The sequence below is a fragment of the Bacteriovorax sp. BSW11_IV genome (genome assembly GCF_000447755.1).
Lineage (GTDB): Bacteria > Bdellovibrionota > Bacteriovoracia > Bacteriovoracales > Bacteriovoracaceae > BSW11-IV.
On sequence record NZ_AUNE01000010.1, the window covers coordinates 115344 to 172276 of the forward strand.

At 37.5% G+C, this 56933-nt stretch carries 61 protein-coding genes and 1 tRNA gene (1 of these 62 only partly in view); 35 read left to right on the plus strand and 27 right to left on the minus strand.

The window, feature by feature from the left end; genetic code table 11:
• The 3 genes from M899_RS03510 to M899_RS03520 form a co-directional block, all read right to left on the minus strand.
• A protein-coding gene (locus M899_RS03510; RefSeq protein ID WP_021270040.1) for an AIR carboxylase family protein crosses the window boundary here: on the minus strand, window positions 1-273 show its beginning. The gene continues 456 nt to the left of window position 1, outside the view; 273 of the gene's 729 nt are visible here — the first part of the coding sequence; the start codon lies at window positions 271-273; the stop codon falls past the left edge of the window.
• 104 nt (window positions 274-377) lie between these two features.
• A complete protein-coding gene (locus tag M899_RS03515) occupies window positions 378-914 on the minus strand; it encodes a hypothetical protein (protein ID WP_021270164.1) in 537 nt (178 codons plus the stop codon).
• A gap of 17 nt (window positions 915-931) precedes the next feature.
• A complete protein-coding gene (locus M899_RS03520; protein ID WP_021269983.1) occupies window positions 932-1486 on the minus strand; it encodes a hypothetical protein in 555 nt (184 codons plus the stop codon).
• Between the two features lie 370 nt (window positions 1487-1856).
• Here M899_RS03520 and M899_RS18775 point away from each other — a divergent pair, with 370 nt between their 5' ends.
• The 5 genes from M899_RS18775 to M899_RS03545 all read left to right on the plus strand — a co-directional run bounded on the left by M899_RS18775 (window position 1857) and on the right by M899_RS03545 (window position 5259).
• Entirely contained in the window at window positions 1857-2225 is a 369-nt protein-coding gene (locus M899_RS18775) for an HNH endonuclease (RefSeq protein ID WP_369795314.1), read from the plus strand.
• 15 nt (window positions 2226-2240) lie between these two features.
• On the plus strand, window positions 2241-3290 hold the full coding sequence (gene astE / locus M899_RS03530) for a succinylglutamate desuccinylase (protein ID WP_021270017.1): 1050 nt from the start codon (window positions 2241-2243) through the stop codon (window positions 3288-3290).
• A 46-nt stretch (window positions 3291-3336) separates the two neighbouring features.
• The gene (locus M899_RS03535; protein ID WP_021269936.1) at window positions 3337-4050 is read left to right on the plus strand and encodes an SH3 domain-containing protein; all 714 of its coding nucleotides are present in this window, start codon (window positions 3337-3339) and stop codon (window positions 4048-4050) included.
• A 45-nt stretch (window positions 4051-4095) separates the two neighbouring features.
• Entirely contained in the window at window positions 4096-4854 is a 759-nt protein-coding gene (locus M899_RS03540; RefSeq protein ID WP_021270076.1) for an N-acetylmuramoyl-L-alanine amidase family protein, read from the plus strand.
• Between the two features lie 69 nt (window positions 4855-4923).
• A complete protein-coding gene (locus M899_RS03545; RefSeq protein WP_021269999.1) occupies window positions 4924-5259 on the plus strand; it encodes a hypothetical protein in 336 nt (111 codons plus the stop codon).
• Here the strand turns inward: M899_RS03545 and M899_RS03550 are convergent.
• The 3 genes from M899_RS03550 to M899_RS03560 all read right to left on the minus strand — a co-directional run bounded on the left by M899_RS03550 (window position 5256) and on the right by M899_RS03560 (window position 8827).
• A complete protein-coding gene (locus M899_RS03550; RefSeq protein WP_034727680.1) occupies window positions 5256-5840 on the minus strand; it encodes a redoxin family protein in 585 nt (194 codons plus the stop codon). The genes M899_RS03545 and M899_RS03550 overlap by 4 nt on opposite strands.
• A gap of 101 nt (window positions 5841-5941) precedes the next feature.
• A complete protein-coding gene (locus tag M899_RS03555) occupies window positions 5942-8029 on the minus strand; it encodes a hypothetical protein (protein WP_021270027.1) in 2088 nt (695 codons plus the stop codon).
• A 96-nt stretch (window positions 8030-8125) separates the two neighbouring features.
• Window positions 8126-8827 (minus strand): HAD family hydrolase, encoded by a 702-nt coding sequence (locus M899_RS03560; protein WP_021270153.1) that lies wholly within the window; start codon window positions 8825-8827, stop codon window positions 8126-8128.
• Between the two features lie 168 nt (window positions 8828-8995).
• On the opposite strand from M899_RS03560, the gene M899_RS03565 reads away from it, so the two are divergent.
• Window positions 8996-9499, plus strand: coding sequence for an SRPBCC family protein (locus M899_RS03565; protein WP_021270071.1), 504 nt, complete (start codon window positions 8996-8998; stop codon window positions 9497-9499).
• A gap of 33 nt (window positions 9500-9532) precedes the next feature.
• On the opposite strand, the gene M899_RS03570 is transcribed toward M899_RS03565, so the two are convergent.
• A complete protein-coding gene (locus M899_RS03570) occupies window positions 9533-10213 on the minus strand; it encodes a protein-L-isoaspartate(D-aspartate) O-methyltransferase (protein ID WP_021269942.1) in 681 nt (226 codons plus the stop codon).
• 114 nt (window positions 10214-10327) lie between these two features.
• Here M899_RS03570 and M899_RS03575 point away from each other — a divergent pair, with 114 nt between their 5' ends.
• On the plus strand, window positions 10328-12040 hold the full coding sequence (locus M899_RS03575) for a cation:proton antiporter (protein WP_081653713.1): 1713 nt from the start codon (window positions 10328-10330) through the stop codon (window positions 12038-12040).
• 2 nt (window positions 12041-12042) lie between these two features.
• Here the strand turns inward: M899_RS03575 and M899_RS03580 are convergent, their stop codons facing one another.
• Window positions 12043-12480, minus strand: a complete 438-nt coding sequence (locus M899_RS03580; protein WP_021270007.1) for a hypothetical protein — start codon at window positions 12478-12480, stop codon at window positions 12043-12045.
• Window positions 12470-12976 (minus strand): hypothetical protein, encoded by a 507-nt coding sequence (locus M899_RS03585; RefSeq protein WP_034727683.1) that lies wholly within the window; start codon window positions 12974-12976, stop codon window positions 12470-12472. The genes M899_RS03580 and M899_RS03585 overlap by 11 nt, the downstream gene beginning before the upstream one ends.
• 322 nt (window positions 12977-13298) lie before the next feature.
• Between M899_RS03585 and M899_RS03590 the strand changes: the two genes are divergently transcribed.
• Window positions 13299-16322: a hypothetical protein gene (locus tag M899_RS03590; protein WP_034727685.1), complete on the plus strand. Its 3024-nt coding sequence runs from the start codon at window positions 13299-13301 to the stop codon at window positions 16320-16322.
• Window positions 16323-16341: 19 nt separating this feature from the next.
• Here the strand turns inward: M899_RS03590 and M899_RS03595 are convergent, their stop codons facing one another.
• The gene (locus M899_RS03595) at window positions 16342-18360 is read right to left on the minus strand and encodes a hypothetical protein (RefSeq protein WP_021270042.1); all 2019 of its coding nucleotides are present in this window, start codon (window positions 18358-18360) and stop codon (window positions 16342-16344) included.
• Between the two features lie 43 nt (window positions 18361-18403).
• Window positions 18404-18616 (minus strand): hypothetical protein, encoded by a 213-nt coding sequence (locus M899_RS03600; RefSeq protein ID WP_021270111.1) that lies wholly within the window; start codon window positions 18614-18616, stop codon window positions 18404-18406.
• A gap of 276 nt (window positions 18617-18892) precedes the next feature.
• Here M899_RS03600 and M899_RS03605 point away from each other — a divergent pair, with 276 nt between their 5' ends.
• The 7 genes from M899_RS03605 to M899_RS03635 all read left to right on the plus strand — a co-directional run bounded on the left by M899_RS03605 (window position 18893) and on the right by M899_RS03635 (window position 22560).
• Entirely contained in the window at window positions 18893-19216 is a 324-nt protein-coding gene (locus tag M899_RS03605; RefSeq protein WP_021270129.1) for a hypothetical protein, read from the plus strand.
• A gap of 80 nt (window positions 19217-19296) precedes the next feature.
• Window positions 19297-19379: transfer RNA gene (locus M899_RS03610), tRNA-Leu, on the plus strand.
• Between the two features lie 359 nt (window positions 19380-19738).
• A complete protein-coding gene (locus M899_RS03615; protein WP_021270116.1) occupies window positions 19739-20143 on the plus strand; it encodes a hypothetical protein in 405 nt (134 codons plus the stop codon).
• Window positions 20144-20328: 185 nt separating this feature from the next.
• Window positions 20329-20745 (plus strand): MepB family protein, encoded by a 417-nt coding sequence (locus M899_RS03620; RefSeq protein ID WP_021270109.1) that lies wholly within the window; start codon window positions 20329-20331, stop codon window positions 20743-20745.
• A gap of 155 nt (window positions 20746-20900) precedes the next feature.
• A complete protein-coding gene (locus M899_RS03625; protein ID WP_021270030.1) occupies window positions 20901-21284 on the plus strand; it encodes a hypothetical protein in 384 nt (127 codons plus the stop codon).
• 32 nt (window positions 21285-21316) lie between these two features.
• On the plus strand, window positions 21317-21769 hold the full coding sequence (locus M899_RS03630; protein ID WP_021270133.1) for a hypothetical protein: 453 nt from the start codon (window positions 21317-21319) through the stop codon (window positions 21767-21769).
• Between the two features lie 71 nt (window positions 21770-21840).
• Window positions 21841-22560 (plus strand): hypothetical protein, encoded by a 720-nt coding sequence (locus tag M899_RS03635; RefSeq protein WP_021270050.1) that lies wholly within the window; start codon window positions 21841-21843, stop codon window positions 22558-22560.
• 7 nt (window positions 22561-22567) lie between these two features.
• On the opposite strand, the gene M899_RS03640 is transcribed toward M899_RS03635, so the two are convergent.
• Window positions 22568-23839: a hypothetical protein gene (locus tag M899_RS03640; protein WP_034727690.1), complete on the minus strand. Its 1272-nt coding sequence runs from the start codon at window positions 23837-23839 to the stop codon at window positions 22568-22570.
• Between the two features lie 106 nt (window positions 23840-23945).
• On the opposite strand from M899_RS03640, the gene M899_RS03645 reads away from it, so the two are divergent.
• Window positions 23946-24626 carry a hypothetical protein gene (locus tag M899_RS03645; RefSeq protein ID WP_021269964.1) on the plus strand — a complete coding sequence of 227 codons (681 nt, stop codon included), beginning with the start codon at window positions 23946-23948 and terminating at the stop codon, window positions 24624-24626.
• Window positions 24627-24655: 29 nt separating this feature from the next.
• Here M899_RS03645 and M899_RS03650 read toward each other — a convergent pair whose 3' ends face one another.
• Together M899_RS03650 and M899_RS03655 are read right to left on the minus strand one after the other, a co-directional pair.
• Window positions 24656-25549 (minus strand): hypothetical protein, encoded by an 894-nt coding sequence (locus M899_RS03650; protein ID WP_021269987.1) that lies wholly within the window; start codon window positions 25547-25549, stop codon window positions 24656-24658.
• A gap of 6 nt (window positions 25550-25555) precedes the next feature.
• A complete protein-coding gene (locus M899_RS03655; protein ID WP_021269938.1) occupies window positions 25556-26488 on the minus strand; it encodes a hypothetical protein in 933 nt (310 codons plus the stop codon).
• Window positions 26489-26731: 243 nt separating this feature from the next.
• Between M899_RS03655 and M899_RS03660 the strand changes: the two genes are divergently transcribed.
• Genes M899_RS03660 through M899_RS03670 form a run of 3 tightly spaced genes read left to right on the plus strand, consistent with a single transcriptional unit; the run spans window position 26732 to window position 28507 of the window.
• Window positions 26732-27037 carry a hypothetical protein gene (locus M899_RS03660; protein ID WP_155897066.1) on the plus strand — a complete coding sequence of 102 codons (306 nt, stop codon included), beginning with the start codon at window positions 26732-26734 and terminating at the stop codon, window positions 27035-27037.
• On the plus strand, window positions 27015-27320 hold the full coding sequence (locus M899_RS03665) for a hypothetical protein (protein ID WP_021269932.1): 306 nt from the start codon (window positions 27015-27017) through the stop codon (window positions 27318-27320). Before M899_RS03660 ends, M899_RS03665 begins: the two co-directional genes overlap by 23 nt.
• A gap of 14 nt (window positions 27321-27334) precedes the next feature.
• Window positions 27335-28507 (plus strand): Hsp20 family protein, encoded by a 1173-nt coding sequence (locus M899_RS03670; RefSeq protein WP_021270059.1) that lies wholly within the window; start codon window positions 27335-27337, stop codon window positions 28505-28507.
• 8 nt (window positions 28508-28515) lie between these two features.
• On the opposite strand, the gene M899_RS17445 is transcribed toward M899_RS03670, so the two are convergent.
• Window positions 28516-29247, minus strand: coding sequence for an MgtC/SapB family protein (locus M899_RS17445; RefSeq protein WP_021270012.1), 732 nt, complete (start codon window positions 29245-29247; stop codon window positions 28516-28518).
• Between the two features lie 88 nt (window positions 29248-29335).
• Here M899_RS17445 and M899_RS03680 point away from each other — a divergent pair, with 88 nt between their 5' ends.
• Window positions 29336-30463, plus strand: coding sequence for a phosphatase domain-containing protein (locus M899_RS03680; RefSeq protein ID WP_021270149.1), 1128 nt, complete (start codon window positions 29336-29338; stop codon window positions 30461-30463).
• Here the strand turns inward: M899_RS03680 and M899_RS18315 are convergent.
• Window positions 30410-30649: a hypothetical protein gene (locus M899_RS18315; protein ID WP_155897068.1), complete on the minus strand. Its 240-nt coding sequence runs from the start codon at window positions 30647-30649 to the stop codon at window positions 30410-30412. The genes M899_RS03680 and M899_RS18315 overlap by 54 nt on opposite strands.
• A gap of 30 nt (window positions 30650-30679) precedes the next feature.
• Between M899_RS18315 and M899_RS03685 the strand changes: the two genes are divergently transcribed.
• Complete coding sequence (locus M899_RS03685) at window positions 30680-32305, plus strand: hypothetical protein (RefSeq protein ID WP_021270098.1); 1626 nt, start codon at window positions 30680-30682, stop codon at window positions 32303-32305.
• Here M899_RS03685 and M899_RS17450 read toward each other — a convergent pair.
• From M899_RS17450 to M899_RS03700, 3 genes are read right to left on the minus strand one after another with little or no spacing between them, the layout of a single operon-like run.
• The gene (locus M899_RS17450) at window positions 32302-33171 is read right to left on the minus strand and encodes a chemotaxis protein CheX (protein ID WP_021269970.1); all 870 of its coding nucleotides are present in this window, start codon (window positions 33169-33171) and stop codon (window positions 32302-32304) included. The genes M899_RS03685 and M899_RS17450 overlap by 4 nt on opposite strands.
• Before the next feature lie 21 nt (window positions 33172-33192).
• Window positions 33193-33621: a hypothetical protein gene (locus M899_RS03695; protein ID WP_155897070.1), complete on the minus strand. Its 429-nt coding sequence runs from the start codon at window positions 33619-33621 to the stop codon at window positions 33193-33195.
• Between the two features lie 31 nt (window positions 33622-33652).
• Entirely contained in the window at window positions 33653-33871 is a 219-nt protein-coding gene (locus tag M899_RS03700) for a hypothetical protein (RefSeq protein WP_021269965.1), read from the minus strand.
• A gap of 143 nt (window positions 33872-34014) precedes the next feature.
• On the opposite strand from M899_RS03700, the gene M899_RS03705 reads away from it, so the two are divergent.
• From M899_RS03705 to phnE, 4 genes are all read left to right on the plus strand, one after another.
• A complete protein-coding gene (locus tag M899_RS03705; RefSeq protein ID WP_021270146.1) occupies window positions 34015-35151 on the plus strand; it encodes a trypsin-like serine peptidase in 1137 nt (378 codons plus the stop codon).
• Window positions 35152-35321: 170 nt separating this feature from the next.
• Entirely contained in the window at window positions 35322-36233 is a 912-nt protein-coding gene (locus tag M899_RS03710; RefSeq protein WP_021270005.1) for a phosphate/phosphite/phosphonate ABC transporter substrate-binding protein, read from the plus strand.
• A gap of 17 nt (window positions 36234-36250) precedes the next feature.
• On the plus strand, window positions 36251-37009 hold the full coding sequence (gene phnC / locus M899_RS03715) for a phosphonate ABC transporter ATP-binding protein (RefSeq protein ID WP_021270064.1): 759 nt from the start codon (window positions 36251-36253) through the stop codon (window positions 37007-37009).
• Window positions 37010-37026: 17 nt separating this feature from the next.
• On the plus strand, window positions 37027-38115 hold the full coding sequence (gene phnE, locus M899_RS03720) for a phosphonate ABC transporter, permease protein PhnE (RefSeq protein WP_021270032.1): 1089 nt from the start codon (window positions 37027-37029) through the stop codon (window positions 38113-38115).
• 309 nt (window positions 38116-38424) lie between these two features.
• Here the strand turns inward: phnE and M899_RS03725 are convergent, their stop codons facing one another.
• Genes M899_RS03725 through M899_RS03735 form a run of 3 tightly spaced genes read right to left on the minus strand, consistent with a single transcriptional unit; the run spans window position 38425 to window position 40659 of the window.
• Entirely contained in the window at window positions 38425-39012 is a 588-nt protein-coding gene (locus M899_RS03725) for an AAA family ATPase (RefSeq protein ID WP_021269978.1), read from the minus strand.
• Window positions 39013-39030: 18 nt separating this feature from the next.
• Window positions 39031-39555 carry a CBS domain-containing protein gene (locus M899_RS03730; RefSeq protein WP_021269990.1) on the minus strand — a complete coding sequence of 175 codons (525 nt, stop codon included), beginning with the start codon at window positions 39553-39555 and terminating at the stop codon, window positions 39031-39033.
• A 12-nt stretch (window positions 39556-39567) separates the two neighbouring features.
• A complete protein-coding gene (locus M899_RS03735; RefSeq protein WP_021269929.1) occupies window positions 39568-40659 on the minus strand; it encodes a M14 family zinc carboxypeptidase in 1092 nt (363 codons plus the stop codon).
• Window positions 40660-40916: 257 nt separating this feature from the next.
• Here M899_RS03735 and M899_RS03740 point away from each other — a divergent pair, with 257 nt between their 5' ends.
• From M899_RS03740 to M899_RS03775, 8 genes are all read left to right on the plus strand, one after another.
• Complete coding sequence (locus M899_RS03740; protein ID WP_021270022.1) at window positions 40917-42491, plus strand: HAMP domain-containing methyl-accepting chemotaxis protein; 1575 nt, start codon at window positions 40917-40919, stop codon at window positions 42489-42491.
• A 131-nt stretch (window positions 42492-42622) separates the two neighbouring features.
• Complete coding sequence (locus M899_RS03745; protein ID WP_021270095.1) at window positions 42623-43642, plus strand: hypothetical protein; 1020 nt, start codon at window positions 42623-42625, stop codon at window positions 43640-43642.
• Window position 43643: 1 nt separating this feature from the next.
• Window positions 43644-44348, plus strand: coding sequence for a glycosyltransferase family 2 protein (locus M899_RS03750; protein WP_021269949.1), 705 nt, complete (start codon window positions 43644-43646; stop codon window positions 44346-44348).
• 21 nt (window positions 44349-44369) lie between these two features.
• Window positions 44370-45290 (plus strand): radical SAM protein, encoded by a 921-nt coding sequence (locus M899_RS03755; protein WP_021269957.1) that lies wholly within the window; start codon window positions 44370-44372, stop codon window positions 45288-45290.
• Window positions 45291-45351: 61 nt separating this feature from the next.
• Window positions 45352-46779 carry an anion permease gene (locus tag M899_RS03760; protein WP_034727777.1) on the plus strand — a complete coding sequence of 476 codons (1428 nt, stop codon included), beginning with the start codon at window positions 45352-45354 and terminating at the stop codon, window positions 46777-46779.
• Window positions 46780-46796: 17 nt separating this feature from the next.
• On the plus strand, window positions 46797-47462 hold the full coding sequence (locus M899_RS03765) for a succinate dehydrogenase cytochrome b subunit (RefSeq protein WP_021270041.1): 666 nt from the start codon (window positions 46797-46799) through the stop codon (window positions 47460-47462).
• A 5-nt stretch (window positions 47463-47467) separates the two neighbouring features.
• Window positions 47468-49384, plus strand: coding sequence for a fumarate reductase/succinate dehydrogenase flavoprotein subunit (locus tag M899_RS03770; RefSeq protein WP_021269941.1), 1917 nt, complete (start codon window positions 47468-47470; stop codon window positions 49382-49384).
• Between the two features lie 9 nt (window positions 49385-49393).
• Complete coding sequence (locus M899_RS03775; RefSeq protein WP_021270067.1) at window positions 49394-50140, plus strand: succinate dehydrogenase/fumarate reductase iron-sulfur subunit; 747 nt, start codon at window positions 49394-49396, stop codon at window positions 50138-50140.
• Between the two features lie 40 nt (window positions 50141-50180).
• Here the strand turns inward: M899_RS03775 and M899_RS03780 are convergent, their stop codons facing one another.
• On the minus strand, window positions 50181-50900 hold the full coding sequence (locus M899_RS03780) for a TSUP family transporter (protein ID WP_155897072.1): 720 nt from the start codon (window positions 50898-50900) through the stop codon (window positions 50181-50183).
• A gap of 89 nt (window positions 50901-50989) precedes the next feature.
• On the opposite strand from M899_RS03780, the gene M899_RS03785 reads away from it, so the two are divergent.
• Window positions 50990-51805: a LysR family transcriptional regulator gene (locus M899_RS03785; protein ID WP_021270115.1), complete on the plus strand. Its 816-nt coding sequence runs from the start codon at window positions 50990-50992 to the stop codon at window positions 51803-51805.
• On the opposite strand, the gene M899_RS03790 is transcribed toward M899_RS03785, so the two are convergent.
• Window positions 51800-53068: a Y-family DNA polymerase gene (locus M899_RS03790; RefSeq protein ID WP_021270039.1), complete on the minus strand. Its 1269-nt coding sequence runs from the start codon at window positions 53066-53068 to the stop codon at window positions 51800-51802. The genes M899_RS03785 and M899_RS03790 overlap by 6 nt on opposite strands.
• A 3-nt stretch (window positions 53069-53071) precedes the next feature.
• Window positions 53072-53482 (minus strand): LexA family protein, encoded by a 411-nt coding sequence (locus M899_RS03795; protein WP_021269984.1) that lies wholly within the window; start codon window positions 53480-53482, stop codon window positions 53072-53074.
• Between the two features lie 49 nt (window positions 53483-53531).
• On the opposite strand from M899_RS03795, the gene M899_RS03800 reads away from it, so the two are divergent.
• Window positions 53532-54236: an SOS response-associated peptidase family protein gene (locus M899_RS03800; RefSeq protein ID WP_021269966.1), complete on the plus strand. Its 705-nt coding sequence runs from the start codon at window positions 53532-53534 to the stop codon at window positions 54234-54236.
• 1 nt (window position 54237) lies between these two features.
• On the opposite strand, the gene M899_RS03805 is transcribed toward M899_RS03800, so the two are convergent.
• Together M899_RS03805 and M899_RS03810 are read right to left on the minus strand one after the other, a co-directional pair.
• Window positions 54238-55329 carry a hypothetical protein gene (locus tag M899_RS03805; RefSeq protein ID WP_021269943.1) on the minus strand — a complete coding sequence of 364 codons (1092 nt, stop codon included), beginning with the start codon at window positions 55327-55329 and terminating at the stop codon, window positions 54238-54240.
• 8 nt (window positions 55330-55337) lie between these two features.
• Window positions 55338-56879, minus strand: a complete 1542-nt coding sequence (locus tag M899_RS03810) for a hypothetical protein (RefSeq protein WP_021270002.1) — start codon at window positions 56877-56879, stop codon at window positions 55338-55340.
• Window positions 56880-56933 lie beyond the last annotated feature (54 nt).

The window sequence follows — 56933 nt, forward strand, 5'->3', positions numbered from 1 at the left end:
AGCATCTAATCCACCAAAATTAGTTTCCACAGGCAGACCAAAAACGGGAACTTTTGTAAGTGCTGAGACAATACCAGCATTAGCACCGGCCAGACCAGAGCCCGCGATAATAATATCTGCCCCATGGCCATGCAACATATTCTCAACTTTTCTCAGGTCATCGTAAACAGAGATAACTCTCAATTCAGCATCGAAGCTTTCTTTGAGTTCATTCATTAGCGGCGAGAAAGAATAGGTCTCTTTTTCAGACTCAAATAACACCAAAACCTTCATACAATACTCCGTGAAAAAGTAGGTACATTTTTTATTATTATATCATAAGAACAAACGTTTGAATTCTAAGGAGTCTAAATACAGGCCCAAGATTGGGCCTGATATTAATCATGTAAACTAGATGGGTCGTAGTAAGAAACCATTGTATATGGTGCGATAACTTTGACACTAAGAAGAGTAATTTCAAATTTTGCCCAACCAACAGAGTTGATACTTGGGTGGTAGTAAACCTTTCCACGCCACTTACCAGAAGCTGGATATATTTCAACAACGTGACAGTCTTTGAAACGACCAACGTCTTTACGGCCAACGTGAACAAGTTTTGCCCCTCTAAACTCTCTCTCTTTTTCAATTTCAAGCTGAAGATAACCATCTTCAGTGATGAAATCAATTGGAAGGACTTCGACAGTTTCCCCATTTAGGTATTTCTTTTTAATGAAGCTTACAAACCACTTTGGATCAAGGTTGTACTTAATCTCAGCAGTGAAAGATTCATCATTAACATCATAAGTTTTAAACTTAAGACTTCCACCTTTATGGTACTTCCCTTCTGTTACATAGTGAGAAACCGCTTCAGTGTCATCAGTAGCAAAACTAAGCGAAGAAAATAAAACAGCAATTAACAATGTGAGCGTTCGCATAAATTCCCCTTAACTAACTAATCACAATAATTTTCGTCTTGAAAATATTTTTGGCAAATAAAAGATGAGTTACGACAATCCTGAAGGCTGCGTGAAAAGTAAGTGCGAGAAGTACATTGTCTATCTTCTCCACGAACAACTGAAACTGTTGTATTTTCACGACGAACTACTTGACCATTTTTTGTGGCCACAAATTCTAATTGATTGTCACCTGAGTGCAGCAGTGGTCTTTGCAAAAGTGTACCAATCCATAGATTCACTCTTTTCGTTGAGCGCTGCTTATTAGCATCAAAGTTTACTGACTTTGATCTATTCTTCCCACGAGAGTCCGTATAATTCACAGTAACTTTGTCAGCATTTAATTCAGAAGAGACGATATAATCAAATTCGACTGGAGACAGGGCGACTGCACCACAATTGTAATAAGCAGTGTCTCTTTGATTGTTTTCTGAACAATGAACAATCACACGACCTTCCATAGAAATCGTTTCAAAATGGTTTCCACTTGCAAGTCCTAGACCCCAAGACTGAGTAGATACGGCAAGAAATAGGCCAAGTACGATAGCTTTCATAGATCCTCCATAAACTAAGAAATATTTAATATTTTAGAAATTTGCCCCTCACTTTGGCCAAGAATTTTTCCGTGCAATTTCTAACATTTAATTACTTTCAAGGGGGTAATATTTGGATGATTCCTTACAATTTCAAACACTATTTGTTTCCAGAAATTAATTTGTGCTAAAATAGATATTGGGAGATGAAGATAGAAGAAGAGGAGCTTATATGCGGACCTTGCTACTAGATAACTCCTTCTACCCGGTCCAGATCATTAGTTGGCAAAAGGCCATACTTTTATTGTTCACTGGCCGAGCAGAAGTGGTAGACCACTATGAGGATGATCTCAACATCCAGACCGTCAACGCCAATTTTCCACGTCCAAAAATTCTTCGCCTTTTCAATCGTCATCACACCAATCAATTTGTTAAATTTTCGCGCCAAAATGTATTCTTAAGAGATAACTACACATGTCAATATTGCGGTGAGCGACACTCTTATCAAGAATTAACTTTTGATCATGTCATACCGCAATGTCGAGGTGGGAAGACCTCCTGGACAAATATCGTGACTTGTTGCCGTCTGTGCAACGGCCAAAAAGGCAGTAAACTTCCCTCTGAGTTTAAATACAAATTAAAATCCGAACCTCGTATCCCCGATTGGCATCCATCAATGTGTTTAAAACTCAAACAAGGTGATCCAGAAGAGTGGTTCAATTGGTTTATAAGACCAGAAGTTGATAAATTGAGTGCGTAGTTTTAAAATCCAACTATGGAATCAACATTAACAAAACTGCAGTTCTCTCATACTTGTCTCGATCTTCTTTTATCAGATAACTTTCCTCCAACAAAAGAAAGCGCCACCATTAATGAAATGAATTGGCTTATTCATGATACAGGAATTTTAGAATGTTCGGCCGTGGCCGAGAAGTTCCATTTGAATGGAAAGAATGCAAAGAATGTAAAGAAAGCCTATATCATCAGTGCAGGCATCCACGGCAATGAAACGGCACCGATAGAAATTCTAAACGATATTATCAATAAACTTATAAGGGCCGAAACTCAACTTGTTCATCCAACACTTTTTATCTTTGGTAATATCGAGGGCATGAAAAAAAGTGTAAGAGAAATTGAATATAATCTCAATCGTCTTTTTTGTGGTAGGCATCAAAAGATTGCCCCATGCTATGAAACCCAGCGGGCCGAACTCTTCGAGAAGGTTTGCAGTGAATTTAGAGACAAATATTTGGATCACGATCTCATTCATTTTGATCTACATACGGCCATTAAAGAATCGGCCCATGAAAAATTTGCGATCTATCCCTTTGTCGAAAAAAGAGAACTCAATACAGAAGTTTTGGATAATCTCGAATCCATGGGAATAGAGGCCATATTATTTTCGAACAAAAAAGCAACGACATTCTCCCACTACACAAGCGAGTTCTTAAAGGCCTGTGGCATAACTGTGGAGCTTGGAAAGGTTCATCCATTTGGACAAAACCCGCGAGAGAGTTTTGTAGCATGTAAGCAAACTTTGATAGAGCTCATTGCAGACAAAAAACCAACAATGAAAAATAAAAAGGCCATTGCTTATAACGTAAAATGTGAAATCATAAAAAAGTCCGAGGACTTCAAATTTAACTTTGATAAAAACACTAAAAACTTCACTCGCTTTGACAAGGGCACTCATCTTTATACAGATGGCGAGCAGCAATGGCACACTGATGAAGATGGACTACGCATTGTTTTTCCCAATGAGAAAGTGGCCATTGGAGAGCGCACTGGACTTCTTGTAAAAGAAGTACTTGTCGATCGCAATTAAATTCCCTATTCTATCAAATGCACACATAATTACAGGGAAGTAACGCATGGATCAAATCGATGAGTTTCCACTCGGTGGAAGAAAATTAGGTGATATTCTCACTAAGAATGAAATCAAAAAACCATCTTCAGGACTTTCAAAGCTCCTAGGACAAGCAGCATCAGATCTTAACGCCATCTCTGAGAAGCCTCAAGAAAATGCAGGCTATCCAGATGATCAAACTCTGCACAATGAATTCCTAAGACTTGAAAGAGAAAAAAACGATAAACTCACACAAACAATTAGCGACATTCAATCTAAGATTGAACAAATGTCTCAGGCCATAAGTGCAAATAATGTAGAAAAAGAGCTTCTTCCTAAGCAAGCTACAGAAGACAAAAAACCAGCTTACCCTATTCACAATATTATTGTGGCCCTGGCCCTTCTAGTCGGTATCATTCTTGGAGCGACCGTTCTTTCAACAAAAGAAAAAACTGACGTCAATGAGATCGCTCTTCAAGAAACTAAAGAAGCTGTTGCAGCAGCTCCAGTAGAAGAAGTGAAGAAAATTGAAACGACAAAGTATGTCACAACAAAATTTGCCAATATGAGAGACAATTCATCTCCAGAGGGCGCACTTCTTAAAACGATTACACCAAATCAAGTCCTAGAACTCGTTGAGCAAAAAGGTGGCTGGCTTAAAGTGCGCTACAAAGACCTTGTGGAAGAGAAATCTTACGAAGGTTGGATTTGGTATGAATTATTAAAGAAGTTGAACTAAAGGCCACCTCTTTTCTTGGGTTTGATTTTCAGTTATCATTTGATCATGAAATATTTTGGGGCACTTTTTCTACTATTCATAATTACTTTTAATGCAAAGGCCGGGGTCGTTCTCATTGATCCTGGTCACGGCGGCGAAGACTGCGGGGCCAAGGCCCAAATTTGGAAAGATAAAAAGCTAATTGTGCAATGTGAAAAAGATATTGCTTTAGAAATTGCAAAAAAAATTCATGCAAAAATTAATAAGACGTCTCACATTAAGGCCTATCTCACGAGGACAGTGGACAGTACTTTAACTTTACAACAACGTGCGGATTACGCAGATAAAATTGGTGCTGATATTTTCATCAGTATTCATCTTAACTCAAGTCATTCACGCAGTTCTAATGGTGTAGAGACCTATTACTTGGACAATCACGACAATGCGGCCGTAAAGAAAATCGAGAAAGTAGAAAATAGTGACGCCAAAGGCGAAGAAGTCATTATCAATCAAATTCTTGCGGACTTAGTTATTCAAAGAACAGCACCAATTTCAAAGAAGCTCGCATTCTATGTTCATGCCAATCTCCAAAAAAGAGTGGTACCCACTTATAAAATTGTAGACCGTGGTACAAAACCGGCCCTTTTCTATGTTTTGGCCCTATCAAAGCGCCCAAGCATTCTCTTGGAGGCAGGCTTTCTTTCAAATCAAGAAGAGGTCGATAAGCTTTTAAGTGAAAAGTTCCAAGAAGACTATGCCCAGGCCGTCTATCGTGGCGTTGTGAGATTCTTTGGAAAACCCAAAAAGAAAATCTCACTTTTTTAGGTAATTTGACGTTTCCCAATTCATCCATTCTAATAAATGAATATTCTTTTATCTAACAACGAGGTTTGAATGAACTTTTTATTGCCCGCACTTATTGGATTGGCCATAGAAACAGCGGTTCCAATGTCATGTTTCAATTTTGGGGATAACCTACAATCAAGTTTTGTGAGCTGTGTGAATTACAATACGCAAAACATGGCCCGAGAACTCAATATCTTTTTGCCAACGTGTTTTAACTTTGGCAATGACGTATCTTCAAGCTACACGAGTTGTGTAAATAACAATTTTCAACGCCTAAGTTTTGAAACGGGTATCTTCGTTCCAAGTTGCTTTAACTTTGGACCAAAAGTACAGTACGGCTTTACAAGCTGTATCAACTCAAATTTCAACTATCTGTCACGTTAATATTTAACTGAACAACCATAGGGGCGAGACTTTGCGACAGCAGGGTTCTTGCCTTCTTTTATGCTTGCAATGGCCTCTTTGACATAATTTGACGCCCTTTTTAAATCACCCTTGTCAGCACTGGCCACACTATCAATGGCCCCCATGTATATGATCTTTCCACTAGGATCAATAATAAAAATCTCAGGAGTTGTCTTAGCATTATAGGCCCTACCAATATCACCCTTTGTGTCTAAAAGCAGATGATGGGCCTTAGAATCTTCTGAACTTAATTGAGATTTGGCCGCTTCAAAATTTGCAATATATCCCTGTTTTCCTGGAGCAGATGAAGAAATTGTTAACCATATCATATCTGATGATCGTGCAAGCTCTTGGGTCATTTGCATATTTTTAGAGTCGTAATGTTTTCTAACAAAAGGGCAACCATCATTGTACCACTCTAGAACAACATGCTTTCCCTTGAAGTCATTCAAAGAAATGCTTTTACCTTCTTGGTTTACTAAAGAAAAAGTTGGGGCCAAGTCGCCTGGAGAAAGAGCAAAGGTTAAACTCGTGAATATGTATAAGAGAAAATTAATCATAATGACCTCATAGAAATTCTACTAAAGGTATTATGACATAAAAATGAAACTCTGGAAGTTTTGTTTACAACATTAACTTCCAGAGATTATAAGTTGATAAATTAATTTTTGTCTTCTACTGGAATATTGATAATGATCTTATTATCATCAACTTCAATATTTTCATCGGCCACAAAAGCATTAAGAATAAGCTGAACTAAAAATCTTGCTGGGATAATTTTATAAAAGTACGTATTCTTAACATCCATGACAATTTTCTTCTCCCCTCTCAGGTAGTAGATATTTCCATTAATCGTCACGTGGATAGGAATAAATGAGAAAACCTCTGGACTAATATTGAGTTTAAAATCAGTGCCATCAACTGACGAAGAGTCAAATGTTACTTTATTAACCCCTTTAATTCCGAAATTCTTAACGGCATTACCGAATTTTCTCATCGTGCTATCACCGTTATAGATAGACTGCAGTGAATCGAGTTTAATCTTTGTTGAGTGGAGACAATTCTCTAAGATTGATTCCCAATCATAATTTTTTGCAACATCATATGAGGCATTAAGTGCACAATTAACTTTAAAATTCTTATAAACGTTATCAAAACCATTAAGGACATACTTACCTTTTGGACTATTGAAACGTAGCTCTCTTTTGTCAATTGACACTTCTTTAATCTGAATCTCACTATCAATTCTTTCATGCTTAATATCAATTGATTGAACATTAATCTTCGAACTATCAAAACATCCTCTTAGGATATTTTCAGCAGAAATATCTTCGGTATTCACACGTGAACACTCAATTGAAGGTTGAACAAAATCTACTTTAAGAGATCCAAGAGTATCTAAAAAAGTTAAAACGGGAGCATTAAAAATAAGTTTGTTCTTATTTACATTTAAATTTGCTGTTTTTAAGACTATGGCCGAATTCGCATCTTCCATTGAGAAGTCTTCTATTGAACCAATACTTTCTTCAAAACACCCCTCTGCAATTTGTTGATTTTCAAAACCACCAGAAAAAGGAATATTTTTACAACTATAAGAAATATTTTTGATACGATACTGACTACCATCACGCCAAATATTGATATCAGGTGTTTCTAAACGGAGACGATCACCTAAAAACTTCAAAGAGGCACTTTCAACTTTTACATGTCCTTTAGCATCATTCATATTGAATTGATTAAGAACAATTGCAGATGAATCCATACAGCCATGAATGAGATGATTATACTCAAAACCTTGCCCAAGAGGAGGAAGCTTACAAAAAGCATCAAGGTTAGAAAATTCGATGGTCTGTTCACCGTTAACAATAGAAACATAAGGGCCCAGAAAGTGCATGCGCTTACCATTAGAGATAAGCTTTTCAACTTCAACTTCCCCACGCATGTCATTATCAGGTGCTTCAAAAACGATACGAGGAGCGTGAATACTTGCTCTTTCAAGACAAGTGGCCACAGCTAATTTATCATTAAAATCTTTTTGATAATGATTCTTAGGACATTCAAGAGAAACAGTTTCAGTTCCAACGATAAATGTATCATTGGCCACGGCCAAATTTTGGGCCTTAATGAGAAGTTCTTTTTCACGAACCTTCAAATCTTCAAGACGAAATGAAGTTTGTGTTAGTCCACTATTGAAAACAATATGCGTGTTACTTTCATTTTTATCAAACTTAGATATAGTTGAATTGTTTAAACAAGACTCAATAATACTTTCGGAACCATCAATAATATTATTTTCAAGTCCACAATCAAAATCTATATTTTCGATTAGAAAGGTAGACTCATCAAAATGAAACTCTCCTCTTTCCCCCATAAGATTCAAACTTAAATCATCTGTAAAAAGAGAAAGATTCTTGAAATCAGCGAATCTGATTTTATCAAATTTTGGGATATCATTAATTGAATATGTAAGTTCGAACATATCGTTATCAAGAATCAACCAATTATCTTTGCGAAATATAGCACCCGAAAATTCAAAATTATTCTTTAAGACAAAATTCGCTCTCGGTGTATTAATTCTAAAGCTTGGGGCATGTAAATGACCTACAAGTGTTTTTTCAACGAGTTCATGTGGTTGCTTATCTCCTTCATAACGAAGCTCCGAGACCTTTACATCCAACTCTAAAGAGTAGGCCATAGAGGGAAGCATTGTTAGAAGGACTAAAAGATTAATTGAATTCACTTTTTTCATAATTTATAACCGGTTAAATAAAGTACTTGGAAAGTGATGTGCAAAATGAGTGCCGAAAATCTCCCTCTCAGAAATGCGAAAGGGAGATTATTTTGACTATTTTTTAGACAGATGACCTAGAACTTCACGGATAGAAGTCGCATTAATAAACGACTTATCACAATACTGATCTTTGGCCACTGTTTCATGTACCCATTGAACATCACAAGGAATGTGAACAGCATGGGCCCCGAGCTCTACGACTGGTAATATATCAGACTTTAAAGAGTTGCCCACCATCAAAAATTCAGAGGGTTCAATTTCATAACTGGCGATAATTCTTTTATAGGTTTCAGGGTTCTTCTCATTAACCACATGAACGCGTTCAAAATAATCACCAAGACCGCTGCGAGCAACTTTACTCTCTTGGTCTAAGAGATCGCCTTTTGTAATACAGATGACTCGGTAATTATTTTCTAGGGCCTTAAGCACTTCCTCTACTCCATCGTAGATATTAATGGGATAGGCCAGAATTTCTTTACCCATATTAATAATTTTTTGTATATCCTCACCTTTAATTGAATACTCCGTTAACTCAAGGGCCGTTTCAATCATCGAGAGCATGAAGCCTTTGGCACCATAACCAAATAGCCCAAGATTTTTTACTTCGTTGGCATAGAGCTCTTCAGTGAAATCACGTTTATCGATATAGGCCTCTAGAATTTGAAAGAACTTGGCCTCTGCACTTCTAAAAAAAGGTTCATTAACCCAAAGAGTGTCGTCAGCATCAAAGGCAACAACTTTAATATCAGAAAGCATAGAATCTCCTTTACATAAAAGATGACGTGAATTTGTCATAAAAACCTTTAAAAATCAAGGCCATGGCCTTTACGGTGTAAAAACGAAAGTATGGGCCAATCATCATAATTCCCCATCATTAATTGCACTGTACTCATTACAATAAAAGTCATCTAAAGGAGTAAAATTATGGGTGAAAGATTAACCATCACAAAAAAATTTATGGGAACCCCTGAAACAATATTTTCAGACTTTGTGGTTCCTGAAAAACTTGAACACTGGTTTTTCGAAGAGGATTACTGGACAGCACAGGCCAATGTGGATCTAAGACCAGGAGGAAAGTACTCAATAGAAATGCTCACAGATATTGGTAATAGCTTCACACATGACGGTAAATTTTTAGAAGTATCGCCAAGAAAAGATAGATTAAAATTTACCTGGGGTTCCTCTTTGGTAGAAGAGAGCATCGTAACTGTTGATTTTGAACCGAGTGCCGGTGGCATGACCATGGTCAAAATAACTCACGATAATTTGCCAAATAATGAAATGGTCAATGTCCATAGAAGAATATGGGAAGGTTGTTTGAAACATCTGAATGAATACACAATAAATCCTACGCCTTTTCCAATTTATCGTGACCCCGACTACAACGACACACCAACCCTAAAAAATAAAGATGATGACTTCTATTAAAAAAGGGCCAGCACCATGCTGGTCTTTTTTTATCTACTCTCCAACCATAGGAACAAAACGAACTGGTAGTAATGGTCTAGTATTGATCGTTCCATCCATGCCCTTAGAGATTAGAACGAGACTTTGTTCATCAACACCAAGAGGTAAAATCATAAGTCCACCTGGGGCCAATTGTTGTATTAATTTTTTGGGGATATTTCTCGGGGCCGCGGTTACAATAATTTTCGAATAGGGTGCAAAGTCAGACCATCCTTCAAAACCATTTCCCGATTTGAGATAAACATTGTGGACGCCGATTTTTTTAAAAGTTTCTTTTGCGCGCTCAGACAGCTCAGGAATTATTTCAACAGAGTAAACATCTTTGACGAGTGCTGCTAAAACAGCAGATTGATAGCCAGACCCCGTCCCGATTTCCAAAACTTTATCAGTGCTATTTAGCTCAAGAACTTGAGTCATATAGGCCACAACATAAGGTTGAGAAATAGTTTGTCCAAAACCAATAGGCAGAGCGATATTGCTGTAAGCATAGTTTTTATACTCTTGGAGAATAAATTCATGCCTTGGCACATCGGCCATGGCCTTTAGAACTCTTTCATCTTTGATTCCTTCTTCTCGTAAATACTCTTCTACCATATTCATTCGCTCATCCTTGTATTGAGTGAAATCCGCACCATAAAGGGAGAAAATAAGCGTGATCAAAATTAAGTTTTTCATTGGATACTCCCACTAAGTTTACCATGTCACAACAGTGAGAGAAAAACACAGGCCTGGGTGAAAATCCTTTAAAAGTTTTGCTATTTAGGGCATTTGCCTTCTATAATATTTATTATGGATCATCATATACTCATGGATTTTTTTGTCGTTGCGGCGTCGATCACTGTCATCGTAACTTTCTCTCACGTGCTTCGCATTCCAACTCTTGTTGGCTTTATCGCCACTGGAATTCTCATTGGAAAGTCAGGGCTCAACCTCATCGATTCAGTACCTGTAACAGAACTTATTACTGAGGCCGGTATTCTTCTTTTGATGTTCTCGTTAGGAATCGAGTTCTCTTTGGCCCATCTAAAAAAAATCATGCGTCCTTTAATCACATTGGGCATCGGGCAAGTTGCATTGACGATGGGAGTTTCTTTTATTGCGTTCAAGTTCTTACTCGGCCTCAATGTTAATAAGTCCATCATCTTTAGTATGATGATTTCTTTGAGTTCCACCGCCGTTATCCTCAAGCTATTACAACAAAAAAAAGAGCTAGGTACGACATATGGAAATCTAAGTGTAACGATTTTATTGGCACAAGATCTCATTGTGTTACCAATGATGATTATCCTCTCCCTCATGGGTCAAAGTGGATCACTCCAATCAGGCAATAAGATGGAGCAGTCCACAGTACTTGTTCTGTTTGCTCTTCCTCTATTGTTTTGGCTTTTTTCACGCCATATACTGCCACCGATAATGAAGGCCGTGGTTGCAACGAAAAGTCGTGAACTCTTTTTCTTCATGCTCATCACAATTGTTTTTGGTATCTCCCTTGTAATGCAAAACCTAGGACTATCTCTTTCAATTGGGGCCTTTTTAGCGGGTGTTATGATTTCAGAGTCGCCCTTTAGCAAGCAGGCCCTCTCAGAGTTCAGTTCATTTCGCGATAATTTCTTAGGACTTTTTTTTACGGCCACGGGAATGCTATTAGACGTGCAATTCATCTTTAATAATCTTCAGGTCATTTTATTTCTTGTGGCCCTTCTCTTTTTTATTAAAGGGCTTACAAATTATGCCATTGTTCGCATGAACAAACTCCCCCATTCAGTGGCCATCACAGTGACACTCATACTTGCTCAAATTGGTGAGTTCTCATTTATCATGGCCGATGCGGCCAAAAAAAATGGCCTCATCACAACGGACGAGTTCCAATATGTACTCTCCCTTGCCATCCTCTCCCTTATCTTTACGCCCTTTCTTTTTGATATGGCCCCTAAAACAGGGGGACTACATTTTCCAAAGTTGAAGTCATTATCTTGGCAAAATTTAAAAAATGTTCCCGATCTCATTTTGAAGCAAGGTGACCCAAGTGATATTCAAGAGAGCGAATGGAATCAAAACTATATCCCTGTAGAAGGACATTATATTATCGTCATCGGCCTAGGTCATACGGGGCAAGGAATTTGTCATGAACTCAAACGCCTAGATATCAGACACTGTGCCATTGATTTAAATCATGCCAATATCGATACTATGAACAAGCATAACATTACAACTTTATACGGGGACGCTTCAAGGACTGAGATTTTAGAAGAGGCCCACATTAACGATGCGAGCATTGTTATTATTGCCGTTTTTGGGGCCAAAGTCGCCCGTCATATCCATGATGCCGTAAAACACCTTGCTCCAAAAGTTCCTGTGATTATTAGGACACAATTTATTACTGACAAGGACCACCTGAATATAAGAAAAAGAGACACAGTCATAAATGCAGAAGAAGTGACTTCCAACGAAATTATGAACCATGTCTTAAAAATCCTTCCAAGTGAAACTAAAACTTCTTAAATTTATTTCAGGGTGATTTGATCTATAAATCGATTAAAACTCGATTCTATATTAGAAAAATAATCACCTCTGCGAAAGCGAATAGATCGCAATTCATTATTCTCGAGCATCCCTTTCATAGACTCTTCAAGATTATACAAGGGACCAGCTATTTTATGAGTCATAAGTAAGCTTGCAGCAACAACAAAGCAACTAATGACCACAAAGAGGATACCAAGAACGATTGGGCCATAGAAGGCCAATTCATCCAATAAAAGAGTCAACTCATTCATTTCTTTTGAACCTAAACTTTGGGCATAATCAAAAATAGGATTAATTAGCCAAACTCCAACACCAACACATAAAAGATAAATCATGCATAAAAAAGCAAAGGCCAATTTTATAAAACTTAATTGAAAAGTTCGATTAATCAATAAAGTTTTTCTGCGATTATTTTGCATATTCATTCCCTGACATTGTAATCGTACGTCCCATTTTACAGCTTGCAATTGTTCTACCTGTTTCTACTTTTGTATGAAAGAAACGAAAAATACGCACGAGCTTTCCGTTATTTGTATTTTTAAATGATAACTTATGAAGAAGAGTCATCTGATCCTTGTTACGATCGACAACTTGCACAGACATATCTCCAAAAAAATAATTATTCGAAACCAAGCTTCCCACTTTTAGTTCTTTATAATTGTTTTCGGTAACAATCGAATGTAGTGACTGCTGTGAATAAGATAATGGAATCTGAGCAAAGGTATTAATACATGCCTTCTCATTAGAGAGAGTCTTCTGAGTTAAATCAAGAATTGATTTAATTGCTCGCATCTCAGATGATACACGGCCGTGATACTTAGAACCAATGAGCTTAATACTCACAAGGCCAACACCACCGATGAGAACAAAAATTAATGAAATTTCTTTAACTGAAAATTTGTTATTTTTATCCATGGGCCAATTGTAGAGAAATTGAAAATTATTGCTAGGCCACATGGCCAGTTGGAAAAATAAAAAAGCAGAAATAAAGAAAATGCAAAAGCTTAGAGTTCAATTTTTGCGTTTATTTCTCAATTTTATATAATTGTTAAAATTTCCAAAAATTGCCAAATAAAATTCCCATTAACAATAAAATCATAGATATCTGCTTAGGATTATTATGTAGCCATATGTTTTAACAATAAATAATTTTTATATTTCTTATAATTCACAAACTTAGAGTGATATCGGCAACATATCTTATAATAAAGTACAATTATTCACCGATAGAATGCCTGTGAAGAAAACCATCGTTTTAATTTTTTTGACCATCACCATAAACGCCCTGGCCCTTGGCGCTGGTCAAACGCGTTCAAAAACACGAGAACTTCAAAAGAAGAGGGCCGAACATATAATTGAGGCCAATGATGAGTATGAGTTCAAGGCCTGCGAAAAATTCAATAAAGATGATGAAAAAGATTATTACCTAACGTGTACTAAGGGTGAAATCACTCAAGAATCTTCTTTAAATAAGCTTTCTAATGACACTTCAGCTATTTCGGCAAAATTACTTAAAAAGAATTTTCTATTGGCCATAAAAGAGTATGGCCTGGCCGCATTGAACGAACAACATAAGCAAAATGAAAAAGTCATACGCTGTCTCAAAGATGCAAAAAGTGACACCAACTGCGCTGCCCTTAATGAAAAATTAATCAACGGGACAAAAGATGGTCTAATTCAAATTAGAAAATTAATGGCCCTCTCAAGCTCCCCCATTCACAGCTATGGTCCTGCAAAAATATACACGAATTCCCTATCCCACAAGATTGGAAAAACTCGTGTCCCAGGCCTCTCAAAAGAAGAAGTAGAAGAACTCGACTACTACCAAAATACATTTATCAAGGCCCATGAACAAAATTGGATGGCCAAAAATTTCGAAAAAAATAAATGTATCGAAAAAGACACGCAGAATAACTACACATTCAAAAAGTCTGGTGGTCCCTATTCATGTGAAGGATATTTTGCAAATACTATAAAATCTGACAGAGAAAAAGAACTTAAAAATATTAGAAGTGAAATCAATAATGAATATATGAAGATGGCCACACAAATGCCTCTTCTCACTTCGCTATCTCTTCGTGGAGATGAGCCAGATAATATCATAAAAAAACAGTTATTAGATACGCTCAATAAAACAAAAAAAGATATTGAACAAACACAAAAAAATATTCATTCCTATACTGATGCAGAACTCTATCAACTCGTGGCCGGTACACAAATGGTTGAAAGTTTTCTAAAAGAACATGGTCCACCCGAATACCTTTGTGACATGGCACAAGAATTCAAAGATAAACTTTTTTACGATGAGCTAAAGACTGATCTCACGCTCGCAGCAGGTGCTCTTGTTGGAGGTGGTGTATGCGCTCTCACAGCTGGTTTTGGTTGTGTAGCAGGAGTTGCCTTAATTGGAGAAGGGGCAAGTATCTATCTTAGCAATAAAAGACTCGCCGACGATACTCAGCTATATAATGCCGGTCTAAAGAGCGCATCAGAAATTAAAGCAAGAACTGATGACTTCACGCTTACACTACTAATGGCACCACTTGCAGTTGGTGGTGAATTTTTAGGAAAAGCTGTAACGACTACGAGAAAGGCCACTCGTGAAATCGTAAAAGATACACCTATTACAAGTCCCCATATTGAAGACCCTTTGTATCGTCACCAGATGACGCTTATACGTGAGAATAATTTCAAGCGTGTAAATGTTAAGAGTGGTAATGATCTAAAATTTCAATATGGAAAATTTGAATTAACAACTGAGACGTTAAATGCAAATTGGATTGATAACGCTTTAAATAACAAAGGCGGTTTATATTTTGATGTGGAAAACAGCGCACTAAAAAGATTAAATGACTCTCTTGCCGACAAAGACTTAGTAACTTCATTGACAAATCTTCATAAAGATATCTTACACAATGAAATGAAAGGCGTGTTAGCAAAGTACCCAAAAGTTGATATTGAAATTTACAGTGACTTCAAATCACTTCGTTACTCTTTTTTGCCAAAAGATATAGATGAGAGAACTAAAAAAGCACTCATAGAAGATCTAAATCGTGTCTATAAAAATGCCAATCAGAAATACGCTGATATGGTCAAAAGTCTCAACGTAATTCCACTGACAGAAAACCCTGCTATTTGGTTTCAAGCAGGTCTAGGCAAGACGGCCGACGAAGCAGGCGCCGCCAGTAAAGAGGCCAGAAAACTCCATCGAGATAATAAATCAATTACTACGTTTTCAGAAATCGAAGGTAATATCAAACAGAAACTCCAAGGAATTGAGAGCATTCAAAGTCAGATTCAAGCAAATACAAGACTGCGAGAAAAAGGTTTCTTAGAAAATATTCCTGGCACTAAGAAATATACCCTTTCTTCAGAACTTATTGATGAAATAAGAAGATTACCAACAACGGCCGGTGCTGATGATTACCAACAATTTGGAAAAGATCTCACTAAAAGATATGATTTAAAGTTAACTGCAACAGAAATCGAAAATTTACATAATTATGTCAAAGAGCTAAATGAGCTCACGCCAGGCCTTTGGATAAAGAAAAGAGAATTTGCGAACCTTGATGGCGCCCAGGCCGGAGGACTTACGGCCGACGTAACAGGAATGGGTGCAGAGAACATTAAACAAGTCGCCTATGACCTTGCGAAACTAGATGCCAACGCAAGTGCTGCAGATGCAGTTAGAAAGATTAGACAAGGCGAACAAGAAATTACTGCGACTTTTAATTCGATCAAAAAAGATTTTGATCTTACGATGCGAGATGTACTTCAAAGAAAAGGGATTCCTCATGATATCGTATGCAGTGGTGATGATTGTGCAGTAAGTGTGAAAGAAGGCCTCTCACTGTTAGACCAGGAAGAAATAACAAGAGTATTTGCAGCAAAGAAGAACCCATCTCAATTTCGCTTAAGCTTCATCCCTCCAAGTGTTGTCAAAGATGATAGAATTCAACTTGCAACCCATGGTGAATTGATTGAAAAAGGACTTAGAAAAAAAATTAAAGGACTCTCTTCTTCTTCAGTGGATCCTAATATTGTTAAACAACTCACAATGGCAACAGTGATGCCTGCAAAACTTGGAGATGGACCTGTCCAAGTAATTATTGCGGCTGACAAGAATTTAAAACTTACTAAAGAGCAAAAGGAAAATATTGAAAAAATTTGTCGTGAAATTGTACGTGATTTGAATAAAAACTTACCAGAAGCGAAAGCTAGACCATTAAACTATAATATGGAAGGAGTTAGATTTCTCTAACCCCCCTCGAAAGTGATTCTTATAAACTTTGCTTATCGATAACTTTTACTTTTAGACCACTCTTACGAATGCTTAAGGCCTCTTTTTGACCTGTGCTTCCAAGCTTCAACATCGCCATAGCAATATCTTTCTTTCCAAGAGTATCAGCAAATTCGACAAACTCTTTTTCGCTTTTAAAAACAAAACCCTTCGCCATTTTTTCAGCTAGAGCTGTGAGCTTTTCATTTGCAACGCCAAACATATCGATTAAATCAATGTGATAAGCAGCATTCACATTAATTCGACGTGCAGCTTGAAGCCCATAGAAATGACTCGGGAAAGTTACGATGATATCAGGAGTTGAGTTCATTGTTCCCATTACAGTTTTTAATCGACCATCATCGCTCATTCTAATTAGATGTTCTTGAATAGAGGCCAAATTTTCTTTAATGAGAGCAGGTGTTTTAAAATAACCCGCAAACACCTCATCAGCTTGATCCTTTTTTATAAACCATGAGCCTTTTGTCACTTTCATCAATTGATAGGCAACTTTCATTTTAACGTTAGTTGAAACATCTTTACTTGAAAGGAGATATCCAACAAGATCAGACAAACGAATGGCCTCAGACTTTTTAATCGCTAAAACAAGCCCTCTAAAACTTTGTAAAAATATTCTTTCAGCATTTTTTAAATTAGAATTATCAGAGGCCAAATTACGGGCCTTATTTTGATTTAGAAGATCAAATAAAGATTCATCGAGGGCCACAAATTTTCTAAATGCCTCTTGTCCTTTACGACCTTTAAAAGAAACACTCTCACCTAATTCTAATTTTTTATCGTCAACCATAGCGCCAGAATAAAGAAGATTATAAATAATCGTTGCAATAAACCCTTCTTTACTTTCAAGACGTGAAGGAGAATCAATTTCACAGTTTTCCATTAAATAAGTTGTCGAGGCCATGTTTTCATCAGAATAAAACTTCGATTGAAATTTCTCCCAATTATAATAATCATAAATACGAGTCATATCCATGTTGGCCGCATTGATGGAATCATTTTTTCTGAGTGAACAATTATTATAATCATACAAATTGTATAGATAACTATTGCGACGAATATAGCTTTGTCTGTTCACAAGAAAGTCTAATCCCTTTCTCGCTCTTTGTGTAAAGCGACCAAAGAACTGCTCTCTTTCTTCTTTTGACAATAACCCATACTGAACGGCAACTGTACCATAAATGGCCTCAAGTCCTTCCGCCAATCCCTCGCCAAAGGCCAGATAAGGATTTGATACGATCATGGCATCGTGACCATTTTCCGTCGCACTTGAACCATAGACACTTTCCATTCTTTTACTTTCAGATAAAAGTTCGTTATGCCAAATATGAGTGAATTCATGAAGGATTACATCTTGAAGGACGTTTTCCTTAGGTCTTGCAATGAGCTCTTGAACAGATAGGAAATCGGCATCAAATAAAAGCATGACTCCTGTTTGTGGTAAAGAGCTTGCTTTGTACTCGGCCATGGCATGCTTTTTCTCACCTTTTGGTGTGATATATTCTACTTCTCCTTCAACTTTACCTTTTATTTTAAATGAGTCACTTACCACGGCCGCAGGCCCAGTTTTCTCATTAGCAAAAAGCGCATTCTCATCTCTGAGAGTAAAATAAGGTAGAAAAGTATTGATGTCATAAGGACTATTCGCATTGAGTTGTCTTGCGTATGAAACAAGTTTTAAAGAACGAAGTGCACTTGGATGATCAAAGAACGTTGCCACTTGTTTTTCAAGTTTATTGTACTCATCTGGAGTTGCGACTTCATAGTTAATATTTTGTGAGCGAAAAACGCCCATACGAATAATGGCGCCAAGGCCCAGTCTGAATTTTGAAGGAACAGGAGTAATACGAGAAATTTCATCAAAGCTTTGGTACTCAGAAACTTGATGAGTAGCTTTTTTAAGCTTTGTTAACTCTTCTGGTTCTTTGGCCTTTTTACCAAAAAGAGCGAACGCGCTGGTTTGGGTGAGAAGCAAACATGCTCCAATCAAAACTTTGTTCATAGTTGATTCCTTTTTCATATGAATAAATAAAAAGAAAAGCGAATTACCAAAGATCGTCAGAATTGAGATCAAGCTCTTTAGGGCCTTGTTTTACAATTCTTGGTTCATAGGCCTGACACTCTTGCCCAGTTTCTCGTTTAACAACGGCAGAAGGCATATGAGGGCCGCGAAAACCGTAGATCTTACAGCCTCTAGGTGCCTTTGGATCAAAGGTGACTTGATAGTGCTTACACTTCATGCATTTTGGTTCTGTCACTGCCCCCTCCCTGGGAAAGTAGACTTTTATTATCCCTCGCATAACAGTGTGGTGGTAGTAGGTAGAAAATACAGGGGGTGTCTAGAAAATAACACCCTAAGCCTCTGAATTTAAAAGAGAAAATTGTACCTTAATTGAACATACTGTCAAAAAGATGGCCAGTGACCTTTAGTCACCATCTCGCAATATTAGAGAGTTAGCTCTTTTAGTTTTGGCACATCGTATGCACTATGAATTTCGGACAGAGCTCATTGCTCATTTTAAAAGTGGAAGGACATGAAAGATTTAGAAAAAAAGAACACAGCTAGTGCGAACCTTGTGATGTTTCCAGCATCAAAGAATTTTCCCGTTGATACCGAAGATCTCATTGATGATCCACTAAACGATCTGTTAAATGAGTTTTCTGACTATGAGCATTTAAACTTCATTGAAGATGATGAAGAGGAAAATGAACTTGAACTCTCAAATAATTCCACCAAAGAAGACACTGGAATCTTTCTCTTTGAACGACTCCAAGCGAAAACCACAAAACTTGAAGACACCACTCGACGTATGCGCTTTCTCTTAGGGGAACTCGATCCTTACGTCACGAAAAAATAAAAAAAAAATTGCCAACGCGCTAGAATTTCATTAAATTATTTTTTACTTAAGACCTTCATTCATTGAAGGTCTTTTTCTATGCCCGGGTGGTGAAATTGGTAAACACGCACGGTTGAGGGCCGTGTGCGCGAGCTTGCTGGTTCAAGTCCAGTCCCGGGCACCATTTTTCAAACGATTCTCCTTCTACAATTAACAAATATCTCTTATCCGCGTTATAAATTGGATTCTCTGATTAATTCGCACTGATGGCAATATATAGGTACATTTGAATCTTCAGAAGAAGACGTGCTTATTGAAATACTTCAAAAAGAAAAAACAATTTTTCGTCCCCTGTTACAAGATTAAAAAATGAAACTGAAAAACGAATGATATTTTGGCAAAGTCTTGAAATCATAGTTGGCTGTTAGTTTTCGAACAGGGGCGTGAAAATAATTCTAAAAACACCTGCTCGATCACAATCTCTGGCAAAATATGACTAACTAGACAAATAAACCGTTAGATCAAAATATTGGAGAAACCCTCATGAAAAAACTATTACTATGTGTCGCAATTTTATCTTCATTCACAACTTTTGGGGGACCTCTTGCTGATGCAGTAAAGCTTAGAAGTGACAATAAAGAGGTACGTTTACCTAGTCCAATAAATTTTAGTACAGAGGAACTAGGTGAACTAGTAGCTCAAATATATAATTGTGCAGAAGAAGACAAAATTCCTTGTACTGAAGTAGAGGGTGATAAGAACTATCAGATAGGAATCGTTACAACATATGCAGGAAGGCTTGAGAAAGGCACTGATGAGCACACTTTAGCAACTATTCTATTTTTACAACTCTCTAAAAATCGCAGATCATTAGATACAATGAATAGCGGTGCAGCAGCAACCATTTGTAAGAAATACCCTGCGGGTCTTATTAAAGGTTGTCCGTAAATATACAGATTTTTATGGCCATCTAAAGATGGCCATTGATCAACATTGCACAACTGTGCAAGACAAAAAAAATTCACTCACATTGCTTCGCTAACAGCGATATCGAAAGACCCCATTTGGGGCTATTCTTTAAATGTTATTTCAGATAATATTCCAACATACTTTATACAAAAAGCACTAGCTGAATGACAAAAAGCAATATTACATCATATCAAAAACATCCTGAGGCCAATGAATACGAAGGATATGAATTTATTTTGAATAATAAAAAATACATTCATAGAAAGGCCAAAATCACTCCCAAGAAAATTGGACAATTTGTGACCTTGTGGAAAAGAAATCGCGAAGGTATGACTTGCCCATTTGATGAAAAAGACGAGTTTGACTTTGTTGTTATCAACTGTGAGAAAGATCAATTCGCTGGCCACTTTCTCTTTCCCAAGAACATTCTTATAGAAAAGAAAATTATAACTTCTAAACAAGAAGGAAAAAGAGGCCTTAGAGTCTATCCGTCATGGGATAATCCTGATAATAAACAGGCCCTGCAAACTCAAAATTGGCAAAAGCTCTACTTTAAATCAACCCCATTCGATATGAAATAACGGCCAAAAACAAGGCCTGTCTTGAGTTTTGATTCTTCTTCTTGTCTAGTTTTTAAACACTTTAGAAAACATTACTAGGACTAATCAAAGAAAATTCTTTGACCTCAATTTTTTGATATTCTGCTTCTGATCAATATTTAGGAACAGGAGTCGAAATGAGAAAACTAATCCTTATCACAACGATATTTTTATCGATCAATAGCTTTGCTGATACAGAACTAGCTCACCGCTCTTATAGGCCAATGGTTGATGATGCCAAATGTGTTGCGGCCATGGCGTGGACACTCCCAACAATGGCAGGCCTTGCCCTTGGACAAATGACGGCGACCCTATCGGATATTTCTAGCTCTATTGCGGATGGAAAAGTGTGTCTTAGTGCTTCTAAATTTATGATCAAAAAACATGTTCCTGTCTTGAAGTCACTCATTGAAATGGGCTGTATTGCCCCCTATGACGATATTCAAAATCCAAAATACTATACTCAACTTGACGAATTAAAAACAAATCCATCGGTAAAACTTTTTCGATGTGATGAATAATTAGAAATGGGAAAGACCATTGAGGATAAGCAATGAAAAAACTTATTTTACTTACGAGTGCACTTTTAGCGATGAATTCACAAGCAGGATTAATTTCAAGTGCAAAATGCTATTTTAAATCTATGGATGAAATTCATCACGAAATTTCTGAACAGACTGTCAAACTTGATAGAACGATTTCAGAACTTATGAGAACAGAGAGCGCAAGAGTTTTTAATCTTTATACTGATGCTTTGATAGAATCTGGTGAATCGCTTGAATTTGCAATTAGCTGTGCAAAAGATAAAGGGCTTTTTGAAATTGAAAAAGAAAATATAATCAAAAGCGCAGAGACCATCACAAATATCGCAGATCAACTGGGTGGTGTTGATGCCGCACCAAAGTTTATTATCGTTAAGCTTGCACAGGGTCTAAAACTCATCGAGAGCTCTCGTGCAAAACTCGACTTGCAACCACATTTTGAATCGATTGAAATTACAAAATAAAAAGACAAAGGCCCCTTGATTGGGGTCTTTCTTTTCTGTCTTTTTAGATACTCATAAGCTAAAATCAATCTATGCCTTATATACTTAGCCCCATAATTACCGAGCAGACGCCAGCACTTTGGAATGAAGGTTCGGCCTATAAAAAAGTAAATATTTACTCTATGGATGTAGAGGAACACCCACCTGTGAACTATGATTCTCATATATTGAATCCACATAGTCTTGCTCATGCGGAATTCGAGGCCCACACAAAAAAAAATGGAAGAACATTGGATCACTATCTTGAAAACTCTCCAGAGGTATTCTATGGGAAAGCACTAGTTGCTAAATTAAAAGGCCGTCATTGGCAAAAGAGCGACGACGTACAAGGCGTAGTTATTTGGGAAGTTAGCTTAGAACAATTAAAGGAAGCTCTCTCACAAGCACAAGGTCATGAACAAGTGCCTGAAAAATTACTTCTGACAGTGGCGGATATGCCAACGACACCCATGGGCACTCACGATCCCAATTATGTTCTCATCCTTTCTCAAAAAGCTGCTGACTATTTAATTGGCAACGAAAAATTCAATCTTTACGGTACATCTTGGAAATCTTCCGATTTTGCACCAAAGAGCAAAGACAGGCCGATACATAACACTCTTTTTCAAAAAGCTATTATCTTAGAATGTCTGAATTTAAATGGAGTTCCTGAAGGTGAATATTTTCTTAGTGCATTTCCACTTGCTCTAAAAGGGGCATCCGAATCACCGGTATGCCCAGTACTTTTCACAAAAGAAGAAATGAGATTTTAACAAATCTTCAATGTGACCTAAGGACATTATCCTTTTCATCTAGATTCTCATTATTGTCCTTCGCCTTCTGAAGTAGAAAATCTATTTTTTGTTCGCGATTTTCAAATTTTGTATCGTCAATATTTAACTTCTCACGGCCTATGGCCTCATACTCTTCATCAGATTCTTTTTTAATTAATCTTTTTAAACGCTCTTCACTACTTTCTTTCAGATTGTCTTTATCAAGCGAGAAATTTGTCCCGTAAAGTTTATATGCATAATCATAGAGTGAGCGCAAATAAACTTGATTTCCTTTCCCTCTCTCTAAAAAACGAATCATTTCTTTCAAAAATTCTTTCTTTTTAGGAACGTGTGACCAAGCTGCATATAAGTACACCATCCCCTTTTGATCGATACGCTCTTCATACTCTAACTGTTTGTACTGCGCATAGATTGCATTGGTTGAGTCTTCTGAAGATTCTTGGTAGCGAATAGATTGCAAGATTTTCTCACGCACAACTTCACCCATTATATTGTGAACATTATAGCGAAATTTAATCTTGTAAATTATGTCTTTTTCTAAAATAAAAAAGAGTTCATCTTTGTAGCTTTCATCATCATTTTTTAAATCGATTATCGCCACGCCTGTATCTTTATAAAAGGCAAACTTATCTGTATTAACGGGGAAATAATGCTCTCTCATTTTTAAGATATACAGTTTATACACAAGATCGCGGTAATCAATTTTATAAAGTTCTTGTAAATAAGTCGTCCAATCTCTATTTCCTTTTCCTTCTAGATCAAGATCGAGAGTAAACATATCTTGCCATATTTGGGCCGGTGTCTTTTCTCTCAAGTGGGCCCTAAAATAAGGAAGTTCAAAGAGTTTTTGCTTTTTTTGAGTAAGCTCATAACTCTCACTTGGGAGGATGAGAAATTCGGCCAGCTCCTGCTCTCCTCTATCTAAAAATCTTGCTCCTAATTCATCATACGACCCTTCAAAGTCGATGTAAGGAACCACAAGCAATGATGGGTGCAAAAGAGGAAACGGCAAATTAAAATTAGAGAAATGAAAATCACGCCAAAGATCAGTACTTTCAGAAAAGACTGTATCACCACCCTTACTTAGTTCCACACTTGTTTTATGCCATGAAGAATCGTGGCGTTTTAAAGTCAGGTACTCCGAAATGAGACCTTCATTTAAGGTGACATAGTAAAAGTGGTAAGGAGCAAAAACTAAAAATACCACAAATGTTGCGACGACTATTAGAGATGTAAAGAGAAAAAATATTACCTTCATAACACATCTTTTCGGCAACTTAGCAACTAACATGAGAAAAACTCTAAATTATCTGTCATAATTATCCGATGAGAGTTCTAGTAGTTAGTAAAAGGGACCCTTTAAAATGAAAAAAATATTTATTCCCATTATCTTTGCAACACTTATGGCCTCGTGTGAAGCTCCCAGAGATAAGCGCTCTTTGTATATGAGCTCATTGAATAATCAATCTGGTTCAACTACTGGCTCTTCCACTGGTGGAACAACAACTGGTGATACGGGTGGTGGCAGAGACACTGGCTCTACGACAGATGTAACAGGAAGTACAATTCCAGACGATGCAAAACACTGTACGTGGTCAACTGACAACTCTACAAATTACTCAGACTCAAGCAATACTCATATTGGACCAAATAACGTTTGCCGCTCTTCTGCGACAGATACAAATGTTTATATCCAAATTAAAAATCCACAAACAGATGCCCAAATTTGTATCTTCCCGACTTATGAAAGTAATGGGAAATCATTCTATATTGGTAATCCACGTTGTTTTGTTGCCAGTGAAGCTGGAAAACTTTATAAGATTTCACTCTTCAAAGATAGAGATAGTGGCAAGTACTCAGGTCTGACAATGAATAGTGTCATGATTGTTAAAGACAAGGCCTACTTCTATGGAACTCCGTTCTACCAATGGGTTTTGGCCCCAGATGCTTATATGTATTGTTCAAAATTTCTTGAGCTTTACAACAATAGCTCATATTGCCAGGCCTTCAAATCGAAAGGCGAATACCTCTACAAAAGATTTTAAAAAAACGGCCTTCTTAATGAAGGCCTTTTTTATGATGTCATATTTCCGCGTATAAGCTCACCTCGCCTATACTTCTGACAAACCTGCCCATCTAGTGTTGGAAACGACATGACTGGCAATAGAGAGTCTCCAGCGCCGTCATTTCTCTTAAATCCAAGAAGAACAATAATATAATAAAAACTTATCCCATTCTTCTCATGGGCCTTTATGTGACTAAACATAGTATCGCCATCATTATCTTTAAAACGATAAACTTGATCAGGGTTCGATAAAGTTGGTTCAAAATATTCTTCATAAAGATGAAATTGTTCAAATTGAATATCTGAAGGCAACTGCATAACCATAAGTTCAGCAAGCATTGAAGACTTTTTGACATCTAGCTCATTTAACATTTCTTCATCAACGCCATAATCAGACAAATCAACTTCTTGGGCATTGCTTGCGAGGTACTCCTCTACATTTTCAATCTTAGAGCCAATTCGAAATTGTGTCACAAGATGTTCTGAGCTCGTGGCCTGGGCCATAAAAATATAAGCAGGAGATTTATCAAATAAAGTACACATCACGATATGATAAAAATCTCCCACATCATTAGTGTGCTTTGTAATAAGAGTGAACACTTCATCGCCAAGTTTATTATCGAGACGCCATATTTCGTCAGGTCTTGAACATGTTTTATTCATAAAGTGAACATCATCACTAAAACTAAGAACGAGTTCATTTTCTAGATGTAAATCTTTGCGCAATGTAGAGACTATTTTTTGATAATGCTCTGATATTGGCGCGAAGTATTTTTCAATACATTTTTCACTACAAAAACTACGATTGCTATTTGATTCTACAAATAAAAGATCCCCAATTTCTTTGAGGATCTTCTTACAATGATGACAGTGGTATATGGGAGTATCTAAACGAAAGCTCATAAATTCCTAAATCGAAAGCTCCAGCCCTGCAAAGAGAGAGTTTCCGTATAAACCTGGCAGATGCCATAATTTAGCAGCGATAAGTTGACTTTCATCCTTAGCGCGTCTTGTTCTGAATGTCGCCCCCATAGTTAGACTAACCATAGGTCCTAAACCTAAATTCAACTTTGGAGATACATAACTATATTTCACATCCTCTGAAAGAACAAGGCCAGTATCATTTTCATTGGCACTACCAATTGTAACAGTTCCCCCGTCAACAGCGAAACGAATATCGGGAGATGCTTGCCAACCAAGGCTGGCCTTTAAATGATGAATATTACCAATTTTCATCTCACTCTCTTCTTTAGCTGTTCCAGTTAGGTTCAACTCATAGCCAAGACCGAGAGCAAACATATTAAAACGCTTTGACGTCTCTAGCCCTACAATCTTATCCAACCTAGAACTTCCAAGCTCTGAAGAAGATGACATGCGAGCACCACCAATAAAATCAATACTTGCCATTTCAGCAGGGGCCCCAAAGCGTAGCCAATTTAGGCCCACTAAAATTTGAGGATTACCTTGTTGCCATCCACCATCTTCGGCCAGGATCGAATCACTAGTTTGCAACATTGTATAAGTTGCATCGATAAAAATATTATAATTCGTTTCAAAACGTCCGTAGAACTTCATCGTTTGAAGATCGGCCTTTTTATCACCTGCATTTACACTGTGTGAGCCATATTCGGTTTGAAGAAAGAACATACCTGATGGCGTATAGTTTGATCGGCCAGCAGCTTGTGTTGTCACAGTATTAACTGCTCTTGGAGCAGGACGGGCCTGAATTTGCTTTACAGGAGTTGGTGCAGAACTTGGTTCAGACTCACTATAGTCAACTAATGCGTAAGAATGGTTTGTTAAGAGTAGGCCAATTAGCCCAAGGGAAATCTTCTTTTTCACTTCATCTTCCTTGACGAAAAAGGGTTACGGATCCTCAATTGATCCCTCTCTATTTTACACAAAAAAAAGCAGAATAATCAAATTATTGAACCCATGCCCGACTATTTGAGACGGGTATGTTTATAAAAATTTCTTACAAAGCACCTAAGTAGCTCAAATCCTAATCTGTGAAACTTTTTCCCCCTGCTCTTGGGAAGCATGTATCGCTAACATTTTAATATAGTCATCAAGAAGGAGTGACAATTGAATATGTTTTCTATGAACCGCGAAGAATCGATTAAAAGACTTGTTGAACTTGGTAAAGCTGGATTCTACCCTTTATTTGACGACTCTTGGTTTTTTGAATTAGCAAAAAACAACACGCCATTAAATGCAAAACAACAGGAAAAAGCAAAGAGTCTTATCAAAAGACTTGGCCAACACAGAAGTCTAGAAAGACAAAAAACTGTGTTATTTTCTATGCCTGAAGAAGATAGAAATATCATCATGAAGACATTTTTAAAACTTGTAGAAGGAAGTATTCTCGATGAAGCACCTCAACTTCATTAGTCTATTCACTCTCTCACTCCTAAGCTTTAGTGCTAGCGCTGAATATCGTGTCTATCAATACTTTGTAAAAAGCAAGATGGAGCGCTTCAGCGCTACAGGTAATTACCTTGTCACTTCTACTCTAGATCCCGTGAGCTATTTAAGTTATCATGGAGGTAATGAGGCCATTGCAATTGATCTACTAAGAACATGGACCTGTAGAGGATACACTGGAGCAAGCAAAGAGCACTGCAATCCTCCTCTAGAAGAATCAAAAATCTTAGAAGGTTCAGCCAATCTCTAGGACAAGGAAGTTCATTGAAAGTTACACAAGAAACAACAACTGATGCTTACTTAAAAAGACTCAATGAGTCTCAAAAAAGGCTTGTGCAAACTAAAGAGAAAGAGATTAAAGATCTCAATACTGTTTATAATGACAAAGTAAAGGCCACTAAAATCCAGGGAGACTTAGAACTCTCTGATGCCCACGAGAGAAATAAAGCAAAGGTATTAGAAACTCTCCAAGAAAAAGAAGACCGATTGGGAAAGATTAAAGAAGATTTCACCCAAAACCAGGTTAAGCTTCAAAAAGAAAAAGAGAATTTAAATACAATCAATCAATCCCAAATTGAAGATATGAATGAAGTATGGCGCGACAAATACGCCACACAATTTGAGCAGGCCCGTGAAAAGGCCGTCAGTATCAATGATCAAAGTATTGCTCAAATTGAAGAACTCACTTTTCAATCTGACGAACAAATCAAACAAGTCGCTCACAATGCCAAGATAAGGGGTGACGAATTCTCAAGAGATGCTAATAAAAAGCTAAGATCACAACAGGATCAATTCGTTAAATCTCATCGCCAAGAAGAAAAAGAATTTCGCGATCGCCTCGTCTCACAAAAAAGAGATCATTTGGATAAAGTCACCTATATTGACGGAAAAAATCAAATGGAACTCGATACAAGGGTTCAATCTCACCAGAGTGAACTCAAATTTGTCGAGGAGCACTACGCGGAAACATTGAAGCAAAAGGATCTTTCTTTTAAACAAAAATTTGCTCAAATGGACAAGGCCCATAACGACATACTCACTCGCGTAAAAGAGAGATTCGACACTGAACTAAAATCTCTTGTAGCAAAATATGGTAAGTACAAAGATAACCAGACCGAGAAAGTAGATGATGATTTCTACCAAGTGACAAAACTAAACCCGCAAATTAAAGATATGGGAAAAGAGTATATTCTCGGGCTTGAAATTCCTTCTTACGAAAAAGAAACGGTCAATTTAACTGCCCAAGAAAGAAAAATTACCCTGACTCTCACACGCAACTTCTCAGACTCTGTTGAAGGCGATGATGGTTCATTAAATAAGTCAAAAAGATCAGAAGTAATGTCTAAGACTTTTGATATTCCAGAAATTGTTGATTCTAGATCTATTAAGAGAAAATTTGAGGACGGTGTCCTCTATTTTTCAGTGGCAAAAAAATAAGAGGACTGTTAGTCCTCTTCTTCTTCAATAGCATCAGTAACGTGAAATTTAACTTTTTCAACACGAATAACGCTTCCAATTTCCTTTGTAAGCTCTTGCATTTTACGCGGGTGAAGCTTGAAATAAATATTCAAAAGACGTGAATCCTTGCTGACATCGATAACTTCTTCAGTCATCTGATAAATTTCGTCAAGATATGTAAGAACAATTTTTGTCACGGTAGTCTTTACACGACCACGAGAGAGAATCTCAAGGTGATAGAACTTATAGTCTTTCTTAGTCTCAAAAAGCTTGTAGATTGGCCCAAGACTCTTAAGAACAAGAAGAATAGTAAGAGTAAAGATAGTTGCAATGAGCGGGTAACCGCTCCCTACAGTCATTCCAATGGCCGCCACTACCCAAATGGTTGCAGCAGTTGTCAGACCAATAACATTGCCGCGCCCCTGAATAATGGCCCCGGCCCCCAAAAAACCGATACCACTAACAATTTGCGCAGCGACACGGTTAGGATCGGACATTCCTCCGGCCATACTTTGGTTGAGCATCGACATCGAAGTATAAAGAGTGGCCCCAAGGCAAATCATAATATTTGTCTTGATCCCAGCTGATTTCATTTTTTTCTCTCTATCAAAACCAATTAAGGCACCGAGACAAAATGCTGTCACAATTTCGATTCCGAGCCCTAAATAGAGAGGGACTTCCCCTAAGAACTCAAGGTGAATGAGCGGCATTTTAACCATAAAACTTTTCCTTGTGCCCCTAACCTTGCTAAGTGGAGCTTAATTAGTTTAAATATATAGTATTCTATTATGTAGGAAGAGTTTCATTATGAAAAGACCACATCTCGTTCATTTTTTGGCCATCAAAACAGCAGAGCATATCGCAGTGAAGGCCTCTGTCACAATGAAAGAGACTAATATTCTAGACAAGGTCGATATCGATAAGATTACACCTCGTTTTCCAATTCAGTCTTTTCGTCTTCTGAACTCAAGTGATTTTACCATGAAAGTGGTGGCGCTGGATGAAAATCATAAAGAAGTATACATCAAACATTACGAATCAGACTCTTTTGGAAACTTTTATTTCAAAATTCCTCTGACGACAGAAGATCGCAAGAAGATTAGCGTTCTGCAAATTTATGAAACAAAAAAAACGCCTGGACTTGAATATATTCTTGGAAGTTATATCCCATTAGATATTTCTAATGGTAAAAAAATCATTATTTGTGACTTTGATAAAACTCTTGTTGATACAAAATATTCTACGACTAAAGAAGTTTACCGTTCATTAACAAGTCCCCTTGAAAATTTTCCCGTAATCCCTCGCAGTGTCGATATTTTAAAAGATTATATAAAAAAAGGTTTTCATCCTTTTATTCTTTCTGCCTCTCCACACTTCTATGAAGATGCTATGAGAGATTGGCTCTACCAGAATAAGATTTTCACTGCAGGAATTTTTCTTAAGGACTATAGAAAGATCTTCTCTATTTTTGAGGGAGATCTCACGCCCAAAGATTTAAAAATTCAAGGTCTTTATAAGTTGAATCACCTTCTCGATATTCTTCATATGACGGGTATTCCAGATGAATTGGCTCTTATGGGCGACAATTTTGAGTCTGATCCACTCATCTACATGGGCCTAAGCAAGATGCTCAAAGGCAGAACAGAGCCTCGCAAGATGTGGGCAGAGCTTAAAAGCTTTGATGCTTTTCAATTGTCACGCAAACAAGACTCTCAGCTATTAAATAAGATCTACCAACTTCATTCTCTCATTCTTAGAGAAGATAAAAGACAGATTAAAGTCGAAGTATATATACGTAAAAAAGGCAGTGAGTTACAACTTGAAGCACCTGAGATGTTTGCCCATGAATTGGCAAACATCACTCTTTATGAAGGAAAGGCCCTAGATAAAGACAGCGGGGGCGAAAAACAGTATATAGCCAATACTGAAAACTAAACCCATTCGATGAAAGTTATTCATACCGACTTCACCATTCTTTTGTGAAAGTGCACGTGTCATTGGTAGATGCTGAAAATCGAAACCAATAATCTCTAGCCATACGCGAAAGGCCGCCAAACAAAGTAAGATCACATTTAAAACCTCATTGCTTGAAAAGAGATCAGGAGTTAAAATCGTATTCATGGTTTTACCTCAACTTAATAAAAGGAAGTTATGACAAAGGATGAGAAAATCCTCACCATAGACCTTTTCGGAACATTCGAAGAAGGCCTTTACCAGCTAGGTCTTAAAGACCGAGACGAGGCAAAATTTATCATTGACCATATTAAGGCCCTGATCTCGCTGCCAAATCCAATGGCCACGAAGATAATAGAGGGAGCTGTCAAAAAAATACTGGAAGTTATGGCAACAGGTGGTAATGACTTCGAAGAAAATTTGATGGCCTATGCCGAAGGACTCAATCTTCCAAAGAATGAAGTACAATATTGTTTACTTATACCAGAGCTTATGTGTTTTATGGCAAAGTGGATTCCTGGAATCCCGAGTACATTACTTGGTTGTTCGAGTTTTTTTACTAAAAATGAAGACGAAAGCATCACTCACATAAGAATCTTAGACTTTCCCTTACAAGGAAGTTATGACAAGTATGAGCGACTCGTCAGATCCCGTTTTGATGGCCACACACCCCTCGTTACTTTTGGAACAGCAGGACTTCCCTTTCCAGCACTTACAACGAGAACTGAAGACGGACGCACCCTGGCCATCCACCAAAAATTTTCTGATATTTTTAATCACAGAGGTCAGTCGATCTTTCAACTGACGACAAATCTTTTAAATAATGCCAAGACGATTGATGAGGCCATTGAGTATTGTAAAAATCATCCATCAATTACATCTTGGAATATCAATATGGCCTTCCCAAGTTCAGAGATTTTAGAAATGAATCTTCTTGGTGAACAAATTGAATATAAAATTCATCAACTAGGCAAAGGAGATATACTCTATATCAACAATTCTCTAAAGGATTGCGAATATACGAGTTCAAAAATCCCTCTTAATATCGAATCCTACAATGATTTAAGAACTAAGAGTGCCCATAAAAAAATTAAATTATACCAAAAGAAAAAAACAAAAAATGACATTGAATTTTTAAAAATGGTGACAACTTTACACTATCATAAAGACCCAGAGATGACTCTAGACCCCCTCACTCCTAGTAGTGTTAGCGTTGTGGCCATGAACACAAAACATGATTCTCTCTTTACAATTCCAGGGGCGGCACCAAAAGTATTTGATGGAAAGATTTTAGAAATTAGTCACAGTTTTGATCGTGAAATAAAACAGAAAATTATTTCATCAAAATCCCCGAACTATCCAAAACATTTATTAAGAGGACATCGTTCTTTGATGGCGGCTCAAGTGGCCTTTGATAAAAAAGATTTTCATAACTCCTATCATCAAATCCAGATGGCCATGGAGGATTTGAAAGACACGCCACTACATTCGATATCAACGTTCTATTTTTTAGTGCTTCAATTTATTTTTGATAAGCATAGAAAAATTAGAAAAGAACTCATAGTCGAATTCAAAAATATTCAAAAAGTTCTTCCAGATCACTTACAAGATCACTGCAAACTCTTTATTTTTAGATTAGAGAAATTGCTCAATATTCCCTATAGTGTTCATGCTGATGATTTTACGAATAAGGAAATGGGAAAAATTCTTGAAACAGAAAAGAAGCTTTCAAATCTTTTCTTCCATTCATTTATTGCTAAAACAATGAATATGAGAATAGATTTATTAGATATTATCTACCCTCATATAAGACTTTTAGATTAATAGTAGTTTAGGGCCAACTTCACAAAAAATGGCCCTAAATCTGACTCTATGGGAATGACAAATACAGGATTTTGACTTCGAATAGGTCCAGATAAATCAGAGACAGGAATGGCCATATCTAGATGCACACCTTGCTCTTCTAAAACTTTTTTCATTTGACCGTAAACAATATTTGCAATTTCACCTGCGAAATCTTCATTTTCTTTTGTAATTTTAACTGGCCTAGTTTGTGTCATTTTCTCATAGACATTGAGATAGGTATTCTCAGGAAAACTAATTAAAAGAGAGCCTTTAAAAAAAGGAGACTTAATAATAACCTTGCCGCGAATTTTTATATCGAGATTGCCCATGGTATTAAGCAGCGTTGGTCGACCAGCATTCAAAAAGGTGAAGGCGCCAAGCTTACGAAGTGTTTTTTGGGACGACATAACTAAGAGTTCAACAAATTCTCTGTCATAGCTCTTCTTCTCACCTGGACGTTCAAGCGGCATAAGAATTCGTTGGATAATAACCGAGAATTCATCTTTAGGCATAGGTTGCGAATACATCCAAAACTTTGATTCTAAAGTTGATGGTATTTCAATTTTTTTAGCAAAATCAAAGTCTACAAAAGCATAGATTATGTGATTAGGTGCTATAAGTTTAGCAGTCGTTAACGATCTTAGAATCATCGAAATATTTTTCTCTTCGAATGAATCTTCAACAATTATGGCGTGATAAGTTTTCTCTGATATGCATTTTGTAGCAGCATTTCTTCCCGTTGCTACATCAACACGTAATTTAGGATTTTTTAATAGAATATCCTTAAGCTCATTGGCCCATTCATAATTGAGAGAAAGAACTAAAATATTGCGAATAAAATCCAAATTAAACCCTGCTCATTTTCATCAAACATCATTAATAGTTTTTTCAAGTATCGCTAATCGCTCTAACAGTTTTTCTAAAAGTTTTTTATTATCTTCGTAATCTTTAACCATATCTGTACGTAGTCGATCTTCAAGTTTTTTAACTTCATTTTGAATTTGTAAACTCAGCCCTTCTTGTGCTTGAGAAATTTTCAAATTGATGAGCTCCTCAAATTTCTTATTTTTATTTTGCCCAATTTCAGTCTTCAGAGTTTTAAGCTCTTGTTCTAATTCATGAAGTTTTTTACTTGAAATTTCATTCATCATCTTCCCAAGGGCACTAATATAAGACTCCACCATATCAATGCGCTCCCCTTTGGAAATGCCTGCATTGTCGGAAGATTTATACTCAGGTAGAGTATCGGCGAAAATTGGAAGTGAGCATAATAGGGTGAGTAAAAATATTTTCATTTCCCTATTGTCCCCCACCATAGCAAAAGCATCAATACTGCTTTTTTTCCTTCTTATTTTTCAAAGATAAGCTTGAGTCAAACCAAAGATGATCTAAAGCACGATAATATTCCAAAGCTGGTCTTTTTTCTCTTTCGTCCTTTTGAGTGTTAAATGCCTCACATTCAGCCCGAAGCCCCATATTAGGGGCCGGAGGTCTGCTATAAATAGGATGATCAAGTGGAAACAAGGGTTTAATATTTAATGCCATGCATTAATAATAAAGCAAAAACAGCATCTTTTTGCTCCCTTAATTTTTTATATCGGAAACATTTGCACAATAGTGAGAATTTTTATAAATAAAGGGCCATAAGTTTTTAAAAAGATAGACTTTTTTTAAGTCGCAGGAAAACAATGAATAAACTTGTGATCATATCAATTTTGGCAATGCTCATTTCACAAAACCTGTGGGCCCAAGTCACAAGTGCCATTAATGCAAACGATTATGGTCAATACCCTCATCTAAGCACTCCCTTAACAAATGCAGGGAAAATGGGAACAGGGGGACAAAATCCTCTTATTCGCATCAAAAGAACCTCTTATTTTCCGGCCCGTACTATAGGCAAGATTGGTGAACATTGTACAGGTGTACTAATTGGACCCCGCCATGTTTTAACGGCCGCTCACTGCGTTTACAACAGAGAGACAGAGACATGGATCGAAGACCTCTCTTTCACTCCTGGACTCGATCGCGAATACCGCCCATACCACACAATGGACTGGGTAAAAGTATACCTACTCAATCTCTACATAAAAAAAGGGATTAGTGATTTAGACTACGCTCTTATTTTTCTAAAAGAAGATATTGGAAAGAAAACAGGTTGGTCATCTTTCAAAGAACACCTGAACTACGGAACATCTTTATTTAACGGGGAAATCTACGGTTATGATCTTTTTGGAGATTTGAAGGATAGGCTTGTATTCTCTCAATGCCCGATGACTCTTTTTGAAGACAGACTCATACGCCACAATTGCGACGTCATCCAAGGTATGAGCGGATCACCAATTTTTAAAGATAAAGACATCATAGGTCTCTCACTTTACGCAGGACAAAAATTTAATTCTGGCGTGTTTTTTCAAAATCATCACAGAGAGAGAATTCACGCTTGGCTCAAAGACGAGCAAGATGATTTCACAGAAGATCACTACAATTTTAACCCAACAAACTCTCCAGAGTTTGATCAATTGATTATTGAAAACTCTTGTTCACAAGCAGTGAAGTTTCGCCTTGTCTTTGACAATTCAATTACAGGACAAACTGAGAACGCTGGTGAAATTTCCCTTGAGCGCGGCAAGCGACATATCGCTGGTAAAACGACATCGCGCTACTACTACCTCTACGCCGAAACGGGAAGTGGCATAAATTTTTTAAGCGGTAGAGAACATTGTGAGATTTATTCGAATAAAGATAAAAAATGTTTTAAGAAATTTGCTATTCGCTCAAGTGGTTGGGGCAGCTGGATACACAGATTAAATTGTCAGGCCCAATAAGATTCATCGCATGCGGTGTGTAAAAATTGTTCTTACTCTAAAAAAAAGAACATATTTACTAAAAAAATGAGCAATTTAAGCAAATCCTGACTAAAACTTTTGAGTAAATCATGGTAATGAAAAGCAATTTTTAAATTAAGATAACTTGCTAAATTTTAAGGGAGTCACAAATGTTTAGAGGTTTGAAAGCAGCATTGCTTATGGCAATGGTAGTTACACTTGGTGTTTCTTGCCAAAATGAAGAGAAACTAGGATCAAAAAACAACCCAGTGAAGCTTTACTTCACTCCATCAGTAGATGCAGATACAATCTCATCTAATTCAGTAGAATTCATTAAATTCTTAGAAGCTGAAACAGGATTATTCTTTCAAACAGGTATTCCTACAAACTACGTAGCTGTAGTTGAAGCATTCGGATCAGCAAGAGCTGACATTGGTGTTATGAACTCTTTCGGGTACCTAATGGCCAATGAGAAATACGGAGCAACTGCAAAGCTTAGAGTTCTTCGTTATGGCCATGACTACTACCAAGGACAAATCCTTGCTCACGTTGATAGCGATATCAAAGACGTAAAAGACCTAGAAGGTAAAAAATTCGCTTTCACAGACCCTTCATCAACTTCAGGGTACATGTTCCCACTAAAAATTCTAAAAGATAACAATGTTACTCTTGGAAACCAAACTTTCGCAATTAAGCACGACAACGTTGTAACTATGATCTACCAAAAGCAAGTAGATGGTGGAGCAACTTATTACTCAGCTCCTTCAGAAGAAGGAAAAATTCGCGACGCTCGTGAAAGAGTTAAGACTCAATTCCCAGACGTTGAAGAAAAAGTAAAAATCGTAGCTATTACTGAAAAAATTCCTAACGACCCATTTGTATTCAGAAAGGATCTAGATCCAGAAGTTACAACTAAGTTCATCGCGGCCGTTAAGAAATTTATCGCAACAGAAGCTGGACAAAAAATCTTTAAAAATATCTATAGTGTTGAAGGGATTATCGATACAACTGACGCTGACTATGATGGTCTAAGAGCGATGGTTAAGTCACTTGAACTTGACGCTAGCACATTAGTGAAATAATTAACAAAGAGAGTGAAATGTTTAAAGTTGAGAATTTGAACAAAGTTTACCCTAACGGCACTCATGCCCTAAAGGACGTTACTTTTGACGTACAAGCGGGCGAGTTCCTAGTTGTTATCGGTCTTTCGGGATCTGGTAAATCAACTATGCTTCGTTGTCTAAACAGACTTCATGAACCAACAACTGGTCGCATCCTTTTCGAGGGAGAAGATGTAACTCACGTTAAAGGGAAGACACTTAGAAATGTAAGATCAAGAATTGGGATGATCTTCCAACATTTTAATTTAATCCCAAGAAGAACTGTTCTTACAAATGTACTCTCGGGAACTCTTGCAAGAACTGGCGTTATCAATTCTATTCTTGGAATCTACAATGAAGAAGACAAGAAAAAGGCCATGGATTACATCAGAATCGTAGGTCTTGAAGGAAAAGAAAACGTTAGAGCTGACAACCTATCAGGTGGTCAACAGCAACGTGTTGCTATCGCAAGAGCGCTTATGCAAAACCCTAAGGTCCTTCTTTGTGACGAACCTGTTGCGTCTCTAGACCCAGCGACTTCTCACTCTGTTATGCAATACCTTAAAAAAGTTAATGAAGAACTTGGTGTAACAATTATTTGTAACCTCCACTTCCTTTCATTAGTTCGTCAGTATGCCAGCCGTGTTATCGCCCTTAAAGGTGGGAAACTTATCTATGAAGGGAAACCTCTAGATATCGATGAAAACTGGTTTAAAACAATCTACGGTGAAGAAGCTGTAGAAGTAACTATCGATTAATTTTTAAGGACTGGAAAATGGATATGAGTACAACTAACGAAAATACTACACCAGACTTCTTACAAGATAAGGGTCTTACATTTAAAAAAGTAAGAGCTAATTTTTGGGCACTTTTTATCGACGTGTTCATGTGGTCATACACAATATTAGTTTCTTGGAAGATCATTTATGAAAAAATCATTCTTGGTCTTAGATTCCCTGAGTTTTCTTGGAATCAACCACTAATCGCCCTAGGAGCAGGTGCAGTTGTTGCGATTGCTCTTCATATGACAAAGCTATCAATTGGTAGAGCTTGTATGGGCCTAATGAAAAGAGATGAGAATAAGCCAATTTTCAGAGAGCCATTTATGGCCTTTGGACTTGTCATTATTATCCTAACTTTCATCGCTGGACTTTTTCTTTCTCAAGTTTCGATTAGAGAGTTCTTGTCTGCAAGTGGTCTTATTGGTGCGAAAAGAATCTTTACAGCTCTTTTTAACCCTAACTTTAACATTATTGCTGATGCGACATTTGCAGCAGTTGAGACAATCTACATGGCGTTTATCGCTACAGCTTTCTCACTGCCATTTGCTTTCATTCTAGCTTTCTTCGCTGCAAGAAACCTTATGAGTGGATCACCATTAACAATGACAATTTACTCTCTTGTTCGTTTTGTTCTAAACGTTTCAAGATCAATTGAGCCACTAGTTTGGGCGATTATCTTCTCAGTATGGGTTGGTATTGGTCCATTCGCAGGTATGTTAGCTCTTATGCTTCACTCTGTATCTTCACTTTCAAAACTCTACTCAGAGCAAATTGAAAATATTTCAGAAGGTCCAATTGAGGCCATGACAGCAACAGGAGCTCACCCAGTTCAAGTTATTTGGTACGGGGTTGTTCCACAAATCGTTCTTCCTTACCTATCGTACACAATCTACAGATGGGACATCAACGTTCGTATGGCCACAGTTATCGGTCTAGTTGGTGGTGGGGGTATTGGTACAATGCTAATGCAGTACCAAGGTCTTGCTAAGTGGAATGAAGTAGGACTACTTGTTATCGTAATCGCAGTTATCGTTTGGGTGATGGACTACCTATCATCTCAAATCCGCGAAGCTATTAAGTAGGCCAATAGAATGCTCCAGTGGAGCATTCTAACTTGTCCTATTGCACATTCTAGCGGGCCATCCTCTTACACATGAGTTTGGCCTACTCCAAGATAGGATCTCAAATCGAGATCCTTTTTTATTACCTCAGAGCATTCCAACTTTCTTTTCTTGCACATTCTTGCAGAAAACTTCTTACACATGAGTCCGATCTATACAAGTTATGCTCCAGTGGAGCATTACTACGGCTTTTATTGCACGCTCTAGCGGTTAATTTTTTACACATGAGTTAAGGCTACAATAGAAAGGATCTCGAAATGAGATCCTTTTTTATTTAATACTATTAATGACATTCTCAATAGACATAATTCCATACATAATCTTTTTCACAAAAGATTCGTTTGAACTTACAAGAGAAAATTTTGGGTGCTTTGACCAAACGGCCTGTAGTTTCTTATCAAGTTCAATGGCCTTTTGAGCGTCTTCATTTCGATAAGGGTTATTACTTGAGATATCATTTCCTGAAGCTGCCCCAGTTTCAAAAAAGATGACTGCATCATAACGAGATAGCTCTTCTTCATAACTAGAGTGCATTGTTGCAAAAAACTCTTCTTCAGTTCCTGGCCAATAGGCAAGGCCATCTAGAGTTCCTCTATCACAAATAAGAAGTCTTTCTGGATGCTGGACACTAACAATGGTTTCCATATCTTTTTGTAAATTGAATATGGCCTTTTGTGTTGCTCTCACAACTTCTTCAGAATCAGTTCTTTCAATTCCACTTGCAAATATTAAAGTTGCTGCTTCAGAGACGACACTTACTTTTCCACACAGTTCTCTGCGAAAAAGATCAATGGCCGTAGTTTTACCACCACCTGGACCACCAGTAATAACGACTTTTAAACTTCTTTGTGTATTCATTCAGACCACTTTTGTTGATTAAATTGCTAATCCAGTATCAATGACAACTTTCAATAAATCAACATAACTCACAATTCCAACGAGCATTTTTTGAGAATTCAAAATGGGAATTGCACTGATATTTTCTTTGACCATTACTTTTGCAAGGTTTCGAAAAGAGCATTCTTCATCGGCACAAACAACGACAGAGGACATTACTTCTTTGGCCTTTATGAAATTGAATCCAGCACTTTCTTTTAGACTTAACAGGTCTTTCAAAGAGAGCATGCCAATGAGTGAGTCTCCCCTAACGACAGGAATATGGCGAATGCCATGCTTATGCATAGTAGAAAAGATATCACTTAGCCTATCATCAGCATTGGCCGTGATAACATTTTTAACCATAAACTCAATGGCATATTTTTGCTTATCCTGTCTCGTTTTTTCTTCTTTAGTCGAAGCGTGGGCCAATGTTTTATCGAGACGGGCCCTATTGTCTGGGCCATCTTCTAGATATGAAAAGTTGTGGTTATTTACAATTCCATTAATGACAATATAGAACATCACCAACCTCTTTTATGGTAGAGAGTGAATTCTCTCGACATAAGTAATGAGGGCCTCTCTATTTTGCTCATAATAGTAATCAATCATACTGTAGTTGGGCCATTTTGAATCTGACAGTTCAACAGTAAGTTGAATATCAGCATGCCAGTAATAACTCCAGTCCTGCATCCCACCATTAACTTCATACCACTGATAACCGTTTGTGATTCCACCAGCAAACTGTCTAGAGCTTCCAATATAAGGAGCGAGAGCTGCGTACTCAGTACTTAAATCTTTAACTAGCCCTTCATGAGGAAAAGGATTTCGAGAAGTATCCCAAGGATAATTTACAACTTCAGCACCTCCGTGAAAGTTGGCCGAAAGGAGAAAATTATGTTCTTTTTGCCAATTCATGACGGCCACCGTTTCTGGAGGACGACCAGTCGTCGTATTCGAGTTATCTCTTGTGGTAAAATCTGGAAAACTTCTATTCAAATCAATATTGCGAGCATTACCTCTTCTACGTCTTTGGGCACCGTCTGGATTCATAGAGACAAGAATATGAATTTGTGTATTTTCAAGAAGATCAGAAATTCTTTGATCTTGGCCATAACTTTCTAAGATATCTCTGATAAAGCGAATCATCAGCTCTCTTCCGACAATTTCATCACCATGCATATTCGCAATATATTTAAACGCCTTTCTTTGATCGTTTGCTTTTTTTGCATCAGTTGCAATTTTCATAACCCAAAGATCTCTACCTTCAACAGACTTACCAATTGAGTAGAGGTCTGTGAGATTTTCAAAATGATTCGCAAGGGATTTTAATTCATTTTCTATCTCAGAGAATTGAGGATAATCGAGACCTTTTTCATTTCCAATCTCAACTTGAACAAATGGGGCCCCGATTTTTTCTAGATAAAGTCCTGTGCCCGTCGGACCATGAACTTCATAGCCATTCTCATGAATATGATCAATCGTGAACTCTTCTCGACTCGAAAGTAAATTGAAGTATGCATTTTTAGAATCTTCTACAAAGTATGATTCATTAACATATTTTGGAGTAAAGGCATTTGCACAAAAAGCAGAGCACAACAATAAGAGAAATACACTATTCTTGATCATCAATTCATCCTTGAAGCTATTTATTTAAGAATAACTGAATTCGCTCTAAAGTTATTGGCGAGGAAAATATCACCACTAAGAATTAAAAAGTTAGATGAATCAAACTTTAATATGGGAAATATCGATGTTTAAATTTTGTAAACCCATGTTTTTACGAGAAAGAGTAAATCAGAAATTCATAAAAAACCCATAAAGTTTACTTAAAATATCAAGCAAACTGACCGATATGTTTTGAGTAACAATTAAGAGGGAAGTCCATGAAGCTAGATAAAATTTCGTTCAAATTCAAAGTTATTTTTTCTTTCTCACTTTTATTTGCCGTGATGTTATCACTAGGTGGGATATCATATTATGCAAGTAACACTTTGAATAATAAGATTACTAAATCATTCAACTATTATCTGCCGTCTATTAACTTGCTTGTGCAATCAGATCGAGACTTCCAGCAGGTTCTCGTCGCAGAAAGAACAATTGCATCAGGAAATATTGATAGCAAAATGATTGAAGAACAAATTAAAGAAATTAAAACAAACTATGATCAAGTTGTTACAAGAGTTAAGAAATACGAGGCTAAGGCCCAAGATGAAAAAGAGAAAGAATACCTAAAGGCCTTTTGGATGCACCATAAATTATGGTCTGATCAATTAGATATCTTTTTGAAACATACGGCCGAATCTCAATTCGATAAAGCAAGAGAACTTTCTCTAACAACAATTTCAAAGCACTTCGAAGATGCGAGAAATCAACTTGATGCTCTTCAAGACTATATCTTAGATAAAACAGTCGTTGAACAAAAAGTATCGGAAGAACTTTTTGAAAAAGTTGCCCTAACATTGATTGGATCATTAATTGTTACATCAATTTTCATCGGACTACTTTATTTTTCTATCTTTAAGATTGTAGGAAATCGTTTAGAAAAAACGACAGCGCTATTGAAGAAAGTAACTGATCACCTTTCATCTTCTTCAACAAAACTGACTGAGAATTCGACTTCTCTATCAAGCGCCGTTACTGAGCAGGCATCAAGTCTAGATGAGACAGTGGCGGCCATCAATGAAATCTCGGCCATTGTAGACAAAAACTGTGAAACAACAGACCACACATACAGAAGTTCACTAACATGTAAGAATACGGCCATTGAAGGAAAGACAGTTGTTGAGAAGATGGTGGGTGAAATTGAAAGTATTGGAAGCAATATTGAGCTAATTCTTGGACAAGTTCAAGGCAACAACAGTAAGCTTACAAATATCAATGATCTTATTCAACAAATTGGTGAAAAAACCAAAGTAATTAATGATATTGTTTTTCAAACAAAACTTCTCTCTTTTAACGCTTCAGTTGAAGCGGCCCGTGCAGGAGAACAAGGAAAAGGCTTTTCTGTTGTAGCAGAAGAGGTTGGAAACCTTGCAACAATGAGTGGTAAGGCAGCTGCCGAAATCGCAGCAATCCTTGACTCAAGTATTAGAACAGTAGAAGAAATTGTAAGAGAATCGACTCAAGGTCTTGATGGCCTAATGAGAATTGGTCACGATTCTATAACATCAGGTAAAAAAGTTGCTAATGAATGTGATCACCTCCTCGATCAAATTGTTGAGAGTATTGAAAACAACAATATTATGATTGAAGAAGTCAATAAGGCCTCTAAAGAACAGGCCGATGCTCTTAAAGAGATTAATCTGGCGATCTTAAATATCGATCAGGCCACAAAACACAATAGTGAGCTTGCCAATGCCAATAGTGATGTGGCCGGCCATCTTCTAAGAGATAGCCGCTCAGTGGGACAGGTTTCTGATGAAATTGAGGGCATTGTCTATGGTAAGAAGGCCGCGTAAGCGGTCTTTTTTTTATCCACACAAGATTTCAAATAGTTAGTTTCTTAGACACTCGATAGAATTTACAGGCCTATCACCCATATTTTTTGATTGCGCTATATAGTGGACCACTACTCAGTTAGGAGCACTATATGGCAAAAAACTTAATCATTAGCACGCTAGTTCTATGCACTCTCGCCTCTTGTTCTAAGGTTAAAAAGATGGAAGATCTAACCCAACAAATGGCCGATACGACGAGCAAAATGAGCGTTACAACCAATATAATGAATGATACGACGGCAAATATGTATCCTCAAATTAGAACGAAAGAAAGTGAAGACACCCGTTCTAAGAAAATGAAAATCATCCTTGATGACAATGTGGCATTTGGTGAAAAGATTGCGGCCGCTGCTGTTTATTATCAAAGTTTTGAATTCCAATTTTGGACAAATAACGGGACTTACGACACTGTTGAAGTTCGAGACAAATTATTTCTAGATGCAATGAATGAGTTCTATAAGAGAATTTGCGATATCTGGGACAATATTGATCCAACAGAGATTTCTCCCATCAATACAAAGCAAACAAAGTACAACTTTGATATGGCCTTTTATTCCATGAGTCTTGGAATGCACTTTATCAATCACCACCAAGAGCATATTCATAGTACAGTTGGTGGTTTTAACAAAAAGTCATTCTACGATCTTATGACGTCGGCCCTGCAAAAAGAGGCCCGTGGAATTGAACTGACAGAATATGAACATGTGGCCCTTGCCGGGGTTAATCGTGAAATCAGCATCGAGCTTTTAAAAGCTCGCTACAATATGATTATTGCTCTAGCAATTAAGAGCAGTATGGAATCAATCGACGATGCAACTATTGGTAAGAAGGCCAAGGCCCTTTTATTCAAGCTCTCAGGTGGTCGCGTTGGAGCGATTACGCTAGATAGTAAATTTGAACAAAGTAATGAATCGACTCAAAGAGACGTCCTAGAAAAACTTGATGGGGCGCAAATGACAAGAGATGTTCTTCTTAGTATTGATGAAGATGTCGAACTGGATAAAAACCTAAAGAGTATTCTGGATAATGTTGATACTGAGAACTCAGACAAAGTTGAAAACGCAAATTTAAGACGTTTCATGGATCATGTTAAAGTGCTACAATCACTTTAATATGATTAAAATAAGTATAGTCTTTTCCTGCACAAACGAAGCAGAAAACCCATTTATCATAGAGTCGCTTAGAACAATAAAAAATCTAGGCGACCTCTTTGAAACCATCATTGTAACCAATAATCAAAATTTAAATCCTTATCTAGAGACCAAACTAGGTCCTGCATTTTGGCAAATTATTCTTCTCGACAATAACTCACGAGCGGCGAGATTGAACGAAGGGGCAAAAAAAGCAAAAGGACAGTTAATTCTTTTTCACCATCCACGATCTTACTTGAAAGTTGAGGGTTATCGAACACTACTCGAACAAAGTGGCTGGGGGGCATTTACTCATTGTTTTGAGCGCCGTCATTTTCTTCTAGACTTTACATCTTGGTATTCAAATAATGTCCGAGGAAAAATCAAAGAAATATATTATCTCGATCATTGTCTCTTTGTGGAAAAAGAACTCTTTGAAAAAGCTGGTCCCATTCCAAATGTAGAAATTTTTGAAGATACACTATTGTGTGACAAGTTAAATAAATGGGCCCCACCAACTCTCCTTCCCCATTTTGCCGTAACAAGTTCGATCCGTTTTTCGAAGAATGGACTAATCAAACAAATCGTTCTTAATCAAATCTTAAAGATCGCATTCCTACTTGGTGCGAATGATGAGCTTATGAATAAGATTTATGAAAAAGGATTAAATCTTAATTCCAATCATTAATTTTTTTGTTACAATAATCCTATGACTATTGATAAATTTTCGGATTTAAAAATAACTGCTGACGGCAGTGAACGTGCTTATGTTGATCCCCTACATCTAAAAACAGTATGGTTTAACATTGGTACACGTTGCAATCTAACTTGCGAGAACTGCTATATTGAGTCCTCTCCTACCAATGATGAACTCGTTTATATAAATGACAGTGAAGTTAAAATTTTTCTCAATGAAATACAAAAAGATTTTACTCATGTTCAGTTAATTGGCCTAACTGGTGGCGAGCCATTTTTAAATCCATCTATCATGAAAATTATCGAGTCAGTGTTAAGTACGGGACTTGATATTTTAGTATTAACAAATGCTTTTAAGGCCGTTGAAAGACATCTTGATAAACTTTCAGAACTTACAAAATTATACCAAGACAAACTTCACATTAGAATCTCCCTCGATCACTACACAAAAGAACTTCATGAAAAAGAGCGAGGAGAAAAAACATTTGAACGAACACTTCAAAATATTCAAAAACTTTATAATCAAAAAATAAATATCTCTATTGCTGGCCGCTCATTAATGAGTGAAAAGCAAAATGAAAGTAAGGCACATTATCACCATCTTTTTCAAAAAATGGGAGTCCAATTAAGTGAAGATAAAATGGTCATTTTTCCTGAAATGGATTTAAACAAAAGCGTTCCTGAAATCACGACGGCCTGTTGGGATATTCTAAAAGTTTCCCCCAGTCAACAAATGTGTGCGAGCGAGAGAATGATCGTTAAAAGAAAGGGCCAAGATAATTTAACAGTTCTGCCATGTACTCTTATTGCTTATGATGAGCGTTTTAATATGGGTCACTCATTAAAAGAAGGCAATCAGCGCGTTTATCTTTGTCATAAATTTTGTGCTCAATTTTGCGTGCTCGGTGGAGCTAGTTGTAGCGCTGTAAAATAGTTATTTAATTTCTAAATTTTTGCCCCTAAAATAAAACAAATGTCATTTACTGAAGGTGGTCATAATGAATCAGTTAGAAACTAGTGAAGTTAGCATTCCCAAACTTATAGGTGCACTCATAATAGGTGCGATCATTTGGTTTCTCCCCATTCCCGAAGGTGTAAAGACTGAAGCTTGGCACTTGTTGGCCATTTTTATTTTTACAATTTTAGGGATCATTTTAAAAGCACTGCCAATGGGAACGATGTGTTTTACAGGCCTTGCGATTGCCCTTTTGACAAATACACTTAATATAAAAAATCAAGCTCTCACAGGTTTTGGCAATAGCACAATATGGCTTATCGTTATTGCATTTTTTATTGCTCGCGGCTTCATTAAAACCGGTCTTGGATCCCGAATTGCTTATTTTTTTATTTTTCACTTAGGAAGCAAAACACTCGGACTGGCCTATGGACTGGCACTAACTGATCTTGTCTTAGCGCCAGCAACTCCTTCTAACACCGCCAGAGCTGGTGGTGTTATCTATCCTATTTTAAAATCGATGGCCCACAATTTTGGTTCAGATCCCGACAATGGGACTCGAAAAAAAATTGGTGAATATCTCGTTCTAACGGCCTTCCAAGTTGATATCATTACATCTGCAATGTTCGTCACTTCCATGGCGGCAAATCCATTAATTGTTCAATTTGCGGCAAATAATGGTGTAGAGCTAACTTGGGGCGGATGGGCACTCGCGGCCATTGTCCCAGGACTAATTTCATTGGCCATTATTCCTTATCTTGTTTTTAAAATTTATCCTCCAGAAATTAAGGAAACTCCAGATGCCAAAAATATTGCCCGCCGAAAATTAAAAGAAATGGGACCGATTTCAAAGAATGAATGGATTATGCTCTTTGTTTTTGCCTTTCTTATTATTTTTTGGATTCTAGGGGGAACATTAGGAATAAATGCGACAACGACCGCTATTGCTGGGCTTGCGATCTTGCTCATTTCAGGTGTTCTCAATTGGGAAGATGTAAAAAGTGAAAAAGGAGCTTGGGATACCTTAATTTGGTTTGGAATCCTTGTTATGATGGCCGATTTTTTAAATAAACTAGGCTTCATTCCTTGGTTTAGTGCTCTTATAGCGAAAGAAATGGGCGGCCATGCTTGGACTCTTGCTTTTCCAGCATTACTGCTTATTTATTTTTACTCTCACTATATGTTCGCCTCGGCCACAGCACATGTGACGGCCATGGCCGCGGCCTTTATGGGTGTAGGAATCACTGTCGGTGTCCCCCCCTACTTAATGGCCATCTCTCTTGGATTTTTCTCAAATCTTTTTGGTTCAACAACTCACTACGGCATGGGTCCTGCCCCAGTATTATTTGGTTCTGGCTATGTCGAGCTTACTGATTGGTGGAAATTAGGCTTTTACCTGTCCATAATCAATATTGCCGTATGGTTGGGAATTGGGGGATTATGGTGGAAACTATTAGGATTATTTTAATTAATTAAGGAAAGATAATGCTTATTAATCGTAAATATATCATGGCCATCACTGGCCTATTTCTGTGCATTTTTTTAATTGTTCATTTGAGTGCAAATTTTTTACTTCTCTTGCCAAATAATCTGGCAAAAGAGGCCTATAATACTTATTCACATCTACTAAGAAATAATCCACTTATCAGCGCAGTTTCAATTCTGCTTTACTTGGCCATTATTTTTCACAGCGTAATGGCGCTAATTATTACTTTGGATAATAAAAAGGCGAAACCACAAAAGTATTTTATGAATTATGCCCAACAAAACTCATCATGGAACTCGCGCAATATGGGTCTTCTTGGTTTGATGATTCTAATTTTTATTATTGTTCATATGGCAAATTTTTGGGCGAAAGTTAAACTCGGTTACGGACCAGAACTTCCGATAGATTCGAAAGGTCAAATCGATATTTATAGTGTTGTTGTGACAACACTAAAGAACCCATTCATTACTTTGTTTTATACGATTCTCTCAATTCCACTGGCCATGCACCTTCACCATGGAGTGCAAAGTGCGGCCAAAACACTGGGGCTTTATCACAAAAGATATTTAAAATATGTTGCCTTGATCGCAACATTTTATAGCTGTGTAATGGGACTAGGCTTTGGACTTATACCCCTTTACATTTATTTTTTTTCTCAAGGTTAAAATAGATGACACGTTTAGATGCAAAAATCCCTGAAGGGGAACTTGAAAAGAAATGGTCCAATTATCAAGCGAAATCAAACTTGATAAATCCGGCCAATAAAAGAAAATTAAAAGTAATTGTTGTGGGCTCTGGTCTTGCGGGAGCAGGGGCCGCTGCAACGATGGCAGAACTTGGTTATCAAGTAGAATGTTTTTGTTATCAAGACTCTCCTAGAAGAGCGCATTCTGTCGCCGCTCAAGGGGGTATTAATGCTTGCAAAAATTATCAACATGATGGCGATAGTGTTTGGCGAATGTTCTACGATACACTCAAAGGTGGTGACTTTCGCTCACGAGAGGCCAATGTCTACAGGCTCGCACAGCTCTCGGCACCGCTCATTGATCATTTTGCGGCCCAAGGAGTCCCCTTTGCACGCGAATATGGCGGAACTCTCGCCAACAGGAGTTTTGGAGGCGTTCAAGTAGAAAGGACTTTCTATGCAAGAGGACAAACTGGTCAACAGCTTTTAGTTGCCGCTTACTCTCAATTATCAAAAATGGTCGAGGCCAAAAAAGTTACTATGCATACTCGTCACGAGATGCTTGAGCTTGTTGTCACTGATGGAAAGGCCAGTGGTATTATCACTAGAAATTTAATTACAGGTGAAATTGAGGCCCATAATGCGCATGCGGTTGTTTTAGCAACTGGTGGTTACTCGCGAGTTTTTCGCCTCTCAACTTTGGCCATTGGTTGTAATGGCTCGGCCATTTGGCGAGCACATAAAAAAGGGGCCTTTATGGCAGGTCCCAGTTTCACGCAAATTCACCCAACGGCCCTTCCCCAATCAAGTGACTCACAATCAAAACTTACTCTGATGAGTGAATCTCTTCGTAATGATGGTAGAATTTGGGTTCCAAAAAACAAAGATGATAAAAGAGATCCATCTCTCATCCAGGAAGAAGATCGAGACTACTATTTAGAAAGACGTTATCCAAGTTTTGGAAACTTAGCACCTCGTGATATTTCATCTCGTGCGGCCAAGGAAAGAATTGATGCTGGTCATGGAGTAGGGCCACTCAGAAATGCTGTCTATCTCGATTTTAAAGATGCAATTAATCGACTCGGATTAAAAGTTATCAAAGATCGCTATGGCAATCTCTTTGACATGTATAAAAAAATCACTGGCATTGATGCTTATAAATCCCCTATGCTCATCTCTCCTGCCGCTCACTTTTCTATGGGAGGACTTTGGGTTGATTATGAACTCATGACAACAATTCCTGGCCTCTATGCGATAGGAGAATGCAACTACTCTGATCACGGTGCAAACAGACTTGGGGCAAACTCCTTATTGCAAGCAAGTATTGATGGATATTTTATCCTACCAAATACGATTAACAACTACCTAAGTAGTGCGATTAAAAATGATCCGCCAAAGAGTGACGCTCCAGAATTTACTGAAGCAAAAAGCCAAGTCGAACAACGCATTTCTCGTCTTTTAGAAATAAAAGGGTCAAAAACTGTAGACCATTTCCATCGAGACCTTGGTCATATCATGTGGCAAGAATGTTCTATGAGTCGCAATGAAGCTGGCTTAAAAAAGGCCATTATTGACATAAAAAAATTAAAAGAAGAATTTTGGAGTGATGTTAAAATCACAGGCCACGATAAAGAGCTCAATCAAGAACTCGAAAAAGGATTGAGACTTGCAGACTTTATTGAACTGGCCATTCTCATGTGTGAAGACGCTCTAGAGAGAAATGAATCATGTGGTGCTCACTTTAGAGAAGAATTTCAAACACCTGAGGGAGAGGCCCTTAGAGATGACAGTCAATTTTCTTATGTTTCGGCATGGGAATTTATCAACGAAAATGAATTCAAACTACATAAAGAACAATTAAATTTTGAATTCGTAAAACCAACTGTTAGAAGTTACAAATAAGGTCATAATATGAGAGTTAATTTTAAAATATGGCGTCAAGAAAGTCATCAAGAAGAGGGATCTTTCAAAGATTACAGTGTTGATAATATTACAAGTGATATGTCACTGCTTGAGGCCCTCGATTACTTGAATGAAACCTTGGTTCTTAAAGATGAAAAAGTTGTGGCCTTTGACTATGACTGCCGAGAAGGAATTTGTGGTCAATGTGGAATTTTTGTAAACGGTAGGGCCCATGGCCCTCACGACAACACAACAACGTGCCAAGTTCATATGAGAAGTTTTGAAGATGGGCAGACCATCGTGCTCGAACCATGGCGCGCCCGTGCATTTCCAATTGTTAAAGATCTTATTGTTGATCGCAGTGCCCTTGATCGCATTATTCAAAAAAATGGATATATCACAGTAAAGACAGGTGGGGCCGGCGAGGCGAACTCAATTCTTGTAGCTAAAAAAGATGCTGATAAGGCCATGGATGCGGCAGCTTGTATTGGATGTGGGGCCTGTATTGCCACTTGTAAAAATTCTTCTGCCTCTTTATTTACGGCGGCCAAAATAAATCACCTCGATCATCTTCCTCAAGGAAAACTTGAAACCAATGAAAGAGTAATGGCCATGGTATCACAAATGGAATTAGAAAATTTTGGTTCATGCTCTTTCACTGGTGCATGTGAAATTGAATGCCCACAAAGTATTTCAATAACTGAAATTGCTCGTATGAATAATCTTTTCTTAAAAGCAAAATTAACAAAAGAATAAAGGCCCAACAAAGGGCCTTTGTTATGAACTTTTAAAATTCTTAAAGGCCCTTATAGATGAGTGATACCCCCATACAAAGCATAACCACTCTCACAACTTTCACAAACTGAGTGTCGGAACATTTCTTCAAAATTTTCTTCCCAACAACTCCTCCAATAAATGGGGCAAAAATACAGATCAAGATACTTGTGTTAGAAACATTTAAAAGCTCCATCTTATAAATAGTGAGATAAAAAATTATTTTACAAGTATGTCCAATAGCTTGAGTAAATGATTTTGAGGCCACAATCGTAAAGCGGTCCAGTGGTGCTGTAATATAGAAAATATCGAGAACACCTCCACTCACACCTATTAGTGTCTGATTTAGAGAAACGACAACTCCACAGATAAATGAGCGCCCCTTTTTAGTAATATCAAAAAGACTGCCCACTGATTTGATCAAAGAAACAAACGGCATTAGTCCTAGGCCAATAAAGATCAAACTTTTATTAGGTCTAAAATCGACATATGTTAAGGCCACATAGGCCATCGCTGTACCAAACAGATAGGGCCATACAATTTTAAAGCGAATGTGCTTGTAATTGATAAGTGCTCTAAATCCATTTGAAGTGGACTGGGTAATTCCATGAAGTATTAGGGCGTTAGAAAGAGGCATAACTCCAGTGAAGATGGCCATTAAAAGAACACCTCCGGCCATTCCTGTGGCCCCAGATATTGTGCTTGTAATAACAACATAAATAAAAATCAGTACTTCTTCCATATCAACCTCTACACCACTCACTATCGGTCATTTTTCAACTGGAAAAAAGCGAATTGTTTGAATATAATATATTCCATAAAGGAATAGTTATGATTGAACTTATCGAAACACTTGAGGCCATAAAAAAACACAAGACAATGGGCAAGGCCGCAACTTCGCTGCGCCTTACACAATCGAGTGTCAGTAAGAGAATTCAAACTCTTGAACACCAATGTGGAAAAAGACTTGTCGTTAAAAATGGGCGCTACATAGAGCTGACTAAAGAGGCCCATCTACTCTTGGAAAAATCACTCCCTCTTGTCTATGAATTAAAAGATATTCTCTTTAAAGATGCCGATCCTATTATTCAAAATATTAATATTGGCTTTTCCGAATCTATCATCTCCACATGGGGGGCCAAAGCACTGGCAAAGTATAGTAAAAAAAATCCGCAGTTCATCATTACTCCTCACGCCCACAGAAGCCCCGTTATCGTTGACCAGGTGACTTCCAGTGATATTCAATTGGCCATCGTTGCGGGAAAAGTTGACATTCGTCCAGGTATTCATGCTGAACTCATTGGGCAAGAGAAAATGGTCATTGTAGGTGATAAGAAACTCCCTCTTTATTGTGGAGAATCCTCAAGTGGAACTTGGCGGGCCATTGAAAGAGAAATTATTTTAAAAGGCCTTGTTATTGATCAAAGAAGTGAATTCTTTTCACCTTTGGCCCAACTTGCAAAAGAGGGCTTTTGCCAATCTCTTGTGCCTGAAGGTGTTGCACTAAAATCGGGAATAAAGAAAAAAGATATAAAGTATATTGGTATTACAAGGCCTATTTATGCTCTTGCAAGAAAACGCTTTTTCTTGCGTCAAAGTAATCTGGATTTAATGGAGGCCTTAAAAAAAGAACTCAATAATTTATAAACGAACCTTAGGGATCTCTTTCCAAGAACAGACAAAGTTTGATGATTTGTAGTCCCGATTCATACGAAAAGATTCTGCATCTGTACCACAGGCGAGAGATTTTACGCTCATCTCGCCTTGACGCCAGTTTACGCCGTCAATAACATCCATTAATAGGTCTCTTTTTTTAAACTGATTTAAATCTGTAAAGAGATCAAACTGTAAACTATCTTCATCGCAAAAATTTCCTAAACGAACTCCCGCTTTTTTATAAGCAACACCTTTTCGAAAACTTCTTTCCACCATTTCAAAACATTTTTCAATAATATAGAAAGTATCTCGTGAAAAGCATTCAAGCTTTTCAAATTCAAACACATAGTGATCTTCACCTGAGTGATAAGGAGAAGTTCTAAAAAAGATTTCTATCTTCTTACATAAAGACTTTTGTGCACGCATGCGCTCACAGGCCGTTGTCGCGTAATTTGCGATGGCCTCTTTTAAAACGCGCTTATCCCATATTGATGAGGCGAAGGTGCGAGAGCACATAATCTCTTGCTTCTTCTTAGAATTTTCCCCAAAGTCGAAACAATTCACACCCAGAAGTTCATTTTTAATAGCGAGACCAACTTTGGTAAAATATTTTTGCAAAATCTTATCATTACGAAAATTTGCCAAATCGTAAGCTGTGCGAATACCTAGAACTTTCATCTTAATGGCATTTTGTCGTCCAACACCCCAAACATCTTCAATAGGAAAAAGTTTAAGCGCCTCATCAATTTTTTCCTTCTCAATTAAAACACAAACACCGTTGAGTGCCTTTTGCTTCTTGGCCATATGATTGGCCACTTTTGACAGAACTTTCGTCTTAGCAATACCAACACCCACGGGAATTCCCACATTCTTGCCAACGCTTGTTCGGATACGAACACCTTCATCATAAAGCTTGTCCAAGGCCAGGCCATGCAAAGAAAGAAAGGCCTCATCAACAGAGTAAACTTCAATATCCCGAGCAAAACCTTTTAAGGTATTCATCACTCGATCTGAGATATTAGTGTAGAGAGGAAAATTTGATGAAAAGACAGAGACATCATTTTTAATACAAAAATCTCTGATCTCAAAAAAAGGATGGCCCATCTTTATGCCAAGGGCCTTTGCTTCATCTGTGCGCGATATAACACAACCATCATTATTGGATAAAACAACCACGGCCCGCTTCTTTAAATCGGGACGAAATAATCTCTCGCAACTACAGTAAAAAGAATTGCAATCGACGAGGGCAATCACGCGCTACTCTCCTCTTAAGTCTCTGGCCACAGCAACGACGACACCAAATAAAGTAAAATCCATCTGATCTGTAATGATAATACTTTTGTGTTCATCGTTGTCGGAAACTAAAATAACGCCATTGCCATTTCTTTTAAGTCTTTTACAAATCATCTCCCCTTCCAAATTGAAAATACAAATATGATTATTAATGGCCTTGAGTGAGCGATCGACCACAAGAATATCTCCATCAAAAATAGTGGGACTCATCGAATTACCACTGGCCCTAAAAAAGAAAGTCGAATGCTTATTTTTAACAAGTCTTTCATCTAAAGAGAGGTAGTCTTCAAAGAAATCATCTTGAATGCCAAAGAGGCCGCACTGGACCTTTAAAAGGGGAATTGTGGTAGACTTAGGTAAGTGAATTGTTCTCATATATATGAGCATACCACATGCGTAAGTTTTGCGTAAGTAGGAAATTTTTATGTGTTTTAGCGTCCATATTGACCGTAATATCAAAGGCTTGGCCAAAGAATTCAATGCAGTAATAGACAAGGGCCGTTTTAGCGAACTGCAAAATTTAACCCAGAAATGGCCAAAACTGTTTAAACTCCCGGATGCAAGTGACAGAGTTTATCCTGGCACTTACTCCCCTATTATTCTAGGGGCCAAAGATGAACTCGTCATCACACCAATGCGCTATCGTTTAACCCCAAGCTTTTCGCAAGATTTAAACTACAGTTCTATAAATCCAAAAACGAAGAGAAAAAAAATTCTCCCAACCTATAATGCAAGACTCGATGCTCTTGAAAAAAGGGCCGCTTGGCAAAAAATAGCCACAACGAAACATGCTATTGTTCCAGTGAAATCATTTTATGAATTTGTGGAGCGCGATCACAAAAGCCAACAGATCGAATTTTTCTCAAAAAGCGAACATCTGTGGGCCTGTGCTTTATGGGACAGTTGGTATTATGAAAAAGAGAACACAACAATTTACTCTTTCGCCATAATAACAGATGAACCACCAAAAGAAGTCTTAAACGCAGGTCATGACAGATGCCCAATCTTTATAGAAAAAGAAAATATTCATGAATGGTTAAACTGGCAAGGGCAGGACATGGCCCAGATGAGAGAATTTCTTCTCTCCTCCAAGGCCCATGAATTATTTGATTTTAGAGATGTCTCTTAAATTAGAAACGATATGCTAGACCAACACGTAAGCGTGGGCCTGAGACGCTAAGAACACTTGTATCGCCATTGTCTGAGTCAAATGATGTAGAAGAAGAAAAGTAATCAAATACACCAAGCATAGAAAGATTGCCAGAGAACATATAGCGAGAACCTACTCCAATAGACAGTAAGCTGCTTGATCCCGAAAGAGAGTTTCCTAAAGAACTTGGAACAGATGACCCTTCTGCTACTTCCGTTGTATACTCAGCAGAACCGATCCCGGCACTAAGCGTACCAAAGAAAGCAAAGCGATTGCGCTGAAAAGGCGTATTGTAGAAGTAATAATTCACACCACCACCAAACTCAGTCCAATCCATTGTCGATTGGATATCGGCACCACTTGTTGAACTTCTCTTAGTAATAAAAGCGAAAAGAGAAACATTTTTGAAAAAAGATTTAGAGGTAGGAAAAAACTTTTCGGCCCCAATAGAAAAGTCTAAAGAGCTTTGTGAAGTTGATGTAGAAGTTGTTCCATCATCAAAAGTTCCTGACATACTTGTTAGATTTGCGAGGGCCCAAACTTCAAATGATTTTGATGTTGTTGAAGGTGCTGTAGCAGTAGGGGCCTCTTCTTTTAAAGAATCATTTTCAGAAAGTGCATTTAATTCACTTGTGTCTTCCTCAGACATAGAAGACATTTCTGAATCCTCTGTATCTCCCGTGGCAACAGCAATACGATCAGTACCTTTACCAGAGTTCACTTGAACAAGGCTCTTAGATGGATCTTCTGTGATCTTAACAGGTGAAGCAATTTTAAGGTTCATCACTTTATTTTTTTCAATTTCTTCGAGATCAACAATTCGATACAAAGACCAAATAGAACGACTAGGAGAGGCCTTTACAACGACACCACGAGCAATCACACCCGTTGTAAGAAAAAACTTCGCATGATCCCCAACAACTAGACCATCTTCTAAACCTCTATTAATGAGGGCCGTCTTTTTCGAGTCGGATAAACTCAAAATACGAAGAGTTAGTTTTTCATCAATCTCTAGAGAATAAGCACTCAGTGATGAAAAAATTAGTAATAAAGAAAGAAATTTTGCAAACATTCTTGCTCCTAAAAATAAACACTCATTGCAATATTTAATTTAATATCATTTACAGATCGAGTTGATTCTATATCATCCTGCGGATTTTCAACAATTGACCACTGTGTAGTTTCACTTATAAGGCGAACATTTATTCCAACTCCTACAGGCGAGTCGACATCGTAGTCATTTGGAGAATCAAAGCGATACTTTAAACCGGCCCACAAAGAAGGAAGAGTTAATTGTTGATACGAGTATTCGCTCGATAACTCAACAGAAGTCACGCTAGCATTACCACGCTTCATCCCTCCACCAATGTAGAAGATCAATTTATTCAAAGATGTAGGTGGCGCAAACGGATACCAATTAGCACCGCCGAAGAAATTTCCATAAACAAAACGACCATTGACACCACCGAGATCAATATTGGCAATACCTCGTTCAAGTCCAAGCTCAAACGACCAAGCAGAAAGAGATAAAGAGGTGCGGGCCAGATGGTACTCATAACTTAGAGAAAGTGAGTAACCAGGGTTTTGATGATTTTGATCTTCTGTTGTACTTTGATTAACAAGGGCCGTACCAATACTGACATCAAGCTCATGAGAGAGTTTGTGGCCAAGAGCAAAGTCTTGCTTTAAGCGCTCTTTTGCAACTCCGGTCTTGATAAGATAATCGCGAAGTTGATTGTCATTAAGTCCAGCACTCCACAGAGCGCCTTCTTTTTTAAGCTTCGCTGCATACGCAGGATTGACTCTTGCCTTATCTTTTTGAGATCTTTTGTACTCTTCAAAGACGTTTATAAAACTATCAGAAACAGAGTGTGGATCTTTTGGATCTGAACTCATTTGTTCGTAATAAAGTTGATTAATCCCTTTTTGAAGGTCATTCGTTTTTTTGGCCCTTGATTGAACCATACTTTCGGCGCGGATTTGATTGACACCTTCTCGAACGCCTTGACCTTCACCTAGACTTTGCTGTTGAGGCACATGAAGCCTCTCAACGACATTACCAGAAACAGCAACCTTTCCACTTTTTTTCATATCCACATCTGTCAATGATGTCAGATCTTTATCTGTGACATCATTTTCACGCAAAGTGGCCATTTCTTCGAAGTAATCTTCTCCATGCTCCATAACATCAGAGGGAACGCCCTCTTTTTCAATGGTCGCAATCTCTGAGCCATCTAAATTTGGATCATTAATAACTCTTTTGGAGCGAACACTTAACTTTTCACGGCCCATAAGTAGGTCTTTGGGGCGCTGAAGTGATATCTGAGAGCCACTAACCAATTTGTAATTTGATTTTTTATCGCGAAAAATCCAGTATGATTTTTCTTCGTCGAGTCTAATAAGCTCTGCAAGACCAAGAATGCGAATACGGGGAACCTCAAGTGAGCCAAGGGTTAAGCTAATATGGGCCATATCCCCCACACGCAAACCGCGCACCTCACCTTTGTCTATAACAAGGGTATTTCCGCTAGAGCTGGCCGATATGACCTTCGCACCAATGGGAAGAAGGGAGTCCAACGCAAAGCTAGATTGAATTAAAAACAAAAATAGTAGAATTCTCATCGCCATCCTTGGCAATTTTAAACAAGTTAACTTATCTAGTATGATAACACGGTC

What these genes read in the sequence shown, in the direction of transcription:
- M899_RS03515 (WP_021270164.1), bottom strand. Translation starts at nt 914, where the DNA reads ATGCGAACGCTCACATTGTTAATTGCTGTTTTATTTTCTTCGCTTAGT.
- M899_RS03520 (WP_021269983.1), bottom strand. Translation starts at nt 1,486, where the DNA reads ATGAAAGCTATCGTACTTGGCCTATTTCTTGCCGTATCTACTCAGTCT.
- astE (WP_021270017.1), top strand. Translation starts at nt 2,241, where the DNA reads ATGGAATCAACATTAACAAAACTGCAGTTCTCTCATACTTGTCTCGAT.
- M899_RS03535 (WP_021269936.1), top strand. Translation starts at nt 3,337, where the DNA reads ATGGATCAAATCGATGAGTTTCCACTCGGTGGAAGAAAATTAGGTGAT.
- M899_RS03540 (WP_021270076.1), top strand. Translation starts at nt 4,096, where the DNA reads ATGAAATATTTTGGGGCACTTTTTCTACTATTCATAATTACTTTTAAT.
- M899_RS03545 (WP_021269999.1), top strand. Translation starts at nt 4,924, where the DNA reads ATGAACTTTTTATTGCCCGCACTTATTGGATTGGCCATAGAAACAGCG.
- M899_RS03550 (WP_034727680.1), bottom strand. Translation starts at nt 5,840, where the DNA reads ATGATTAATTTTCTCTTATACATATTCACGAGTTTAACCTTTGCTCTT.
- M899_RS03555 (WP_021270027.1), bottom strand. Translation starts at nt 8,029, where the DNA reads ATGAAAAAAGTGAATTCAATTAATCTTTTAGTCCTTCTAACAATGCTT.
- M899_RS03560 (WP_021270153.1), bottom strand. Translation starts at nt 8,827, where the DNA reads ATGCTTTCTGATATTAAAGTTGTTGCCTTTGATGCTGACGACACTCTT.
- M899_RS03565 (WP_021270071.1), top strand. Translation starts at nt 8,996, where the DNA reads ATGGGTGAAAGATTAACCATCACAAAAAAATTTATGGGAACCCCTGAA.
- M899_RS03570 (WP_021269942.1), bottom strand. Translation starts at nt 10,213, where the DNA reads ATGAAAAACTTAATTTTGATCACGCTTATTTTCTCCCTTTATGGTGCG.
- M899_RS03575 (WP_081653713.1), top strand. Translation starts at nt 10,328, where the DNA reads ATGGATCATCATATACTCATGGATTTTTTTGTCGTTGCGGCGTCGATC.
- M899_RS03580 (WP_021270007.1), bottom strand. Translation starts at nt 12,480, where the DNA reads ATGCAAAATAATCGCAGAAAAACTTTATTGATTAATCGAACTTTTCAA.
- M899_RS03585 (WP_034727683.1), bottom strand. Translation starts at nt 12,976, where the DNA reads ATGGATAAAAATAACAAATTTTCAGTTAAAGAAATTTCATTAATTTTT.
- M899_RS03595 (WP_021270042.1), bottom strand. Translation starts at nt 18,360, where the DNA reads ATGAACAAAGTTTTGATTGGAGCATGTTTGCTTCTCACCCAAACCAGC.
- M899_RS03605 (WP_021270129.1), top strand. Translation starts at nt 18,893, where the DNA reads ATGAAAGATTTAGAAAAAAAGAACACAGCTAGTGCGAACCTTGTGATG.
- M899_RS03615 (WP_021270116.1), top strand. Translation starts at nt 19,739, where the DNA reads ATGAAAAAACTATTACTATGTGTCGCAATTTTATCTTCATTCACAACT.
- M899_RS03620 (WP_021270109.1), top strand. Translation starts at nt 20,329, where the DNA reads ATGACAAAAAGCAATATTACATCATATCAAAAACATCCTGAGGCCAAT.
- M899_RS03625 (WP_021270030.1), top strand. Translation starts at nt 20,901, where the DNA reads ATGAGAAAACTAATCCTTATCACAACGATATTTTTATCGATCAATAGC.
- M899_RS03630 (WP_021270133.1), top strand. Translation starts at nt 21,317, where the DNA reads ATGAAAAAACTTATTTTACTTACGAGTGCACTTTTAGCGATGAATTCA.
- M899_RS03635 (WP_021270050.1), top strand. Translation starts at nt 21,841, where the DNA reads ATGCCTTATATACTTAGCCCCATAATTACCGAGCAGACGCCAGCACTT.
- M899_RS03640 (WP_034727690.1), bottom strand. Translation starts at nt 23,839, where the DNA reads ATGAAGGTAATATTTTTTCTCTTTACATCTCTAATAGTCGTCGCAACA.
- M899_RS03645 (WP_021269964.1), top strand. Translation starts at nt 23,946, where the DNA reads ATGAAAAAAATATTTATTCCCATTATCTTTGCAACACTTATGGCCTCG.
- M899_RS03650 (WP_021269987.1), bottom strand. Translation starts at nt 25,549, where the DNA reads ATGAGCTTTCGTTTAGATACTCCCATATACCACTGTCATCATTGTAAG.
- M899_RS03665 (WP_021269932.1), top strand. Translation starts at nt 27,015, where the DNA reads ATGAAGCACCTCAACTTCATTAGTCTATTCACTCTCTCACTCCTAAGC.
- M899_RS17445 (WP_021270012.1), bottom strand. Translation starts at nt 29,247, where the DNA reads ATGGTTAAAATGCCGCTCATTCACCTTGAGTTCTTAGGGGAAGTCCCT.
- M899_RS03680 (WP_021270149.1), top strand. Translation starts at nt 29,336, where the DNA reads ATGAAAAGACCACATCTCGTTCATTTTTTGGCCATCAAAACAGCAGAG.
- M899_RS18315 (WP_155897068.1), bottom strand. Translation starts at nt 30,649, where the DNA reads ATGAATACGATTTTAACTCCTGATCTCTTTTCAAGCAATGAGGTTTTA.
- M899_RS03685 (WP_021270098.1), top strand. Translation starts at nt 30,680, where the DNA reads ATGACAAAGGATGAGAAAATCCTCACCATAGACCTTTTCGGAACATTC.
- M899_RS03695 (WP_155897070.1), bottom strand. Translation starts at nt 33,621, where the DNA reads ATGAAAATATTTTTACTCACCCTATTATGCTCACTTCCAATTTTCGCC.
- M899_RS03700 (WP_021269965.1), bottom strand. Translation starts at nt 33,871, where the DNA reads ATGGCATTAAATATTAAACCCTTGTTTCCACTTGATCATCCTATTTAT.
- M899_RS03705 (WP_021270146.1), top strand. Translation starts at nt 34,015, where the DNA reads ATGAATAAACTTGTGATCATATCAATTTTGGCAATGCTCATTTCACAA.
- M899_RS03710 (WP_021270005.1), top strand. Translation starts at nt 35,322, where the DNA reads ATGTTTAGAGGTTTGAAAGCAGCATTGCTTATGGCAATGGTAGTTACA.
- phnC (WP_021270064.1), top strand. Translation starts at nt 36,251, where the DNA reads ATGTTTAAAGTTGAGAATTTGAACAAAGTTTACCCTAACGGCACTCAT.
- phnE (WP_021270032.1), top strand. Translation starts at nt 37,027, where the DNA reads ATGGATATGAGTACAACTAACGAAAATACTACACCAGACTTCTTACAA.
- M899_RS03725 (WP_021269978.1), bottom strand. Translation starts at nt 39,012, where the DNA reads ATGAATACACAAAGAAGTTTAAAAGTCGTTATTACTGGTGGTCCAGGT.
- M899_RS03730 (WP_021269990.1), bottom strand. Translation starts at nt 39,555, where the DNA reads ATGTTCTATATTGTCATTAATGGAATTGTAAATAACCACAACTTTTCA.
- M899_RS03735 (WP_021269929.1), bottom strand. Translation starts at nt 40,659, where the DNA reads ATGATCAAGAATAGTGTATTTCTCTTATTGTTGTGCTCTGCTTTTTGT.
- M899_RS03740 (WP_021270022.1), top strand. Translation starts at nt 40,917, where the DNA reads ATGAAGCTAGATAAAATTTCGTTCAAATTCAAAGTTATTTTTTCTTTC.
- M899_RS03745 (WP_021270095.1), top strand. Translation starts at nt 42,623, where the DNA reads ATGGCAAAAAACTTAATCATTAGCACGCTAGTTCTATGCACTCTCGCC.
- M899_RS03750 (WP_021269949.1), top strand. Translation starts at nt 43,644, where the DNA reads ATGATTAAAATAAGTATAGTCTTTTCCTGCACAAACGAAGCAGAAAAC.
- M899_RS03755 (WP_021269957.1), top strand. Translation starts at nt 44,370, where the DNA reads ATGACTATTGATAAATTTTCGGATTTAAAAATAACTGCTGACGGCAGT.
- M899_RS03765 (WP_021270041.1), top strand. Translation starts at nt 46,797, where the DNA reads ATGCTTATTAATCGTAAATATATCATGGCCATCACTGGCCTATTTCTG.
- M899_RS03770 (WP_021269941.1), top strand. Translation starts at nt 47,468, where the DNA reads ATGACACGTTTAGATGCAAAAATCCCTGAAGGGGAACTTGAAAAGAAA.
- M899_RS03775 (WP_021270067.1), top strand. Translation starts at nt 49,394, where the DNA reads ATGAGAGTTAATTTTAAAATATGGCGTCAAGAAAGTCATCAAGAAGAG.
- M899_RS03780 (WP_155897072.1), bottom strand. Translation starts at nt 50,900, where the DNA reads ATGGAAGAAGTACTGATTTTTATTTATGTTGTTATTACAAGCACAATA.
- M899_RS03785 (WP_021270115.1), top strand. Translation starts at nt 50,990, where the DNA reads ATGATTGAACTTATCGAAACACTTGAGGCCATAAAAAAACACAAGACA.
- M899_RS03795 (WP_021269984.1), bottom strand. Translation starts at nt 53,482, where the DNA reads ATGAGAACAATTCACTTACCTAAGTCTACCACAATTCCCCTTTTAAAG.
- M899_RS03800 (WP_021269966.1), top strand. Translation starts at nt 53,532, where the DNA reads ATGTGTTTTAGCGTCCATATTGACCGTAATATCAAAGGCTTGGCCAAA.
- M899_RS03805 (WP_021269943.1), bottom strand. Translation starts at nt 55,329, where the DNA reads ATGTTTGCAAAATTTCTTTCTTTATTACTAATTTTTTCATCACTGAGT.
- M899_RS03810 (WP_021270002.1), bottom strand. Translation starts at nt 56,879, where the DNA reads ATGAGAATTCTACTATTTTTGTTTTTAATTCAATCTAGCTTTGCGTTG.